Genomic DNA, 55,547 nt, shown 5'->3' with positions numbered 1-55,547 from the left:
CGGATGGTCGGCGAGCACGACAACCTGCGTGCCGCGCTGGAGAGCGCGCTCGGCGAGCGGGACGGCCGCGCCGCCCTCGACCTGGCCGGCACGCTGGCGTTCTTCTGGTACGGCTGCGGCTACGCCAAGGAGGGCCGCCACTACCTCGGCCAGGCGCTGGCCCTCGACCACGCCCCCGGAACGGCCCGCGCCCGCGCCCTGTGGGCCGACGGCCTGCTCGCGGCCACCCAGGGGGACGCCGCCGCCACCGAGGCGCGGGCCGACGAGTGCGAGGCCGCCGCGGACGACGACGACGCCTTCGCCGCGCTGTGCGTCAAGGCGCTGCGCTCGGCGGTCGGCGTGATCCGCGGCGACCTGGAACTGGCCATGGTCGAGTCGGAACCGGCGTACGTGATGCGCTGGAGCGACGGCGACCTGACGATCGCGGGTCTGCTGGCGTTGATGTGCCGGGCGGTCGCGCACACCGTCGGCGGCCGGGCCGACGAGGCGATCTCGGTGCTGGAGGACCTGCGGGCCCTGTGCGACCAGCGCGGCGAGCAGTCGATGCGCTCCCATGGCGACCTGCTGCGCGGCCAGGCCGAACTGGCCCGCGGACGCCTGGACGCGGCGGTCGCCTACGGGCAGGCGGCGTTGCGTACCAAGCGCAGGCTGCACGACAACTTCGGGATCGGGCTGACCGTCGACCTGCTGGCGCTCGGCGCGGGGGCCGCGGGGCGGTCGGAGCGGGCGGCCCGGCTGCTGGGGCTGGCCCAGCGGATCTGGAGCACCCATGGGCAGGCGCAGGCCAGCGTCCCGGCCTGGGTGGCGGCCCGGCAGGACTGCGAGCGGCAGGCGCGCGAGTCCCTGGGCGACGACGTTTACGAGTCGGCGTTCCGCGCCGGGTACGACGGCGACCTCGACGCCGGCATCGCGTACGCGCTGGAGCCGGAGGGTGAGGGGTTGCCGAACGCCTGACCCACCTGGGGCTCCTATGTGGCGGGAGGGACAGATGTTGCCTGCCTGACGGTGACAGCCTCCCGTCTTGGATCGGGAGGGCTTACCACCGAGAGTGGGGGGACATCCGCATATGGGAGGCTGCATTGGAAACTCCTGCACTTCCGTTCCCGGTTCCCGGCGAGCGGACGTCCGAGACGATCCGCCGCCTGCGGGACGCGCACGGCCCGGTGCTGCGCGTCCTGCTCCCCGGGGAGGTGACCGGCTGGCTGGTGACCTCCTACGAGGCGACGGAGGAGGTGCTGGCCAACGACGAGACGCTCTTCAGCAAGGACGCCAGGAACTTCGCCGGGCTGCACGACGGCACGGTCCCGGCCGACTGGCCGTTGCGCCAGGTCGTCGAGGGCGACCACCTGCTGACCAAGGACGGCGCCGACCACCGGCGGCTGCGCGGCCTGATCAACCGGGCCTTCACGCCGGCCCGGGTGGCCGGGCTCGCGCCGCGCGTCCAGCAGATGACCGACGACCTGCTCGACCGGATGGCCGAACGGGACGGCGAGGTCGACCTCGTACGCGCCTTCAGTGAGCCGCTGCCGGTCGCGGTGATCTGCGAGCTGTTCGGCGTGCCCGAGGACGAGCGGGCCCAGATCCGCGAGTGGACCGGCGTGCTGCTGTCGCACGCCGCCGCCCCCGACGCGGTGAACGCGGCGGCCGGGGCGCTGCTCGGCTACCTGGCGGCCTTCATCGCGCGCCGGCGCCAGGAGCCTGGGGACGACCTGACCACCGGCCTCATCCGCGCCCACGAGGACGACGGCGACCGCCTGTCCGAGAACGAGATGTTGTGGATCCTGTGGGTCGTGCTCATCGCCGGCCACGAGACCACCGTGCACCTGATCGCGAAGACGGTCGTCGCCCTGTGCGCCGACCCCGCCCAGCTCGACCGCGTCCGTTCGGAGGACGCCTGGGAGCAGGTGGTGGAGGAGGCGCTGCGCAGCCGCAACTCGGTCGTCGGCATGGTGTTCCGCTACCCGCTCAAGGACGTCACCGTCGCCGGCACGACGATCCCGGCCGGTCAGCCGGTCATCATCGGGCTCACCGGCGCGGGCACCGACCCGGCCCGCTACGGCCCGGACGCCGACAGCTTCGACCTCGGCAAGGCCAAGGAGGGGCACCTGGGCTTCGGCCGGGGCCCGCACTTCTGCCTGGGGGCGCCGCTGGCCCGGCTGGAGGCGCGGATCGCGTTGTCGTCGCTGTTCGCCAGGTTCCCCGGGTTGCGTCTGGCGGTCGGGCCCGAGGAGATCGCGTACACGTCGTCGCTCATCACCGAGGGGCCGCTGGCGGTGCCGGTTCTGCTGAGCTGATTCTGCCAGCCAAACCGGCTTTCCATGATTCGGAATAGCGCGGAACGGCCGGGCCGAAGGGCATAGTCCGAGGACGTCGCCCCTGGCCCGGCCGTTCTGGCGTGCTCCTCGGGGTGTGGTCAGGCGTCCGTTCCCCCTGGGAGTTCGCCCCCAACCCTTGACACGCTCTTCGTCTCGGTGGTCTCCTAGCGCCAGTTCGGAATGACATTCTGTATGACGGAATAGGATGGGATCTTGAACGAACGCGCGCATTCGACCGCCGGCCGGCTCTCGTGAGGGCTCTGGTCTTCACCGGGCCCGGCGTCGTGGAGCCGCAGGACGTGCCGGAGCCCGTGGCCGGGCCGGACGAGGTGCTGGTGCACGTGGTCACCTCCGGCATCTGCGGCAGTGAGCTGCACGGGGTGAAGACCCCCGGGTTCCGGGTGCCGCCGCTGGTGATGGGGCACGAGTTCGCCGGGCGCACCGACGACGGGCGGGCGGTGACGGTCAACCCGATCCTGTCGTGCGGCGCCTGCGACGTGTGCCTGCTCGGGCGGCCCAACGTCTGCAGGAAACGGCAGATCGTCGGCGTGCACCGGCCGGGCGCCTTCGCCGAGCGCGTCGCGGTGCCGGCCGCCGCCGTGGTGCCGCTGCCCGACGGCCTCGGCTGGACCGCCGCCGGCGTGGTGGAGCCGGCGGCGAACGCCGTGCACGCCTGGGGGCTGGCCGGGCGGCCGGCCGGGGCGCGCGTGGGCGTGATCGGGGCCGGCGCCATCGGGCTGACCTGCCTGCTGACCGCCCTGTCCGGCGGCGCCGCCTCCGTGGACGTGGCCGACCGCTCGCCCGAGCGGCTGGCCGTCGCCGCCCGGCTCGGCGGCGTCGCGGCCGGCGCGGAGCTGACCGGCGAGTACGACGTGATCTTCGACGCCGTCGGCGCCGCCGCGACCCACGAGCAGTCCCTGTCCCGCCTGCGCCCCGGTGGCGCGGCCGTCTGGCTGGGGCTGCTCGACCACGTGGCCGGCTACGACGCCGCCGACCTGGTACGCGGCGAGAAGCGCGTCCTGGGTTCCTTCGCCTATGACGCGGCCGACTTCGCCACGGCCGTCGACCTGGTCGCCGGCTGGGACCTGAGCTGGGTCGAGACCTTCCCCCTCGAAGGGGGCGCCGAGGTCTTCACCCGGCTGATGAACGGCCAGGCCATCCCCGTCAAAGCTCTGCTGACCCCGGAATCGAGGTAACCCATGGCCCGCATCGTCCTGGTGGGCGCCGGAAGCATCACGTTCGCCAAGAACCTGCTCTCAGACATCCTGACATTTCCTGAACTGTCCGAGTCCACGATCGGCCTCCACGACATCGACCAGGCCCGGCTCGACACCGCCGAGGCGATGGCCCGCTGGATGGTCGGCGAGCTGGGCATCGGCGCGAAGATCGAGGCGTACGCCGACCGCAGGGCCGCCGTCGAGGGCGCCGACTACGTGATCAACGAGATCGCCGTGGGCGGCCTGGAGGCGGTCAAGCGCGACCTGGAGATCCCCGCCGCGTACGGCGTGCGCCAGACGATCGGCGACACCCTCGGCATCGGCGGCATCTTCCGCGCCCTGCGCACGATCCCGGTCATGGTCGGCATCGGCGACGACCTGGCCGAACTGGCCCCCGACTCGGTGTTGTTCACCTACACCAACCCGATGTCGATGATCCCGTGGTCGGTCTACGCCGGCACCCCGTTCAAGAACGTCGTGGGCGTCTGCCATGCCGCGCGCGACACCCAGCAGACGCTGGCCAGGATGGTCGGCGTCCCGGAGGAGGAGATCTCCTTCCTCACCGCGGGCGTCAACCACCAGGCGTTCGTGCTGCGCTTCGAGCGCGACGGGGAGAACCTCTACCGGCGGCTCGACGAGCTGATCGAGCGGGACCCGGAGCTGCGGCGGCGGGTGCGCGTCGAGGTCTACCGCAACTTCGGCTACTTCCCGACCGAGTCCTCCGAGCACGGCTCGGAGTACCTGCCGTGGTTCCTGCCGCACGCCGAGGAGGTCGAACGGTACCGCATCCCGATCAACGTCTACCTGGAGTGGCTGGCCGAAGGCTACGAGGAGTACGAGGAGTACAAGAGCTCGCTGGAGGCGGGCCGGGGCGTGCCGATCGAGCGCGGCGAGGAGCTGGCCTCGCTGGCCATCCACTCGATGGAGACCGGCACCCGCAGGATGATCCACGGCAACGTGCGCAACGGCGGCCTGATCTCCAACCTGCCCCCGGAGGCGACCGTCGAGGTGCCCTGCCACGTCGACCGGTCCGGCGTGCAGCCGGTGCTCGTCGGCGAGCTGCCCGCCCAGGTCGCCGCGCTCAACCGGGCCTTCCTCAGCGTCGGCGAGCTGACCGTCAAGGCGGCCCTGGAGGGGCGGCGCGACCACGTCTACCAGGCCGCGCTGCTCGACCCCAACACCGCCGCCACCCTCCCGGTACGCAAGGTCCGCGAGCTGGTGGACGCCCTGATCGAGGCCCACGGCGAGCTGCTGCCCGAAGGCATCAGGGGATGACCGTGTGCGACGCCGACCTGCCGTTGTCCCGCTACCGGCCGGTGTCCCAGCTCCGGGTGGCCGTCCACGAGGTCGACCGCGCCAGGGTGCCCGTCGTGGACGCCCACATCCACCTCGGACGCTGGCTGACCGAGGACGGCGGCTGGATGGTCGAGGACGTCCCCGCCCTGATCGACATGATGGACGAGCTGAACCTGCGCGGCATGGTCAACCTCGACGGCCGCTGGGGCCGGGAGCTGGCCGAGAACATCGAACGCTACGACGCCGCCCACCCGGGCCGCTTCGCCACGTTCTGCCACGTCGACTGGTCCGAGACCGCCGTACCCGGCTTCGGCGAGCGGCTGGCCGCGCAGGTACGCCGGTCGGTGGCCGAGGGCGCGGCCGGGCTGAAGGTGTGGAAGGACGTCGGGCTGCGCGTCCGCGACCACAAGGGCGAGCTGGTCATGCTCGACGACCCCCGGCTCGACCCGCTATGGGCCGCCGTGGGCGAGGCGGGCATCCCGATCGCGTTGCACACCGCCGACCCGGTCGCCTTCTTCGAGCCCATGGACGAGCGCAACGAACGCCTCGAACTGCTGGCCGCCCGGCCCGACTGGAACTTCTCCGGGCCCGGGTTCCCCTCGTTCGAGCGGCTCATGGAGGCCATGGAGGGGATGGTCGCCCGGCATCCGGCCACGACCGTGATCGGGGTGCACGCCGGGTGCTGGCCGGAGAACCTGGGGTTCGCCGGGCGGATGCTGGAGGCGTACCCGAACTTCCACATCGACATCGCGGCGCGCGTCGCCGAGCTGGGACGCCAGCCGCGCGCCACGCGCGCGCTGATGCTCCGCCACCCCGGCCGGGTGTTGTTCGGCACCGACGAGATCCCGCCGCACCGGGACATCTACCGCCTCCACTTCCGGTTCATGGAGACCGACGACGAGGCGTTCGCGCACTCGCTGGACGACCCGCCGCTGATGGGCCGCTGGACGATCTCCGGGCTCGACCTGCCCGACGACGTGCTGGAGCAGGTGTACGCGCGCAACGCGCTGCGGCTCGTGCCGAGGCTGGCATGACGGCGGTCCTCCGGACCGTACGGCGGCACAGCGCGGAGGGCGGGCAGGGACGGCACGCGCTGCTGTTCCTGCTCCCCGCGCTGGCCGGGTTCGCGGCCTTCTACATCTACCCCAGCATCCGCGGCCTGTGGTTGTCGGCGACCGACTGGAACCTGCTGTCGGAGCCCGGGTTCGTCGGCCTGGCGAACTACGCCGAGCTGGCCACCGACCCGCTGTTCTGGAAGGCGCTGCTGCTCACCGGCTACAACACCGTGCTCAACCTGGTGGGGCAGCTCACGCTGGCGCTGCTGCTGGCCGCGCTCATGCACCGGCTGACCAAGTCGGTCGTGCTGCGCGCCACGCTGCTGCTGCCCTGGCTGGTGCCGAACGTGGCCACCGCGCTGCTGTGGTTGTGGTTGCTGGACGCCAACCTGGGCTTCGTCAACCAGCTGCTCGACGGCATGGGCCTGTCCACGCACGGGTTCTTCAACGCGCCCGGCGAGGCCATGCCGAGCGTCGCGGCCGTGACCACGTGGGCCTCGGTCGGGTACGTCGCCCTGCTGCTGTACGCGGGCATGCTGCAGATCCCGAACTCGGTGTACGAGGCCGCCGCCATGGACGGCGCCGGCGAGATCCGCACGTTCTTCCGGGTCACGCTGCCGCTGCTGCGGCCGGTGCTGGCGCTCGTACTGGTCGTCTCGGTGATCGGCTGCTTCCAGATCTTCGACACCATCGCCGTCGCCACCAGGGGCGGCCCGGTCAACGCCACCAAGGTCATCTACTACTACATCTACCAGGAGGCGTTCACCCACTTCCGCATGGGCTACGCGGCGGCCATGGCGCTCAGCCTGGTGCTGATCCTCGGCGCCCTCACCTACGTGCAGATGCGCCTGATGCGCGCGTCCGACTCGGACCTCGGTTAGGGGGCGCGCGTCATGCGTACCGGCAGGATCGTGGCCTGGGCCGTGCTGGGGCTGGCCGTTCTGGTGACCGTGTTCCCGTTCTACTGGATGGTCCGGACCGCCCTCACGGATGCCAACCACCTCTTCTCCGACAACTTCTCGCTCTTCCCGCAGCACTTCACCTGGGCGAACTTCAAACGTGTCCTCGGCCTGTCGACCATCGCCGAGGCGCAGGCGGCGGGCGGCTCGGGCGCGTCCCTCGATTTCGTGCTCTACCTGCGCAACTCGGTCATCTACACGACGGTCGTGGTCGCCGTGCAGACGCTGTCGTGCGCCATGGCCGGGTACGCGCTGGCCCGCCTGCGTTTCCGCGGCCGGGAGGCGCTGTTCTCGGTGTTCGTCTCGGCGCTGATGGTTCCGCCGATCTTCACGCTGCTGCCGAACTTCGCCCTCGTCCGCAACCTGGGGCTGCTCAACACGTTCGCCGGGCTCGTGGCGCCGATCCTGCTGATGACCCCGTTCACCGTCTTCTTCCTGCGGCAGTTCTTCCTGTCGCTGCCGCGCGAGGTCGAGGAGGCCGCCGTCATCGACGGCGCCGGGGTGTGGGGCGTCTTCTGGCGGGTCGCGCTGCCCATGTCGAAGGGGCCGCTCATCACCATCGCCCTGATCAACGGCGTGTACGCCTGGAAGGACTACCTCTGGCCGCTGCTCGTCGGCCAGGAGGAGGACAACCGGGTGCTCACGGTGGCACTCGGGGTGTTCCTCCAGCAGTCGCCGAACGCCCGCCCCGACTGGACGGGCCTGATGGCCGGCTCCACCCTCTCCGTCATCCCCGTCCTGCTGCTCCTGCTGGTCTTCGGCAGGCGGCTGGCCAACTCGCTCAACTTCACCGGCATCAAGTAAGTAAGGACCCCCATGTCCAGGAAAGCATTGGCGACCCTCGCCGGACTCCTCACCCTCGCCGCCTCCGCCTGCTCGTCGTCCTCGGGGAAGAGCGACGGGCCCGTCGAGCTCAGCTACATGATGTGGGTGGAGAGCCAGGTGCCGGCGTACAAGCAGTGCGCCGACGCGTTCACGAAGAAGAACCCGAACATCACCGTCAAGCTCAGCTCGGTGGCGTGGGCGCAGTACTGGCAGAACCTGACCACGCAGGTCGTCTCCGGTACGGCCCCCGACGTGTTCCGCGACTCGGTGGCCTACTATCCGCAGTTCGCCAAGAACAACCAGCTCCTGGACATCTCCGAGTTCGTCGCCCGCGACAAGGTGGACCTCGGCCAGTACCAGAAGGGCCTGGCCGACATCTGGGTACGCGACGGCAAACGCTACGGCCTGCCCCTCGACTGGGACACCATCGGCGTCTTCTACAACAAGGACCAGGTCAAGAAGGCCGGGCTGGACCCCGCCTCCTTCGGGAACTGGACCTGGAACCCGCAGGACGGCGGCACGTTCGAGAAGGCCATCGCGGCGCTGACCGTGGACGCCGAGGGCCGCAGGGGCACCGACCCCGCCTTCGACAAGGAGCACGTGGCCGTCTACGGCATCGCGCCCGACTACAACACCGGCGCGCTCGGCCAGACCGGCTGGGCCGGGTTCGCGGCCGGCAACGGCTTCAAGTACCTGGACAAGAACCCGTTCGGCAGCAAGTACTTCTACGACGACCCCAAGCTGGCCGAGACGATCGACTGGTTCGCCTCGCTGATCAAGAAGGGGTACGCGCCCCCGTACGACAAGCAGTCGGCCCTCGGCGGCGACGCGGTGCTGCAGTCGGGCAAGACTGCGATGGTCATGGCCGGGTCGTGGATGGCCAAGCCGTACCTGGACAACAAGACGCTCGACCTGGCCGTCGCGCCGCTGCCCGAGGGGCCGCAGGGACGCAGGTCGCCGATCAATGGCGTCTCCGACGCCATCTACGCCGGCACCAAGCACAAGGAGGAGGCGTGGCAGTGGGTCAGGTTCGTGGGCTCCTCGGAGTGCCAGGACCTGGTCGCGGCGACGACCGAGGTGCTGCCGGCCATCACGACGGCCTCCGACAAGGCGCTGGCCGCGCACAAGGCGGCCGGGCGCGACGTCCAGCCGTTCGTGGACGAGGCCAAGGCGGCGGGCGGCACGTTCCTGCTGCCGGTGACCGACAACGCCGACAAGATCAACGAGATCATGGACGCCGCGATCTCGTCGGTCCTGCTCGGCACCGCGGACTCCAAGACCGCGCTCCCGGCCGCCAACTCCCAGGTGAACGCGCTCTTTCAGTGACCGGCCCGGCCGCCCCCGCCCGGGTCAGGCCGCCGGGGACACCCCCTCGTCGAGGGCGAGGCCGAGGGCGGCCAGGCGGGCGGGCTCGGAGACGATCTCGATCCCGGTGATGCGGTCGCCGTCCGCCGTGACCCGCAGGACCAGGAACAGCCGGCCCTCGCGCAGCACGCCGATGCCCGGCACGCCGTCGACGAGCAGCACCCCGGCCAGGCGCGCGCCGTCCGCGCCGGCGAGCGTGCCCTCGGCCACCGAACGCGCCCCGCGCCGCTCCCCGGCCGACCCCGGCAGGTCGGACCGGTGCAGCACGTCGGGGGCGAGCACCGCGAGCAGGGCCTGAAGGTCGCCGGCGCGGGCCGCGGCGAGGAAGGCGGCCACGAGCCTGCGCTGCCTGGCGTGGTCGGCGGCGGGCAGGACGGGCGTGCCGTTGACCCGCTGACGGGCCCGGCTGGCCAGCTTCTTGGCCGTGGCGGGGGAGCGCTCGACGATCTGCCCGATCTCGCCGAACGGCACCGAGAACAGGTCGTGCAGCACGAAGGCGACCCGCTCGGCGGGGCTCAGCGTGTCGAGCACCACGAGCAGGGCCAGCCCGACCGAGTCGGCCAGCACCGCCTCGTCGGCGGGATCGCCGTCATGGACGCTCACCTGGTCGAACCGCTCCGATTCGACGAGGTGCTCGTCCCTGCGCCCGCGGGCGCGCAACATGTCGAGGCAGATCCGGCCGACGATCGTGGTCAGCCAGCCGGGCACGTTCGCCACCTCGCCCGCGTCGGCGCGGGCGGCACGCAACCAGGTCTCCTGGACGGCGTCGTCGGCCTCGTCGGCCGACCCGAGCATGCGGTACGCGACCGCCCGCAGATGGGCCCTGGTCCGGTCGAAGTGCTCGGCCAGCTCGGCTTGCGCGTTCATCGGTCACCTTTCGTCGCGCCGGTTCGTCATACAGGCGGCTGAGCGACGACGAGGGGCGACCATGGCGGCATCCTAACGGGCGGCACCGACCGCCTTCTCACAGGTGACTTCCGGCCAGGCGGTCACCTTTCCCGGTTCCGCGTCGTCAGGTGGGTGAGTCTTCATGAAGGAGTGAGCGATGACGTACGACAAGCTGCGTACCGCGGTCGAGGGGCGCGTCCGGCTGCCCGGCGACGAGGGTTTCGAGGCGGCGGCCAGGGCGTGGAACCTGACCGTGGACCAGCCGGTGGCCGCCGTGGTCGAGGCCGCCGACGCCGGTGACGTGGCCGCCCTGGTCCGCCACGCCCGGAAGGAGGGGCTGACGGTCTCGGCCCAGCCGCGCGGGCACGGCGCGAGCGGCACGTCCGAGGGCGTGATCCTGCTGCGTACCGACCGGCTGGACGAGCTGGAGATCCACCCCGGCGAGGAGGGCGCCCGCGCCGGGGCGGGCGTGAACTGGGGCACGGTGCTGACCGAGGCGGGCCGGCACGGCCTGACCGGCCTGGCCGGCAGCAACCCCACCGTGACCGTCACCGGCTACACCCTCGGCGGCGGCCTGAGCTGGTTCAGCCGCAGGTACGGCTGGGCGGCCGACAGCGTGCGCGCCTTCGACGTCGTGGACGCCGAGGGCCGGCCGGCACGGGTGACCGAGGAGTCCGACCCCGACCTGTTCTGGGCGCTGCGCGGCGGCGGCGGCGACTTCGCGCTGGTCACCGCCGTCGAGTTCGACCTGTACGCCGAACGCGCCCTGTACGGCGGCCGCGTCATGTGGCCCGGCCACAAGGAGGCCGAGGTGTTCGCGGCCTTCCGCGAGCTGACCGCCGACGCGCCGCCCGAGTTGTCACTGTGGCTGAACCGGGTGCAGTTCCCCAAGGCGCCCCCCATGGTGACCGTGGACCTGGCCTACCTGGGCGAGGCGGGCGAGGCCGAGGACCTGCTGGGCCGCCTGGGCAAGATCGACGGCGTGCTGAGCGACACCCGGGCCGCCATGGCCACGGCCGACCTCGGCGCCATCACCGCCGAGCCGACCGACCCGGCCCCCGCGCTGGCCCGGACCGAGCTGCTGACCGGCCTGGACGCCGCCACCGCGGACATCCTGCTGGCCCAGCCGGTCGAACCGCTGGTCACCATGCAGATCAGGCACCTGGGCGGCGCGCTGGCCCGGCCCGGGGGCGGCGCCGGGGGAGCGCTGACCGAGCCGTACCTGCTCTACCTGCTCGGGCCCGGGATCAGCCCCGAACTGACCCGGGCCGTACGGGCCAAGCAGGACGCGGTCGTCGCCGCCCTGGGGGACCGGGTCAGCGGGCGCAAGCCGTACACGTTCCTGTCGCCGGGCGAGCGGGCGGCGCAGGCGTTCCCCGAGCCCACGCTCGCCCGGCTGCGCGAGATCAAGCGTTCGCGCGACCCGCACGGCGTGTTCCGCGCCAACTACCCGGTCCTGGACTGAGTCACCAGTTGGCGGGCAGTCCCGGCGTCGTCGCGGGCAGGGCGCGGCCGGCCGGCCGGATGACGTAGGCGACGCCGCCGCTGCTGGTGCTGCGCAGCCACACGTTCTCGAAGGCGGCGCGGGGATAGACGTGGCGGACGGTGTCGTTGCTCGACGAGGCCGGGTCGTTGGCGATCACGTCGCCCGTCGCGGTGAAGCCGACGATCACCATGAGGTGGCCGTCCGTGCCGTAGCCGGCGCCGGGCAGCTCGCCCTTCTTGAACGACTGCGAGGTGATCACGGGGATGCCCGCCTTGACCAGGCGCTCCAGCTCGGTCAGGGTGCGCAGGCGGGTGACGAAGCCGTCCAGGCCGTACCGGCCGGCGTAGGCGGTGTTGAACGGCCAGTTGCCCGCGCCCTGGTAGGCGTGGTCGTAGGTGTAGCGCGCGGCGTGGTCCACCTCGGGGTTCGGGTCCGACGGGTCCACCCAGGAGGTGTCCTCGGCGCTCGGCCACTTGTCCCAGTAGCCGAGCACCATCGTGGTCGAGGTCGGGCTGCACCACGCCTCGCCGCCGCCGTCCCACTCGGGGTAGTGGCCGGCGTGCACGTTCTGGGAGCGGCGCGGGACGTTCAGCTCGACGCCCCACGCGCCGCCGCCCGGACTGACCAGGACGGTCTTGCGTTCGGGCACGTTCGAGGCCATCGCGCCGAGCGTGCGCACCCGCGGCGTCACGGCCGAGCCCGGCGTGCGGTAGAGGGTCAGGCGGAGCTGGTACGCCGACAGTTGCCGCCCGGCCGCCGCGACCAGCGTGTCCACGGCGACGGACGCGTCCGCGTCGCCCTGGCCGGGCACCGAGGTGCGCAGGATGTCGCCCTCGGCGTAGGACCAGCGGCCCAGTACGTACCACTTGCTCAGGCCGGCGGTGTTCCTGGCCCTGGCCTCGACCTGGAGCCAGCTTCCCCGGGGCACGTCGGCCGTCCAGGAGGCGATCAGCTCGGTGGCGGGGAAGCCTACCGTGCGCTCGGGGCCGGTCCAGCGGGCGTACTCCCAGGTCTTGGTGCCGAGGGCGTCGGTGTAGGACGTGGTGCCGGCGGCGGAGGCAAACGACAGCCCGTCGGTCGCGGACGTGCCCTCTCCCGCTCCGGCGGCGAAGTCGGCCCGCTGGTAGACGACGTCGGGGACGACGGGACCTGGCTTCTTCACGGTGGTGGCGGCGGCGGGGGAATGGAGGGTGGTGGCCAGCAGGAGCCCGGACAGGAGGACGGTCAGCGCACGCATGAACCCACCTTGCTCGGAAGGCGACGGATGGGGCCGACAGTAGGCACATCGGGCAGGCAAAACATCGGGAAATCTACGTATGGGCCGGGATAGCGGCCTGAAGCTTTCTCTCGCCCGAAACTTTCGGATGCTGAGCGTGCAGCGTGGAGCGGGTGTCTCTATTTCTCGGAGCTGAAAGTTTCTGTGATGTGTTGACATGTTTCGGGACGCTCTTCACACTCACGATCGAGCTTCGCGTACCTCCCCGCCTTGGAGGCAAGACCATGATCAGAAAGCTGCTCGTCCTGGGCGCCGCCTGTGCGCTCGCCGCGGGCCTCGCGCTGACCTGGGCCACCGCCCCTTCGAACGCCGCCGCCGACTGCGGCGGCGGCTACGTCGGCCTCACCTACGACGACGGGCCCAACCCCGCCACCACCTCCAGCCTGCTCAACGCGCTGACCTCCAACGGCCTGCGGGCCACGATGTTCAACGTCGGCCAGAACGCGCAGAACAACCCGGCCCTGGTCAGGGCGCAGCAGAGCGCGGGTATGTGGATCGGCAACCACAGCTGGACCCACCCCCACCTCACCCAGATGAGCACGTCGCAGATCCAGTCCGAGCTGCAGCGCACCCAGCAGGCGATCCAGCAGGCCACCGGTACGGCCCCGAGGTTGTTCCGGCCCCCGTACGGGGAGACCAACGCCACGCTCAAGTCGGTCGAGCAGCAACTCGGCCTGACCGAGATCATCTGGGACGTCGACTCGCAGGACTGGAACGGCGCGAGCACCGCCCAGATCGTCGCGGCCGCGGGCAGGCTGCAGAACGGCCAGATCATCCTCATGCACGACAACTACGCGACGACGATCGCCGCGATCCCGCAGATCGCCGCCAACCTGCGCAGCCGTAACATGTGCGCGGGCATGATCTCGCCGGTGACCGGCAGGGTGATCGCGCCCGACGGGAGCGGCCCGACCACCCCGCCCTCCTCCCCGCCGCCCGGCGGCGGCACCTGCACGGCGGCGGTCTCCGCGGGCCAGCAGTGGAGCGACCGCTTCAACCTCTCGGTCACGGTCTCCGGCACGAACTCCTGGATCGTCACCGTGACCGTACGCAGCCCGCAGAAGATCATCGCCACCTGGAACGGCACCCCGACCTGGGACGGCACCGGCAACGTCATGACGATGCGGCCCAACGGCAACGGCAACACCTTCGGCTTCACCATCCAGCACAACGGCAACCGGACCTGGCCCACGGTCTCCTGCCGGGTGGGGTGACGGTTCTCCGCTCACCCCGGGGCGGCTGTCGTGGGGCGGGTCAGGCGAGGGCGTCGCGGGTCCAGGAGCCGAGGACGAGGAGGGACTTGGTGCCGGTGACGTTCCCGGCCCTGCGCAGGCGGTCGATGACCTGCTGGAGATGCCCGAGGTCGCGCACCCGTACGTGGATCAGCGCGTCGGGGTCGCCGGCGATGGTGAACACCGCCTGCACCTCCGGCACGTCCGTCGCCGTACGGACGATCTCGCTCACCGGCGTGGTCCCCGGGTAGCGCAGCTCGGTGAACGCCTCGATGCCCCACCCGAGCTTGGCGTAGTCGATCTGCACGGTGAACCCCGTGATCACGCCGATCTCCCTGAGCCGGTCCACCCGCCGTTTGACCGCCGCCACCGACAACCCGACCTGGTCGGCCATCTCGGAGAAGGTCCGGCGGCCGTCCTCGCGCAGCAGCCGGAGCACCTGGTGGTCGATGTCATCGATGTCCGGCATGTGAGAAACCTCCTGAGTGACGCAAAGATCTTCTGTCCTAGAAACGCCCGGCTCACATTATTTGCGTCTTCGTTGTGCTTTCGCGTCTGATACTTGCGCACAGTAGCTCTCCGTTGCTGTGCTGTGAATCCCCACCAACGCATTGCCCGCCAGGAGGTTCGCGTGAGCGTGAACAGCGCGACCGTGTCGCTCGACGACAAGTACGCCGCGCCCGACGGCCGGGTGCTGATCTCCGGCATCCAGGCGCTCGTCAGGCTGACCCTCGAACAGCGGCGCCTGGACCGGGAACGCGGCCTGGACACCAGGGCCTTCGTCTCCGGCTACCAGGGCTCACCGCTGGGCGGCGTGGACCTGGAGATGGGCCGCGCGGCCCGCTTCCTGGACGAGGCCGGCGTCGTCTTCCGTCCCGGCCTCAACGAGGAGCTGGCCGCCACCGCTGTGGCCGGCACGCAGCTCCTCGGCCAGGTCCCCGGCCGCCGCCACGACGGCGTCACCGCCTTCTGGTACGGCAAGAACCCCGGCCTCGACCGCGCCGCCGACGCCATCAGGCACGGCAACATGGCGGGCACCGCCGCGCTCGGCGGCGCCGTGGCCTGGATCGGCGACGACCCCGGCTGCAAGTCCTCCACGGTGCCCAGCTCGTGCGAGCCGATGTGCCAGAGCCTGTCGATGCCGCTGCTCGCGCCCGGCTCGGTCGGCGAGATCATCGAGTTCGGCCTGCACGCGGTCGCCCTGTCCCGCGCCACCGGCCTGTGGACCGGACTGAAGATCGTCGCCGACATCGCCGACGCCTCGGCCACCGTCGACCTGGGCCCGCTGCGCGACGGCATCCCCCTGCCCGACCACGCCGACCGCGGCAAGTCGCCGATCCTGGTCGGCCCCTCCGCCCTGGACGCCGAGTACGACCTGCTCACCCGCAGACTCGAACTCGCCCGCGACTACGCCCGCAGGAACGGCCTCAACCGCGTCATGCGCGACGCGCCGCGCGCCACGCTGGGCATCCTGGCCTCCGGCACCACGTACGCGGTGGTCCTGCGGGCCCTGAACGATCTCGGGCTCGACGAGAGCGCCACCGAGGACCTCGGGCTGCGCCTGATCCGGCTCGGGATGCCGTTCCCGCTGGCCGAGGCCGACCTGGCCGCCATGACCGCCGACCTCGACCGGGTGCTGGTGGTCGAGGACAAGGTGCCGTTCCTCGAAGGGCAGCTCAAGCAGGCGCTCTACGGCGGCGAACGCGCGCCCGCCGTCTCGGGCCGGGACCTGCTGACCGCCCGCGGCACCCTCGGCGCCGAGGACGTCGCCAAGGCGCTGGCCACCTGCCTCGGCCCCGACCGGCTCCCGCGCCAGCAGACCCGCCTTTCCGCGCCCCGGCCGCGCCGCATGTTGCCGATGGTCGCCGCGCGCACGCCCTACTTCTGCTCCGGCTGCCCGCACAACTCCTCCACCCGCACCTCCGACGACACCCTGGTCGGCGTCGGCATCGGCTGCCACGCCATGATCGCCCTCGACGGGCACGGGCGTGGCAACCAGGTCGGCATCACCCAGATGGGCGGCGAGGGGGCTCAGTGGATCGGGCTCTCGCCGTTCACCCGGGACCGGCATTTCGTGCAGAACCTCGGTGACGGCACCTTCCACCACTCCGGCTCCCTGGCCGTGCGGGCCGCGGTGGCGGCCGGGGTGACGATGACGTACAAACTGCTCTACAACGACGCCGTCGCCATGACCGGCGGCCAGCGCGCGGAAGGGCGGCTCGACGTGCCCGCGCTCACGCGCTCGCTGGCCGAGGAGGGCGTGCGCAGGATCGTGATCACCACACCCGAGCCGGAGACGTACCGGGGGGTGCGGCTGGCGCCGATCGCGTCGGTGCGCCACCGCGACGACCTCGCCGACGTCGAACGCGAGCTGGCCGCGCTCGAGGGCGTGACCGTCCTGCTGCACGACGACAAGTGCGCCGCCGAGGAACGGCGGCTGCGCAAGCGCGGCAAGCTGCCGACCCCCACGGCGAAGGTCGTGGTCAACGAGCGCGTCTGCGAGGGTTGCGGCGACTGCGGCGACGTCTCGACCTGCCTGTCCGTACAGCCCGTCGAGACCGAGTACGGCCGCAAGACCCGCATCCACCAGCCGTCGTGCAACTCCGACCTGAGCTGCCTCAAGGGCGACTGCCCCTCGTTCCTGCTGGTCGAGCCCGGCACCAGGGCCCCGCGCGAGGCGCCGTCCCTGCCGGTGCGGCCGCCGGAGCCGGTCGGCAGGCTCGACGGCGACGCCGAGACGCTGATCCGCATGCCCGGCATCGGCGGCACCGGGGTCGTCACGGTCTCGCAGATCCTCCAGATGGCCGCCCACCTCGACGGCCTGCACGCCGCCGGCATCGAGCAGACCGGGCTCGCGCAGAAGGGCGGCCCGGTCGTCAGCGACGTGCGCATCGCCAAGCGGCCCGTCGACGGCTCGGTGCGCGCCTCGCGCGGCACGGCCGACGTGCTGCTCGGGTTCGACCTGCTCGGGGCCGCCGCCGACGCCAACCTCGCCGTCGCCGCGCCCGGCCGGACGATCGCCGTGGTGAACACCTCCGTCGTGCCCACCGCCGCCATGGTCACCGGACGGGTGGCCGTGCCGGGCTCCTCCGCCGACGCCGTGGTCAGGCTGGAGTCGGCCACGGAGGGCGCGGACAACCTCTACCTCGACGCCCACGAACTGGCCGAGGCGCTGTTCGGGGACCACATGCCGGCCAACATGCTGCTGGTCGGGGCGGCGTACCAGCACGGCTGCCTGCCCGTCTCGGCCGCCTCGATCGAGGCGGCGATCAGGCTCAACAAGGCCGCCGTCGAGCAGAACCTCGCGGCCTTCCGCTGGGGCCGCGCCGCCGTCGCCGACCGTGAGGCGGTACGCCGGGCCGTGCTCGCCGAACCCGCCGAGCGGCCCGCGCCCGGCCTGGAGGAGACGCTGGCCCTGCGGGTGGCGGACCTGGCCGGCTACCAGAACGAGACCTACTCCCGTACGTACGAGAAGGACGTCCGGCGCGTGGTCGCCGAGGCCGTCGGTCGCGCGGGGGAGGAGGCCGGCGCGCGCGTCGGGCTCGCCTACGCCCGCTCCCTGCACAAGCTCATGGCCTACAAGGACGAGTACGAGGTCGCCCGCCTGCACCTCGACCCCGCCGAGCAGGCCAGGCGGGACCGTGAGTACGGCCCCGACGCGGTCGTGTCCGTGATGCTGCACCCGCCGCTGCTGCGGGCCATGGGCATGAAGCGCAAGATCCGGTTGCGCCGCAGCGCGCCGGTGTTGTTCCGCGGCCTGCGTGCCGCGCGTGTGCTGCGCGGGACCGCGTTCGACGTGTTCGGCCAGGCGGAGGTCCGCCGGGTCGAAAGGGAACTCGTCACCGAATATCGTGATCTTATGCGCGCCGCACTCGCCCGGCTGACCCCCGGCACGATCGACGCCGTGGCCGAGCTCGCCGGCCTCCCCGAGTCGATCCGCGGGTACGAGGACATCAAGCTCGCCCGGGTCGCCGAGTTCCGTGAGCGCGCCGCGGCCGCCCTGGCCCGCCTCGCCGAAGCCGCACCGAAGGAGTCGCCGTGACCGTTGACCGCCTGCTCCCCGACCAGGACGCCAAGGACCTGATCGAGCTGACCCGCGACATCGCCGACAAGGAGCTCGCGCGCCGGGTCGACGAGCACGAGCGCGCGGAGACGTACCCGGAGGGGCTGTTCGCGACGCTCGGCGCGGCCGGGCTGCTCGGGCTGCCCTACCCGGAGGAGTTCGGCGGGGGCGGCCAGCCGTACGAGGTGTACCTCCAGGTGATCGAGGAGCTGGCCGCGCGCTGGGCGGCGGTCGCGGTGGCGACGAGCGTGCACACGCTGGCCTGCTTCCCCGTGGCCACGTACGGCACCGCCGAGCAGCGCGAACGCTGGCTGCCCGACATGCTGGCCGGCCGGATCGTCGGCGGCTACAGCCTGTCGGAGCCGCAGGCGGGCTCGGACGCGGGCGCGCTCACCTGCCGGGCCGAGCGCACCGAGGCCGGCGACTACCGGATCACCGGCAACAAGGCGTGGATCACCCATGGCGGCATCGCCGACTTCTACGCCCTGTTCGCCCGTACCGGTGACCGGATCTCCTGCTTCCTCGCGCCCGGCGCGGCTGAGGGGCTGACGTTCGGCCGGCCCGAGGAGAAGATGGGCCTGCACGCCGTGCCCACCACCAGCGCCCACTGGGACGGCGCCGTCATCGACGGCGACCGGCTGATCGGCGAGGAGGGCCAGGGCCTGCAGATCGCCTTCAGCGCCCTCGACTCCGGCCGGCTCGGCATCGCCGCCTGCGCCGTGGGCCTCGCCCAGGCCGCCCTCGACGAGGCCGGCGCCTACGCCAAGGAACGGCAGACGTTCGGCAAGCGCATCATCGACCACCAGGGCCTCGGCTTCCTGCTCGCCGACATGGCGGCGGGGGTGGACAGCGCGCGGGCGACGTACCTGGACGCGGCCCGGCGACGCGACGCCGGCCTCGACTACGGCCGCCAGGCCAGCGTGGCCAAACTGATCGCCACGGACACCGCCATGAAGGTCACGACGGACGCCGTCCAGGTCTTCGGCGGCTACGGGTACACGAGGGAGTTCCGCGTCGAACGGTACATGCGCGAAGCCAAGATCATGCAGATCTTCGAGGGCACCAACCAGATCCAGCGTTTGGTCATCTCACGCCATCTGGCCAAGTAGCCGGTGCCCGTGACCGGGGGTTGCCGCTTACGGGCGTACGGCGCCGAGGAGGCGGTTGCGCCAGTAGTCGTCGAGGTCGACCACCTTGACGACGTCGCCGGTCTGGGGGGCGTGGACCATCTTGCCGTTGCCCGCGTACATGCCCATGTGCCCCAGGCCCTTGCTGAAGAGCAGGTCGCCGGGTTGCAGCGCGTTCAGGGGCACCTTGCGGGCGGCGCCCCACGACCATTGGGTCCACGTCGTACGGGGGAGCGAGACCCCGGCGGCCCGCCAGGCGGCCTGGGTGAGGCCGGAGCAGTCGTAGGAACCGGGTCCGGTGCCGCCGAACCGGTACGGCTTGCCGATCTGGGCGAAGGCGAACTGGAGGGCGCGGCGGGCGTTGCCCGAGGCCGGGCCGGTGTAGGGGATGCCGGAGCTGGTGGGGTTGCCGGCCCGGTAGGCGTTGAGCTTGCGCAGCAGCTTGGTCTGCCGGGCGATGAGTTTTTCGACCTTGGTCCGCTCCCCGCGTACCCGGTCGCGGGCGGTGCTCGCCTCGGTCAGGAGGCGTTGGGCCGCGTCGCGCCGGTCGCGGAGGGCCTTCGTGGTGGCCTCGTAGGCGCGCAGCTTGGCGGCCCTGTCCGCGGCGATGGCCTCGAAGGAGGCCATGCTGCCGAGCGCCGACTCGGGGTCGCCCTTGAAGGCGAACGACTGCCATCCGGTGAACGGGCCCGACTGGTAGTCGCCGACGAGCGCCGTGACGAGGTCCTCGCGTAATGCGTCGGCCAGCGTGGCCTTGCTCTTGACCTCGGTGTTCAGGACGTCGTACTTCTTCTTGGCCGTCTTGTAGGTCTCGGTGGCCTGGTTGTACTGCTCGACCACCTGGTCGGCGCGTTCGTTGAGCTTCACCAGATCGGCTTTGACCTTGGCGGGCGAGGGAGCGGCGGCCGCGGCGCCGGGGAAGGCGCTCCAGACGGCCAGCGCCAGTGTCACGGTCATCGCGATACGTCCGGACCCTGCCGCCATGCCCACTACTATGCCTCCTCGTAGATTTTCGGCCTGACGCGAAATGCTACAGAAGTCCGGGATGCTCCTAAGCCGTTTGCCGAGAAGTGGTGCTCACCATTCGGGCCGGCATCCGGGGATCGCCGCTCAGGAGGAGGTACGCACGCCGTCTCCGGGAGGTTCAGAGCAGACAAGCGCGCCCCGGCTCGTAGGAGCCGGGGCGTGGTCGCTTCAGCGATCGGTGAACCGTCTGGCCTCGCGACGGGCGGCGGCCAGCGGCCTGGACGGGATGACCAGGGTCGGGCGGCCGGTGGAGTGCATGACCCTGGTGGACGTGCTGCCGGTCAGCAGGGCCTTGACGCCCTGCCGTCCTCGGGAGCCGAGCACGATCAGCGCGGCGTCGATCTCCTCGGCCACGTCGACGATGGCCTCGGCGGCGACCTCCTCCGGGACGGACGCGACGCGCGGTTCGGCCTTCAGACCGAGACCGCGGGCCTGCTCGGCCCCCTCGGCGGCGAGCCGCTCGGAGGCGTCGTAGGTCTTGGCGTCGATGTCCCGCAGGTCCTCCAGGAGCGCGTGGCCCTCCAGGTGGGCCGCGAGGCTCTCCAGCGGCGGGCGGGCGTACAGGACGACGGCGGAGGCGCCGGGGAACAGCCGCGCGGTCTCCTCGACGGCGTGCCGGGCGCCGGCCGAACCGTCGTAGGCGATGAGGATCGGGATGGACATGTGATTCTCCTTGCGTGAGGGGCGGCCTCGGCCGCGTCAGGCCTTGACCTCTTCGGCGGTGACGGTGGCGCCGGTGCGGGAGCGCAGGGTGGCCGCCGCGATCAGCGCGCCGACCAGGGCGATCGCCGCGGCTCCGACGAAGGCCGAGGAGAAGCCGTCGGTCAGCGCCGGCAGGTCGCCGAGCTGGTTCGCGCCGTTGGCGGCGGCGACGGCGGTCATGGCGGCCAGGCCGAGCGCCGAACCCACCTGGTAGCTGGTGTTGACGATGCCGGAGGCCAGGCCGCCCTCCTCGGGCCGGGCCGAGGAGATGGCCGTGCCCAGCGAGGGGATGAAGGCCATCGACATGCCGAGCGCGGCCACCAGACTGGCGGGCAGGACATCCACGAGGAAGTTGCCCTCGGGCCTGATGAACGACAGCCAGGCCATGCCCGCCGTGAGCAGCACCAGTCCGGTGACCGTCATCGTCTTGGGGCCGAACCTGTTGATGCCGCGCGGAGCCAGGACGATCATGCCGAGCATGATCAGCACGGTCATCGGCACCAGTGCCGCGCCGCTGGGGAAGGCGCTGTAGCCGAGCACCTGCTGCAGGTAGAGGTTGAGGAAGAACCACATCGGGATCCACGCGCCGCCGAGCAGGAGCTGGGTCAGGTTGGCGGCGGCGAGGTTGGGCGTACGGAAGATCGACAGGCGCATCAGCGGCTCGCGGCGGGCCGCCTGGATCGCGACGAACGCGCCGAGCAGCACGACGGCGGCGCCGAGCACGAGCCAGGTCTCCGCCGAGCCCCAGCCCACCTCGGGCGCCCGGACGATCGCGTACACGGCGGCGCCGAGGCCGGCGGTGACGGTCAGCGCGCCGAACACGTCGATGGATCCGCGCTGGGACTGGCCCGCGGGCATGAGGGGACCGGTGGCGAACAGCGCCACGAGCGCGATCGGGATGTTGATGTAGAAGACCCAGGGCCAGCTCAGGTACTCGGTGATGACGCCGCCGAGGAACACGCCCGCGGTGCCGCCCGCCGGGGCCGCCGCGCCGTACAGGGCGAGGGCCTTGGTGAGCTCCTTCGGGTCGTGGCCGAACAACATCATCAGCAGGGTGAGCGCGGACGGCGCGATGAGGGCGGCGCCGATGCCCTGGACGGCGCGGCCGGTCAGCTCCACCCACACCTCGGGGGCGATGCCGGCGACCAGCGAGCCGGCGAGCAGGATCAGCCAGCCGGCGCCGAACAGCCGCCGGGCGCCGAACAGGTCCGACAGGCGCCCGCCGAGCAGCAGGAGTCCGCCGAAGGCCACGACGTAGGCGTTGAACACCCACGACAGGTTCTCCTGGGAGAACCCGAGGTCCTCCTGGATGCGGGGGAGGGCCACGCCGATGATCGACGTGTCCATGATGACGATGAACTGGGCTGTGGCGATCAGGGCCAGGGCGGTCCAGCGCCGGGGGGATGGTCCAGACATGAGCTGTCTCCAGTCACGGTGCCGATACCGGTAGGGGGTACCGGCATGATGGATCTGTGCCGCATGCGCGGGGGCGCAGGAGGCGGGGAACTTGGGCTTTCGCATACCAGTAGGGGGTATGCGGGGCGATGGTCAATCAATACCACCATGGGGTATCTGTCAAGTCCGGATGCCCCCGAAAACCGGCCGTCACGACAAACCTGCTGGTCGGAGCCCTGAAATTCGGTACGGAGAACGTCTGCGCGGACCGGCCCTGCCGTCCAACCGTGGGGGGGTATAGCCGTGAGGCTCGACGTGTAAGCGTCTGACCTGCGTTTATGTCGTCGGATCGAAGGGCGGGGGTAAGGAGGGGTGGCGGGAATACCATAGGGGGGTATAGTGTTCTCAACGGCAACGACCCGATGGGAGGGGTGGCCATGGCCGTACAGGCACGCGGCAAGCAGGACCACGCGATGCGCCTGCGCCGCATCGAAGGGCAGGTCCGCGGGCTGCAGCGCATGGTCGAGGACGACAAGTACTGCATCGACATCCTGACCCAGGTGTCGGCGGCGACCAGCGCGCTGAAGTCGTTCTCCCTGTCGCTGCTCGAAGATCATCTTGCTCACTGTGTCGCCGAAGCGACCCTGAAGGGCGGGCCCGAGGCCGACGCCAAGGTCAAGGAGGCCTCGGATGCCATCGCCAGACTCGTACGTTCCTGACCGGATTGAAGGAGAGACCGATATGAGCACCGCCACCTACACCGTCAAGGGCATGACCTGCGGCCACTGCGTCAGCTCGGTCAAGGAGGAGGTGGGCGAGGTCGCCGGCGTCACGACCGTCGACGTCGACCTGGCCACCGGGCTCCTGACCGTCGGCAGCGAGGCCCCCGTCGACGCGGCGAAGATCGTCGCCGCCGTCGAGGAGGCCGGATACGAAGTGGTGAACCCGTGAACACCGCCGCCAAGCTCGGCTCGTACGTCCTGGGGCTCGCCGTCGTCTTCGGCGGCGCGCTCGGCGCGGGCAAGGCCGTCGGGCCGGTCGGGACACCGCCGGCCGCGGACCACGCGGCCATGACGGCGCAGGCCCCGGCCGACGGACACGGGGAACACGCCACCCAGCAGGTCAAGAGCGATACCCCCGGAGGGCTCCAAGTGTCTCAGAACGGCTACACCTTCACCCCGCTCACCACGGCGCTCAAGCCCGGTGAGCCCACGGACTTCCGCTTCGCCGTCACCGGCCCCGACGGGAAGCCGGTCACCGACTACCAGGTCCAGCACGACAAGAAGCTGCACTTCATCGTGGTCTCCCGTGATCTGGGCAGCTTCCAGCACGTCCATCCGGAGATGGCGGCCGACGGGGTCTGGTCGGTCAAGGTCACCTTCCCCGAGGCGGGCGGCTACCGGGCCTTCGCCGACTTCGCGCCGACCGGCGGCGAGGCCCTGACGCTGGGGGCCGACGTGGCCGTGGCGGGTGACTACCAGCCGAAGCCCCTGCCGGAGACGAGCCGTACCGCGACGGTCGACGGCTACACCGTCACCCTCGACGGCGACCTGACCCCCGGCCAGACCAGCAAGCTCACGCTCAAGGTCAGCAAGGACGGTCAGCCGGTCACCGACCTGCAGCCCTACCTCGGCGCCTACGGCCACCTGGTGGCGCTGCGCGCCAAGGACCTGGCCTACCTGCACGTCCACCCCGACGGCGAGCCGGGCGACGGCAAGACCAAGCCGGGCCCAGAGATCGTGTTCTACGCCCAGGTGCCCAGCACCGGCGACTACCGCCTGTTCCTGGACTTCCAGCACGGGGGCGAGGTCCGTACCGCCGACTTCACCCTCGGCGCGGGCGGGCAGCCGCAGGTCCAGACGTCCGAGCCCGCCGCCGGCGGGCACGGCGGCCACAGCCACTGACGAGAGAAAGGAGAACGGTGATGACCTCGATCACCGATGACCGGCGCAACGCGGTCGAGCTCTCGATCGGCGGCATGACCTGCGCGTCGTGCGCCAACCGCATCGAGCGCAGGCTCAACAAGCTTGAGGGCGTGACCGCGACGGTCAACTACGCGACGGAGAAGGCGAAGGTCACCTTCCCCGAAGGCGTCGACGCGGAGCAGCTCATCTCCGAGGTGGAGAAGGCCGGCTACACCGCCGCGCTGCCCGCGCCGCCGAAGTCCGACGCCGCGACCGCCGAGCAGGAGCCGGAGGACGAGCTGCGCCCGCTGCGCAGCCGGCTGATCACGTCCGTGACGCTGGCCGTGCCGGTGATCGCGATGGCGATGATCCCGCCGCTGCAGTTCACCAACTGGCAGTGGATGTCGCTGGTGCTGGCCGCGCCGGTCGTCGTGTACGCCGGCTGGCCCTTCCACAAGGCGGCCTGGACCAACCTGCGCCACGGCGCCGCGACCATGGACACGCTGATCTCGATCGGCACCATCGCCGCGCTCGGCTGGTCGTTGTGGGCGCTGTTCTTCGGCAGCGCGGGCACGCCGGGCATGACCCACCCGTTCGCGTTCACCATCGAGCGCAGCGACGGTTCGGGCAACATCTACCTGGAGGCCGCCGCCGGTGTGACGGCCTTCATCCTGGCCGGGCGCTACTTCGAGGCGCGGTCCAAGCGCCGCGCGGGCGCGGCGCTGCGGGCCCTGCTGGAGCTCGGCGCCAAGGACGTCGCCGTGCTGCGCGACGGCGTGGAGACGCGCATCCCCAGCGACCAGCTCGCGGTCGGCGACACGTTCGTCGTACGGCCCGGCGAGAAGATCGCCACCGACGGCGTGATCGTGGAGGGCACCTCGGCGGTCGACGCCTCGATGCTGACGGGCGAGTCCGTACCGGTGGAGGTACGGCCGGGCGACGCCGTGACCGGCGCGACCGTGAACGCGGGCGGCCGGCTGGTCGTCCGGGCCACCCGGGTCGGCGCGGACACCCAGCTCGCGCAGATGGCCAAGCTCGTCGAAGAGGCCCAGACGGGCAAGGCGCAGGTCCAGCGCCTGGCCGACCGCATCTCCGGCATCTTCGTGCCGATCGTGATCGCGCTGGCACTCGGGACCCTGGGCTTCTGGCTGGGCACCGGCGACGGCGTCGGCGCGGCCTTCACGGCGGCGGTGGCGGTGCTGATCATCGCCTGCCCCTGCGCGCTCGGCCTGGCCACCCCGACGGCGTTGCTGGTCGGTACGGGCCGGGGAGCCCAGCTCGGCATCCTGATCAAGGGTCCGGAGGTGCTGGAGTCCACCCGCCGCATCGACACGGTGGTGCTGGACAAGACCGGCACGGTCACCGAGGGACGGATGACGCTGGTCGGCGTCCACCTCGCCGAGGGTGAGGACGAGACCGAGGTGCTGCGCCTGGCCGGCGCGCTGGAGCACGCCTCCGAGCACCCGATCGCCCAGGCCGTCGCCAAGGGCGCCGTCGCGCGCGTCGGCGAGCTGCCGGCCGCCGAGGACTTCGCGAACGTCGAAGGACTGGGTGTCCAGGGCATCGTCGAGGGGCACGCGGTGCTCGTCGGGCGGCCGAGGTTGCTGGAGGAGTGGTCGCAGCACCTGACGTCCGATCTGGAGCGGGCTCTGCACGCCGCACAGGCCGGCGGCAGGACCGCGGTGGCGGTCGGCTGGGACGGCAAGGCCCGCGCGGTGCTCGTGGTCGCCGACGTGATCAAGCCCACCAGCGCGGAGGCCATCGCGCAGCTCAGGGCGCTCGGCCTCACCCCGGTCCTGCTGACCGGCGACAACGAGGCCGTGGCCAGGACCGTGGCCGCCGAGGTCGGCATCGACGAGGTGATCGCCGAGGTGCTGCCGTCCGACAAGGTGGACGTGGTCAAGGAGCTGCAGTCCGAGGGCAAGGTCGTGGCCATGGTCGGCGACGGCGTCAACGACGCGGCCGCGCTCGCCCAGGCGGACCTGGGCCTGGCCATGGGCACCGGCACGGACGCCGCGATCGAGGCGTCCGACCTGACCCTCGTACGCGGGGACCTGAGGGTGGCGGCCGACGCGATCAGGTTGTCGCGCCGGACGCTCGGCACGATCAAGGGCAACCTGTTCTGGGCCTTCGCCTACAACGTGGCCGCCCTGCCGCTGGCCGCGCTCGGCCTGCTCAACCCGATGATCGCGGGGGCGGCGATGGCCTTCTCCAGCGTGTTCGTGGTCAGCAACAGCCTGCGGCTGCGCCGCTTCAAGTAAGACCGGACCTTCAAGTAAGACCGGACCTTCAAGTAAGACTGGACCTTCACGTAAGACTGGACCTTCACGTAAGACTGGACCTTCACGTAAGACCGGACCACGAAGGCTCCGGGCCCGCGGGCCCGGAGCCTTCGTGCGTCTCCGGCTTTCTTCTACGCCGACGGCAGCCGGAGCGTGAGCAGTTCGTGGCAGTGGTGCGCGAGGAAGGCGCTGACCCCGGGCGTGGCCGCCAGTACGGCGGGGCCGGTGAGCAGCGCCGTCACCGTCAGGGCTCCGGCCGTGCGCCGCCACCGGTCGAGGGGCGCCTGCGGGCTCAGCATCCGCCGGACGCGGGTCAGGGCCGTCTCGCCGCCCGCCCCCAGGGCGAACCCGGGCACTCTTCCCGTCGCCAGGCCGACCAGGGCCGCCGCGATGTGCACGCGGTCGTGCCGGCGCGCGGCCACGTCGTCGGCCAGCAGCTCGACCAGGCGGGTGATCTCGGCGCGGGCATGCTCGAAGAGCGGCACCCTGGGGAACGCGCGGGCCAGCGTCTCGGCGCCGGCCAGCACCAGATGATGGCGTCCGCGCAGATGGGCCTGCTCGTGGGCGAGCACGGCGGCGACCTGCTCCGGCGCGAGGCAGCGCAGCGCGCCCGTGGTGATCACCGAGTGGCCGTTGCGGCCGGGCAGGCAGTAGGCCAGCCGCTCGTCGTAGTCGACCACGACGGCATCGAGGTCGTGGTCGTGCCGTCCGAGCAGCGCCAGGGCCTCGGAGTGCCGCCGCCGCGCGCGACGGGCGCGGGTCAGGACCGCCCCGCCCGTACAGGCCACTCGGGTCAGGACGAGACCGGCGGCGAGGAGACCGGTGGCGGCGGCGGTCACGCTGGGCCGGGCGCCGTGGCCCAGCATGCCGGCGCAGGCCGCGAACAGCCCGGCCAGGCCATGGCCGACCGTGTCGGCGGGCACGACCGCCGCGAACACCGACAGCAGGGCGGCGACGAGCACGGACACGCTCGCCGCCTGCCACAGGGCGATGGCCAGTCTCGGGGCGCGGCCGGGCCACGCGGCGCGCCGCAGCAGCCTCCGCCCGGCCAGGGCGGCGAAGGCGCCGTAGAGGGCGAGGACGATCGCCACCGTCATGACGTGTGCCGGTCCGGCGGGTAGACGCGGAGGGCGGCCTGCAGCGCACTCGCCTCCTCGGGGGTGAGGCGTTCGAGGAAGTGCACGAACGTGGCCGCCCTGTTGCCGCTCATGGCGAGGGACTCGCGCATCACGTCGGCGGTGTACGCCTCCTTCGACGACACCGCCTCGTAGATGTAGGCCCGGCGGACCGCCGTCCGTCTGAGCAGGCCCTTGGTGTGCAGCTTGTCCATCACGGTCATCACCGTCGTGTAGGCGATGTCCCGGCTCTGCTGCAGGAACTCCAGGACGTCGCGGACCGAGGCGGGCCCCTTGATCGCCCACATGCGATCCATGATCGTGGACTCAAGCTCGCCAAGACCGCGCATGGTTCGACAGTCCCTCCGCCGATGGCCTGCCCCAAATGCTACCGGCGATCGTAGGGACGTCGAGGGGTCAGACGAGGGACTCCAGGGAACCGCCCGCGGCGACGGCGCGTTTGACGCGGATCAGGTCTTTGGGGGAGTTCACGGCGACCGCGCCGACCAGTACGCCGTCCTTGGCGAAGGCGAGGGCGAAGCGGCCCTCGTCCGGGGAGCCGGCGACGAGGCGGCTCTCGTCGGCCAGGTGCGGCAGGCCGGCGGTCTGGACGCGGGCGCCGTGCACGTGGGTGGCGAAGGAGGGCAGGTCGTCGAACGGCTTGGCGTTCGCGGGGTCGGCGAGCAGGTTGAGCGCGGCGGCCGTGCCCTGGTCGTTGGCGTTGGACCAGTGTTCGACGCGGACGAGCGCGCCGCCGTACAGGCTGTGGGGCCAGCGGGCGACGTCGCCGGCGGCCACCACGTCGGCGGCGCCCACGGCGAACAGGTTCTCGTCGCACAGCACGCCGTCGCCGAGCTCAAGCCCGCTGCCGTCCAGCCAGCCGGTGTTCGGCTCGACGCCCATGCCGGCGATCACGAGGTCGGCGGGCAGCGTCCGGCCGTCGTCGAGGCGTACGCCGGTCACCCTGCCGTCCGACTCGAAACCGGTCACGCGGACGCCGCCGACCAGGTCCACGCCGTGGTCCCGGTGGTGGCCCGCCAGCCAGCGGGAGGCGTCCTCGCCGAGCGCGCCCAGCATCGGGTACGGCGAGGAGTCCACCAGCGTCACCGGCAGTCCGAGGGCCCGGACGGTGGAGGCGACCTCGCCGCCGATGAAGCCGCCCCCGATGACCACCACGCGGGCGGGCCCGGCGGCCAGCTCGGCACGCAGGGCCAGGGAGTCCTCGACCGTGCGCAGGGTGTGCACGCCCCGCGGGTGGTCGGGCAGACGGCGTGGACGGGCGCCGGTGGCGATGACGAGCCCGTCGTAGCGCACCTCGGAGCCGTCGTCCAGGGTGAGGCGCTTGTCCCCGGCGTCCAGGCTCACCGCGTGGCGGCCCTTCAGCCAGTGTTCGCCGAGCTCCTCGGCGCCGGGCAGGGTGATCTCGTCGTCGCCGCGCAACATGCTCTTGGACAGGGGCGGGCGGTTGTAGGGGAGGTGGCGTTCCCCGCCGATCAGGGTGACGGCGCCGGTGAAGCCCTCTCGGTGCAGCGCCTGGACGGCCCGCAGACCGGCCAGCGACGCCCCGACGACCGCGATGGTGTTCAGCTCTCTCATGGGTGGCAACCATACCCCCCTCCCGTATAGTGGCTCGAAGTGATTTAGCTCTCACATACCCGTAGGGGGTTCGGGTTGCGAGGGTGGCTTCCCGTGACGTATCGTCCAAGCCGTTGAATACCCACCCGGGGTATTATCGAGGGGAGTGGACATGAGCAGCGCCACCTACACCGTCAGCGGCATGACCTGCGGCCACTGCGTGGGCACCGTGAAGTCCGAGGTCGGCAAGATCTCCGGGGTCACCGGGGTCGACGTCGATCTGGCGACCGGCAAGGTGACCGTGACGGGCGAGCAGCCGATCGAGGAGTCCCTCGTGCGCGACGCCGTCGAAGAGGCGGGCTACGAGCTGGTCCCGGCCTGAGCGGGTCGCCCGCCGCGAGCCGGGCGCCGTTCCCCTTCCCGGAAGGCGCCCGGCTCGGACCTACGAAGCGCGGTAGTAGGCTGAGGCCGAAGGACGCGCTGGTCAGAAGGGGAGAGGCGGTGGGTGTCGTGCGGCGGTTCGTACGCGGTCTCCTGCTCGTCCTCCTCGCCCTGGGGGTGTGCGGCATGCACACGCTGGGCCATCTGGACGGACGGCACGGCGGTTCGCCGGGCCGTCACGGGACGGTGGCTCAGGAGGCCCCAGCCGTCCTGCCCGCGGGAGCGCAGGCCGTCGCGGGCGAGCACCGGATGCCGGGCTTCGACCCGACCAGCGTCTGCCTGGCCGTGCTGACCTCGCTGTTGATCATCCTGCTGGCCGCCGTCCGGTTCTGGACGCGGCGCAGGGCCGGAGCCGGAGCCGGTGACCTTCCCCCGGCGCGGCCGGTCGCCCGGCCACCGCCACGGCCGACGTCCCTTCGGCTGGCGAGTCTCTCGACATTGCGCATATAGGCCGGTGAGCTGCGCGGACGGACCCCGAGGTCGTCCGCGGGACAGGCCGGAAGTTCCAGCGAACCGAGAGACGAACAACCATGCGCATCAACCGTAAGATCGGCTTCACCGTCGCCGGGGGCGCGCTCGCCCTGCTCACCGCGTGCGGGGGCAACGGCGCCGCCACGACCGCGGACGCCGAGCCGGCCGCCACCACGGCGGCCACCAGCGCCGCCGCGCAGCCGTCGCCGTCCTTCAACGACGCGGACGTCATGTTCGCGCAGATGATGATCCCGCACCACGAGCAGGCGGTCGAGATGGCCGAGCTGGCGCCGGGACGGGCGGGCGACGCGGAGATCAAGGAGCTCGCGGCCAAGATCAAGGCCGCCCAGGACCCGGAGATCCAGACCATGAAGGGCTGGCTCGCCGAGTGGGGCAAGCCCGCCCCCTCTGAAGGGATGGGGCATGAGATGCCCGGCATCATGTCCGCGGAGGACATGAAGAAGCTCGAAGGCGCCAAGGGCAAGAGCTTCGACAAGCTGTTCGCCGAGCAGATGATCGCCCACCACAAGGGGGCCATCGACATGGCGCGTACCGAGCAGGCGAGCGGGTCGAACCCGCAGGCCAAGGAGCTGGCGAAGGTCATCGAGACCGCCCAGCAGGCCGAGGTGGCCCAGATGCAGGGCATCCTCGACCGGCTCTGATCGCGTCCCGCCCGGGCGCCGGTGGCGTCCGGGCGGGGACGTCCGCGGCGCTCTCAGGCCGTCCGCCGCCTGCCGGTCGTCACCAGCGCGGCGGCCACGGCGCCGGCCGCCGAGGCGACGGCGGCCACGACGAACCCGCTGGTGAACCCGCTCAACGTGGTCCCGGCCAGGCTCGCCGCCGCGACGCTCGACATCACGGCGGCCCCGACGGACGCGCCGAACTCGTGGAAGGTGCTCACGATGCCGGAGGCGATCCCGGCCTCGTGCGGCGCGACCTGGCCGAGCGCGGTGGCCGAGGCGATGACGAACAGCGCGCCGGTGCCCGCCGCGGCGGCGGCCACGCCGGCGACGACGCTGACGACGTTCGTCGAGACGGCCGGTACGGCCATGCCGGCCGCCGCGACCGTCAGGCCCGCGACGGCCAGGGCACGCCCGCCCCACCGGCCGAGCAGGCGTCCGGTCAGGTTGGCGCCGAGCATCGTGGCCAGCGCCACCGGCAGGAACAGCAGCCCGGCCCGCAGCGCGCCGTATCCCAGGGCCTGCTGGAAGTAGAACGTCCCCAGGAAGAAGACCGCGATCATCAGCGCCGTCGCCATCAGGATCAGGAAGGCGCCGACCGCGACGGGCCGCCGGGCCAGCAGGCGTACGTCCATAAGGGGTGAACGGGCCCGCCGCTGCCACAACACGAACAGCGTGTAACCCACGGCGGCCGCGGCCGCGAGCCAGCCGGTGAGCGGGCTCAGCCGGCCGCGCTCGCCGGCGGCGGTGAGCCCGTAGATCAGCGACGCACCGGCGGCCGTCACCAGGACCGCGCCGAGGACGTCGAGCCGGGGCCGGTCGGCGGGCGCCGGCGTACGCGCCGGGAGCAGTACGGCGAGCACCACGGCGATCACCACCCCGATGGGCACGTTGACGTGGAACACCCACGGCCATCCCGGACCGGCGGTGAGCAGCCCGCCGAGGAGGACGCCGAGGGCGGCCCCGCCGCCGCCGAGCGCAGCATCGCGCGCATCGTGTCCGCCGCCCGCGAACTGCTGAGCTCCGACCCCAACGTGACCACCGACGACATCGCGCAGGCCGCCGGGGTCGGGCGGATGACCCTCTACGGGCACGTCCGCACCCGGGCCGACCTCGTCGAGGCCGCGGTCGCGGACACGCTGCGGGCCGGTGAGGAGCCCCTGGCCTCCGTCGACCTGTCCGGCGACGCGCGCGCGGCCATGACCCGCCTGCTGGCGTCGAGCTGGGAGCTGGTGGCCGAGTCCGCGGCGCTGCTGGCCGCCGCCGAGGGGGTCCTTCCGGCGGGACGGGTGCGCGACCTGCACGCCGAGCCGGTGCGGCGCATGGCCGAGCTGGTCGGCCGGGGTCAGGAGCAGGGCGTCTTCCGTACGGACCTGCCCAACGCCTGGCTGGTCAGCCTGACCCACTACATCCTGCACGGCGCGGCCAACGAGGTACGCCAGGGACGCCTCGCCCGGGACGTCGCCGCCGACGTGGTGACGAAGTCCATCGAATCGGCGCTGGCGGGCCCGGTCGCGTCGTGATCGCCTGGCCGGTCGCGTCGGTGATCGCCGGGCCGGTCGTTTTGTGATTGCCGGGCTGCCCGCTTTGTGATTGTCGGGAACGATCACGGGTACTACGGGTGCTAGTAGCCCCTTCCCGGAGAAGGATCATGGCCCCCTGGATCGCCGTCGCCGGCCTGATGGCCGTCCTCGTCCTGGGCGTGCTCGGGATCCATCTGGTCTCGCTGGTCGTCCGGCCCAGGGGGACGCTCGTCGCGTCGCCGTACCTGTCCGGCGCCCGGCCGCGGGAGCACGCCCTGTCGAGGTACCACGTGCGCTGGTACGCGGTGACGCTGGTCTTCCTGGCCTTCGACATGGAGATGGTCTTCATGTATCCGTGGGCGCTGGTCGTCGCCGTGGTGGGGGCGACGGCGCTGGTGGAGATGTTCGTCTTCCTCGGGCTCCTGATGGCGGGCGTGGTCTACGCCTGGCGTGAGGGGGCCTTCCGGTGGGCCTGAGCGGGTGGCTGCTGAGGTGGGCGGCCGGTCACGCGCGGCCCTTGCTGGTCCCGGCGGGTGACGGCACGCGGGCCCGGCTGCTCGCCGAGGCCGAGCTCGCCCGGCGACGCCTGCGGCCGGCCGTGTCCGTGGCGGAGGCCGGTCTCCTCGTCGTCTGCGGCACGCCGGGGGAGGAGCTGACGGAGGCCGTCCGTACGGTCTGGGCGGGCATGCCGGTCCCGAGGGCCCGCGTCGATCTGCCGGCGGGTGTGTCGCCGCGATCGGTCGCCCGGGCGTTCGACCGGGCGGTCGCGCGCCTGGCGGACCGTGAGGCGCAGTGGCGCGACGCCGCAGCCCTCGCAGCCACCCCATGGACCCCGCCCGACGAGCACCGGCCGATGGACGGGGAGCATGGGGGTGGGAGTGCGGGCGGTCATGGTGGGGGTGGGGAGCATGAGCATCACATGGGAGCGCCGGGTGGGGTGCCCATGGCGGAGCGGGGGCCCGATCGGGACGGGCTGACGCTGGACCGGCTCCACGTCCCGCTCGGCCCGGTCCTGCCGGACTGGCCGTGCGGGCTGGTGGTGGAGACCGTCCTGCAAGGGGACGTGATCCAGGAGGCGGTGGTCCGGTGGGTCGAGCCGGCGGAGTCGTTCTGGACCGAGCCCTCAGCCGACAGGGCGGCGGGTCTGCCGGTGACGTGCGGTGAGGCGGCGAGGCGTCAGGCCGTTTCCCGTCTGGACGCACTGGGCCGGTTGCTGTCGGTCGCCGGGTGGCCCGCCGCCGCCCGGCGCGCCAGGACGTTGAGGGACCTCCTGTTCGCGGACGCGCCCCCGGACGCGGTCGCCAGGCCGTACGAGCGCTTCGAAAGGCAGGTACGCCGCTCCGCAACCCTGCGCTGGATGTTGCGGGACATCGGCCCGACACCGGACGGCGACACGCTGTCCAGACTGGACGGGCTGCTGACCCGTACGCGCGCGGCGATCAGCTCCCTCGGCGACAACACGACGCTCGGCGACAACACACCGGTCGACGGCGGCTCGCCTCCGGTCAGGAACGCCCTGGGGCCCGGGCTTCTCGTGGGTGCCGAACTGGCCACGGCACGACTGATCGTCGCCGGCCTCGACCCGGAACCGGCGGTGACCCGTGCCTGACACCGCCCTCCTCGTGCCGTCCCTGGTGGTGGGCTGTGTCTGAGGGTGCGCTGCTGGTGTTGCCGTTGATGCTCGGGGTGCTGGGAGGTGTGGCCGCGTGTCTGGACGCCGCGCTGGGTGGCGGTGGGGTGGGGGCGCCGTTCGGGGAGGTCGCCCGGCTGCTCGTCCAGCAGCGGCGGCGTACGTACCTGGCGGACCGGCTGCTCCTGCGCGTCGGGGTGGGCAGCCTGCTCGTCGCGCCGGTGCTGGCGGCGATCGTGATCCCGCTGGGCGCGGCGCCCGTGGCGGATCCGGCCGTGGGCGTCGTCTGGTTCAACGCCATGGAGGTGTGCGTCTGGGGCTCGCTCTGGCTCGTCGGGTGGTCGGTCAACTCGGTGTTCCCGCTGGTCGGCGCGTACCGCTTCGTCGCCCAGGGGCTGGCCTACGAGCTGCCGCACATGTTCGCGCTGATCACCGTGGCGCTCGGCGCGGGCTCGTTGCGGATGAGCGACATCGTGCAGGCCCAGCAGGGGCTCTGGTTCGTGGTCTGGATGCCGCTCGCCTTCCTGGTGTACCTGGTCTCCGCGCTGGCGATGGCGTTCTGGGGGCCGATGAGCGCGCCGCTGGGCGCCGACGCCGCCGGGGGCGTGCAGGCCGAGCTCGCGGGGCTCGACCGGCTGTTCTTCGGCGCGGGCCGCTACGCGCTCCTCGTGATCGCGGCCGGGGCGGCCGTGCCGCTGTTCCTGGGCGGCGACGCGGGCCCGGTGTTGCCGGGCCCGCTGTGGGTGCTGGTCAAGACGCTGGCCGTGCTCGCGCTGCTGGTGTGGGTACGGCACCGCGTCCCGGCCGTCCGGATGGACCGCTTCACGCAGGCGTCCTGGCTGGTGCTGATCCCGGTGTCGCTGCTCCAACTGCTCGTCGTCGGGATCGTGGTGTTGTGACCGCCGTCGTGTTCTGGGCCCTGGCCGTCGTCTCCGTGGCGGCCGGGGTCGCGGTGTTCGTCGTCGACTCGATGGCGCGGGCGACGTTCGCGCTGCTCGCCTCGCTGCTGGCGGTCGGGGCGGCGTTCCTGCTCATCGACCTCGAATACCTCGGCGTCCTGATCGTCCTGATGATGGTCATGGAGATGCTGGTCATGGCCGTTTTCATGATCATGTACATGATGAACCCGGCGGGGCTCATGCCGATGAGGATGGTCCACAACAACCGGGCCGCGCTGGTCATCTCGGGGGCCGTCTTCGTCCTGCTCGCGGCCGGGATCTTCGGTACGTCCTGGCCGTCGCGCCGCGGCCGGCCGCCCGCCGATCCGGCGCACGCGCTCGGCCTGGCGATCATGGGGCCGAAGATGCTCGTCATGATGGTCGTCGGCGTGGCCATCCTCGCCACGATGATCTCCACCGTCGTGCTCGCCACCCATCGGGGCCGCTACGACCGCTACGGCGACGACCTCAGGCGCGGCCGGCCGCTCGACCCGGGCCCGGAGCCCGCCGCCGAAGACGGACGGGAGCAGCCGCGATGACGCTCGAGGCCTTCCTCCTGCTGGCCGCCGCGCTGTTCGCCGTCGGCCTGTACGGCGTGCTCTCCCAGCAGTCGATCGTGATGCTGATGATGGGCCTGGAGCTGATGATCAACGGGTTGATCGTGGCCGGCGGGGCGTTCTGGTACTTCACGGCCCCCGCGTCCGCCGACGGCCAGGTCCTCGTCCTGGTGGCGGTCACGGTGATGGCCCTGGAGATGGCGATGGGCTTCGCCGTCGTCACCGCGCTCTTCCGCGCGCGGGAGGTGGACATGACCGACGACGCGCAGGACCTGAAGGGATGAACCCGCTCGCCGTGTTGCTGCCCGCGCTGCCGGCCGTCGCGGGCGGGGCGCTGGTCGTCCTGCGGCGGGCCGCGTCCGCGCCCGTGCTCGCCCTCGTCGTCGCGGTGGCGACGGTGGCGCTGGCGGTGCTGGCCGCGATCGAACGTCCGGCCGTGACGTTCGAGTTGTTCGCGGGCTTCGAGGCGGGGCTCGCCGTCGACGGGCTCTCGGCGGTCATGGTGCTCACCGTGTCGGTGATCGCGCTGGCGGTCCTCGTCTTCGCCGCGGGCGAGATCCACGAGTCCACGGGCCGGTTCTTCGGCCTGATGCTGATCTTCGTGGGCGCGATGCTGGTCACCGTCACCGCCACGGACCTCGTCCTGCTGTTGATGGGCTGGGAGGTCATGGGCGCCATGTCGTACGCGCTCATCGGCTTCTGGTGGCGTGACCGGGACCGGGTGCGGTCGGGCACGATCGCGTTCGTCACCACCCGCACCGGTGACATGGGGTTGTACCTGGCGGCCGGTTGCGCCGTCGCGGGCACCGGCTCCCTGGGGCTGCCCGGTCTGGCCTCCGCCGGGAGCCCGTGGCTGCACCTCGTCGCGGCCGAGCGGCGGGCCGCCGCCCTGGGCAAGTCGGCGCAACTGCCGTTCTCCTTCTGGCTCTCGCGGGCGATGGCGGGCCCGAGCCCGGTCTCGGCGCTGCTGCACTCGGCCACGATGGTGGCGGCGGGCGCCTACCTGCTCCTGCGTACGCACGCCGTGCTGGCGGCGACGGGCTGGGCCTCGGCCCTGGTGGCCTGGACCGGCGCGCTGACCGCCCTGCTGCTCGGCGCGGTCGCGATCGCGCAGCGCGACCTCAAGCAGCTCCTGGCCGCCTCCACCTGCGCGCAGCTCGGGTTCATGGTGCTGGCCGCCGGGGTCTCCGCGGTCGCCGGGGGGACGGCCCACCTGGTCGCGCACGCTTCGGTCAAGAGCCTGCTGTTCCTGGGGGCCGGGGCCTGGCTGACCGCCCTCGGGACCGAGCGGCTGCGCGGGCTTGGAGGCGCGGCGCGGCGGTATCGGCTGGTCGGGATCACGTTCGGGATCGGCGGGTTGTCGCTGGCGGGGGTGCCGCCGTTGTCGTTGTGGGTGACGAAGGACGCGGTGCTCGCCGGGGTGGCCGATCCCGCGCTGCGGGTGGTGGCGCTGGTGGCGGGCGTGTTGTCGGCCGCGTACGCCACCAAGGCGGTCCTCGCCGTCTGGCGTCCGGCCCCGCGGCGTCCCGAGAAGGCCCCGCCGGGGCTGCTGGAACGGCTGCCGCTGCCCCCGCTCGCGCTGCTCGCCGCCCTGTCGGGGATCGTCGGGATCCCGTTCCTGTACGACGCCTGGACCCGGCTGCTCGGCGCACCGGGACCGGCCCCCGAGGCGGGCGAGCTGGCCGTGTCGGGCCTGTCGGCACTGGCCACGGCGCTGGCCACCGCCCTCCTGGCGACCCGCGCCCGTCTCCGCCGCAGCGCCGAGCCCGAGGGCGGCACTCGCCCAGGATGGAGGGGGGCGTTCCTGGGCGGGTGGTTGGGGCTGGAGCCGTTCGCAGAGGGTGTCGTCTGGCGGCCCCTGACGGCGGTGGCCAGGGCGCTGGCGCGTTTCGACGACGTGGTGATCGACGGCGCCGTACGAGCCGTGCCGCGCCTGGGCATGGCCATGGCCCGACGCGCCCGGTCCCCGTTCGAGACCGGCGTGGACGGCGTCGTACGCGGCACCGCCGCACTCGCCGGACGGCTCGGCGCGCTGGCCAGGAAGCCGCAGACCGGCCAGGTCCACACCTATCTCGCCCAGGCGACGGTGGCCGCCGTCCTGCTGGCCGTCGTGATCGTGCTGGTGAGGTGATCGTGCTCTCGACGGCCGTCTTCCTGCCGCTCCTGGCCGCCGCGCTGCTGGCGGTGCCGAGGTTGCCCGCCCGCTGGATCTGGACCGCCGCCTCGGCCGCCGACCTGGCGCTGGTCGTGATCATGTGGGTGTGGTACGACGGCGGCATCGGCCACGAGGAACGCCTGCGCTGGATCCCCTCGCTCGGCGCCGGCTATCACGTCGGCGTCGACGGCCTGTCACTGCCGCTGATCGCGCTCACCGCCGTGCTGTTCCTCGCCTGCGCCGTCTACTCGCTGAACCAGCCGGAGCGCCCGAGGACGTACGCCGCGCTCTTCCTGTTCCTGCAGACGGTCTCCACCGGCCTGTTCGCCGCGCTGGACCTCCTGCTGTTCTTCGTCTTCTTCGACCTGTCGATCGTCGGCATGTACTTCGTGATCGTCGGCTGGGGCCACGGCGACCGGGCCAGGTCGGCGCTGACGTTCTTCCTCTACACCTTCCTCGGCTCCCTCGCCCTCCTGCTCGGCTTCATCGGCCTCTACCTCGGCGGCCACCCGCGCACCTTCGACATCGTGGAGCTCACCGCGCGCCCGCCGCAGGCGGGAGCCCTGGTGTTGCTGGCCGTCGGCGTCGGGCTGGCGGTCAAGACACCGACCGTGCCCTTCCACACCTGGCTGCCCCCGGCCCACACCGACGCGCCCGCGGCCGGATCGGCCGTCCTGGCGGGCGTTCTGCTCAAGATGGGCACGTACGGCTTCGCCAGGATCGCCATGCCCCTCCTCCCCGGCCCGTGGCGGCAGTACGCATGGGTGATCATCGTCGTCGGCGTGGCCGGTGTCCTGTACGGCGCCCTGGTCGCGCTCGCGCAGCAGAACATCAAGCGGCTGATCGCCTACACCTCCGTCAACCACATGGGCTACATCGTGCTGGCGCTGGGCGCGGCCGGGCTCGCGGCGGGTGAGACCGGCGCCAGACGGCTCGCGGTCACCGGCGCGGTCACCCAGATGGTCAGCCACGGCCTGGTCACCGGCGCACTGTTCCTGCTCACCGGCGTCCTCTGGGACCGGGCGCGCAGCTACGACCTCGACCGGTTCGGCGGGATCGCGGCGACCGCCCGGACGTTCACCCTGATGACGGCCGTGGCGGTCTTCGCCTCGCTGGGCCTGCCGGGGTTGTCCGGTTTCATCGCCGAGTTCCAGATCTTCGCGGGCGTGATCGGGACCGGCGTGCCGGGGGCGGTGGTGGCCGGCGCGCTGAGCGTCGCCGGCATCCTGATCACCGCCGCGCTGCTGCTCCGGATGCTCCAGAAGGCCTTTCTCGGCCCGCCGGGCGAGCTTCGCGTCTCCGAGGCCGTGCCGCGCGAGACCGCCTCGATCGCTCCGCTGCTCGTGTTGTCGCTGGCCATCGGGCTCGCGCCGCGCTGGCTGCTCGACCTCGTCGAACCGTTCTCCGCGGCGCTCGTGACCCTGGTGAGCCGATGACCGGCATGGCCGACAACCCCGCCGACCTGCTGCCCGAACTGCTTCTCCTGGCCGGGGCGGTCGCCGGGCTGCTGGCCGGGCTCTTCCTGCCGCGGGACCGGCAACGGCTGGTCGCGTGGATCTGCGGGCTCGCGCTGGCGGGGGCGCTGGCCGCCACGGCGGTCGCGGCGTTCCGCCCGGACATGATGGCCTTCGAGGCGTTCTCGGTGGATCCGCTGACCCACGTCGCCAGGGCCACGGTCATCGTGGCGACGCTGCTGGTCGTCGTCCTGGCGGGCGGGTGGGCGAGGGGGCGGCGTCGGGAGGCCGAGCTCTACGTGCTCGTCCTGCTCGCCGCGCTCGGCGCGATCATGCTGGCGGGGGCCGCCGACCTGCTCGTCCTGGTCGCGGCGTACCTGCTGGCGAGCATCCCCGCGTACGCGCTGGCCGGGTTCGCCAAGGACGGGCCGGGCGTCGAGGCCGCGCTCAAGTACTACCTGATGGGCGCCTTCCTCGGCGTGCTCATGCTGGCGGGCGTCACGCTGTTCTACGGCCTGGCGGGCACGACGGCCTACCAGGGGCTCGGTCAGGCGCGCGGCGGGGCGGCCGGGCTCGCCGTGGTGCTCCTGCTGGCCGGGTTGTTGTTCAAGGCCGGCGGCGTGCCCGCGCACTTCTGGGTGCCGGACGTGACCGAGGGCGCCTCGCGGGTGGTCGCGGCCTTCGTCACCACCGTCCCCAAGGCGGGCGCGTTCGTCGCCCTGCTGCGCGTGGCCGTCGAGGTGTTCGCCGGGCTCGACGTCGGCTGGCGGCCGCTGGTCGCGATCGTGGCGGCGGCGACCATGACGCTGGGCAACCTGGCCGCCTTCCACCAGGACAACGTCCGGCGGCTGCTGGCGTACTCGACGGTCAGCCAGGCCGGGTACCTGCTCGTCCCGGTCGCCATGGCCGGGGGGAGCGAGCTGGCCGGACCGGCGCTGCTGTTCTACGTGGCCGCGTACGCGATCACGAACGTCGGCGCCTTCGCCGTGGTCGTCGCCGTCGGCAGGGAGTCGCTCGCCGGGTACGCCGGGTTGTCGCGCGGCTCGCCCGTGTTGTTCCTCGCGCTGGTGGTCTGCCTGCTCGGGCTGGTCGGCACCCCGCCCACGGCGGTCTTCGTCGGCAAGGTGCTCGTCTTCGCCGCCGCCTGGGACGCCGGTTACGCCTGGCTGGCGGCGCTGGCCGCGATCAACACCGTGGCCAGCGTGTTCTACTATCTCCGCTGGATCCGGCCGGCCCTGCGGCCCGGCGAGGCGGTCCCCGCCGCCCGTCCGGCGGCCGTGGTCGCGTGCGTGGCCGCCGCCCTCTCGCTCGTGCTCGGTCTGGGCAGCGGCCTCGTCCTCCTCCTCCGGCCGGGCGTCCCGGCCGTCCCGGCCGTACGGTCAGGAACGCCAGCTCACCACCCGGTCGGCCTCGCAGCCGGCGTCCTCGATCGCGGCCACGACGAAGCTCTCCTCCACCGGCCCGTCGGTGAGCACGCTCACCCGGCCGTCCGCCAGGTTCACGTCGACGCCGACCACTCCCGGGATCAGGGCCAGCTCGCGCTTCACCGCCTCGACGCATTTTGCACAGCTGCCGGTGTTCAGTCCGGTGACGTCGTAGGTGACGAGGCTGTGGACAAGCGTGATCATGGTCTCCTCCGAAGTGCGGTACAGGGGTTGGGTATGGCCGCGTCATGGCTGGGCCGTACCCTTTTCTGAGCTTGCCGGACGGCACGCGGCGATGACAGCAGGTGGGGCTTCCGCTTCCCGCCATGGCGGGAAGCGGACAGGGGAGTGGCGTGAGCGAGGAGACCATGGCGCGGCAGGTGTACGCGCGCATGCGGCGGCACCGTGAGTCGTTCGGCGAGGCCGCCGTCGGCCTGGGGTTGCGCGGGGCGGAGATCGAACGGGCCAGGGACCGGCTGGTCAACCTGGGCCTGCTCAACCCGGGCGCGGAGATCGCGGTGGACGCCATGGCGGCGCTCAACCGCATGCTGCTGGGCGGTGAGGAGCTGCTCGGGATGCTCGCCGAGCAGCGGGCCGCGTCGAGGGAGCTCACCGAGCACTACCTGCGGCTGGACGGCGACCCCCAGGACGCCCGGGTGGAGTTCTTCCCCCGCTCGCAGGTGGAGCCCCTGCGCGTGAAGCTGCGCGTGGCGACCGCGCGGGCCCGTACGGAGATCATGGCCATGCACATGCCGCACGCCTGGGAGGCGGACCGGCTGGCGCATTCACGCGCCGAGGACACCGACGCGGCGGCGCGCGGGCTGCGGGTGCGGATCATGCACGCCCAGAGCCAGCTCGCCCAGCCGCTCATGCGCGAGCACGTCCATGGCCTGCTGGGGGGCGGGGTCGAGGTACGGACCATGCCCTTCGTCCCGGTACGGCTGATCATGGTGGACCGGGAGCTGCTCGTGGTCGAGGTGATGCCCGGCGACCTCATGGCGGGCGCGATGCTCATCGAGGGCAGCGGACTGGTCGCCTCCTACGCCGCCCTGTTCGACTACTGCTGGATGACCGCCTCCGAACCGGGAGACGTGCCCAGGGCGGCCGACGGCGACGAGCTGACCGAGCAGCAGCGGGCCGTGCTGCGCCTGCTGGCCACGGGCGCGAAGGACGACGCCATCGCGCGTGCCCTCGGCGTCTCGAACCGTACGGTGACGAGGGTCGTGGCCGAGCTGACCACCCTGCTCGACGCGGGCAGCCGTTTCCAGGCGGGCGTCCGCGCGGCCAAGCTCGGCTGGACCTGATGCTGGGGCTGCTCCCTGGCCGTCAAGCTCGGGCTGACAGAACGGTCATGGGATGATCGGCGGGTGACACGAAGCAGACGTAGGCGGCCCGTGGGCCCGACCGACGGCCTGGCGACCCGCTGCTCGTTCTGCGGCAAGCCCTACGCCGAGGCCGCCCGGGTGGTCGCGGGCCCCGGTGTCTACATCTGCGACGCCTGCGTGGAGTTGTGCAACCAGATCATCGCCGACTCCCCGGCCCGGCCGGACGACGTTCCGCGGCCCGTCCACCGCGGCCCCGATCCCCGCACTGACGAGTACCTGGTCAGCATGTCCGACGAGGACATGCTGACCATGTTGCCCCGCCAGGCCCTCACCGTGGAGCAGGCCGAGCGCGACCTGCGCGCGTGGGTACGGCTGCTGCGGGAGCGCGCCGTGACCTGGGCCAGGATCGGCGAGGCCCTCGGTGTGTCCCGCCAGGCCGCATGGGACCGGTTCGCCGCCGACGTCGCGGACGCCGCCGACGTCGCGGACGCCGCCGACGTCGCGGACGGCGGCCGGGCCTGACCGGTCAGCCGCCTGGATGGTCCGGGTGGCCCGGACGGCCCGGGTGGTCGAGGCCGGCCGCGAGCTGGCTGATCGCCGCGTCGATCTGCCGTCCGAGCAGCGCCGCGTCCGGCGGACGCCCGGAGTCCGCGGTCTGCCGCAACCACTGGTCGAGGACGACGCGCAGCGCTGTCAGGGCGGCCGCCGCGCACAGCAGGGGATAGCCGGAGTCGCCGGGCCGGCCGGGCGCGGGCAGCCCGGCGTGCTCGGCGATCGCCTCGGCCAGGGCCTTCTCCTGGGCGGCGAGCACGGCGAGCTGCTGGGGCACCAGCGTGGGCGCCGAACGGACGAGCTGCAACGCCCTGACGTGGTCGCGCCCGGCGGCGTCGCTCTCGTTCATGACGGCCAGCACGGCCTCGCGGAACGCCACCAGGACGCTCTCCGTCCGCGGCCGGGCCCGGAACCGGGTGATGAGCTCCTGGGCGGCGGCGGCCAGTGAGGCCACGACCGCCTCCTCCTTGCTGGAGAAGTAGTTGAAGAACGTGCGCAGCGCGATGTCGCCCGCGGCGGCGATCTGCTCGACGGTCACGTTCTCCACGCCGTGGCGCAGGGACAGGCGGAGCGCGGCCTCCCGCAGCGCGGCGCGGGTGGCCTGCTTCTTGCGTTCGCGCCGCCCCACGACCTGCGCGGGCCGGACCGCCGCCGTCTCCTCCTTCACCACGGTCCTCATTATGGGGGCCCGGCAGGTCAGGCCCAGGCGACCGGCAGGGAGTGGACGCCGAAGATGAGCATCTCGTCGCGCAGCGGCACCTGCTCGACCGGCACGGCCAGGCGGAGGCCGGGCAGGCGCGTGATCAGCTCGCGCAGGCCGGCCTGCATCTCGACGCGGGCGAGCTGCTGGCCCAGGCACTGGTGCACGCCGTGCCCGAAGGCCAGGTGCGGGACGCGGGGGCGGTGCACGTCGAACAGGTCGGCGTCGGGCCAGTGGCGCGGGTCGCGGTTGACCTCGGGCGTGGCGATCACGACGGTCGCGCCGGCGGGGAGGTCGACGCCGCCCAGCGTGACGGGCTCGGTCGTGACCCGGCTGACGCCGAGCTGGATGATGCTCAGGTAGCGCAGCAGCTCCTCGACCGCGTTGTCGACGAGTGAGGGGTCCGCGCGCAGCGCGGCGAGCTGGCCGGGATGCTCCAGCAGGGCGAGGGCGCCCAGGCCCAGCATGTTGGCGGTGGTCTCGTGGCCGGCCCCGAGCAGGACGAGGGCGACGTCCACGAGCTGGGCGTCGGTCAGCGGCGGATCGGCGTCGTGGACGAGCCCCGACAGCAGGTCGTCGGCCGGTTCCGCGCGCTTGGCGGCCACCAGCCGCTGCATGAACGCGTACAGCTCGGCGCCCGCCACGGCCCGTTCCTCGGCGGTGGAGTTGGCGTTGAGCCCGACGGAGGTGCGTTCCTGGAACTCGGCGCGGTCGGCGTAGTCGACGCCCAGCAGCTCGCAGATGACCAGCGAGGGCAGCGGCAGCGCGAACGCCGTCACGAGGTCGGCCCGCGTGCCGGCCGCCTTCATCGCCTCGATGTGCTCGACCGCGATCTCGGTGACCCGGGACTCCAGCTCGCGCATGCGCCGTACGGTGAACTGGCCGGTCAGCAGCCGCCGGATCCGGGTGTGCTCGGGCGGGTCCATGAAGACGAAGAAGCCGTCCTCGCGGGTCTCGACGGCCGGGCAGGGCTTGAGGGTGCCGGCCGCCTGCTCGGCCACCTCGTGCGGCTGGAGCGACGTGGCCTCGCGGTGGCGGATCCGGTCGGCGCTGAAGCGGGCGTCCGACAACACGGCGCGGGCCTCGTCGAAGCCGGTCACCAGCCACGCCTGGGCGCCGTTCAGCAGGTGCAGCGGCTGGACCGCGGCCCGGCCGCGGCGCGCCCGCAGGCCGGGCGGCGGATCGAACGGGCAGCCGCCGCGCTCGACCAGGTCGGCGGGCAGGATCCGGCGCATCGCGGTCGGGGCGGCGCCGGGGGAGCCGTGGGTCAGGCTGCTGTCGCTCATCGGCACGTCCTGTTCTCTCGGTGGGCCGTTCCACCCTACAAAGATGCACAACGCGCATCAATGCACGTTGTGCACAGAAGAAGATCGACGTGTGGGCACGGGCCCACGGGGCAAAGGCACGCATCCGACTCGCACACCGGCACGGGAGGACCGCGATGACGCAGCAGCCTGCACGAGCACCGGCGGCGGGTACGGCGTGAGCGGCAAGGGTTCGCAGGAGGCGACCCTCGCGGCGCTGGCCGCCAACCTGGGGATCGCCGTCACCAAGTTCGTGGCGTTCTTCTTCACCGGCTCGTCCTCGATGCTCGCCGAGGGCATCCACTCCGTCGCCGACTCCGGCAACCAGGGGCTGCTGCTGCTCGGCCAGTCACGGTCCAAGCGCGGGCCCACGCCGGCCCACCCCTTCGGCTACGGCCGCGAACGCTACTTCTACGCCTTCCTGGTGTCGGTCGTGCTGTTCTTCGGCGGCGGCCTGTTCGCCCTGTACGAGGGCTACGAGAAGATCAGCAACCCGCACCCGCTGGAGAGCTGGCCGTGGGCGATCGGGGTGCTGGCCGGGGCGATCGTCATGGAGGGCCTGTCCCTGCGTACGGCGGTGCGCAACGCCGACCGGGTGCGTCGCGGCCGGTCGTGGACCCGCTACATCCGCGAGGCCAAGGCGCCCGAACTGCCCGTGGTCCTGCTGGAGGACACCGCCGCCCTGCTGGGGCTGGCCTTTGCCCTCATCGGGGTGACGCTCGCGCTGGTCACCGGCAACCCGGTCTACGACGGCATCGGCTCGATCGCCATCGGCGTGCTCCTGATCATCGTGGCCGTCACCCTGGCCACGGAGACCAAGAGCATGATCATCGGCGAGGCGGCCTCCCCGGAGATCCAGCGGGCCATCGAGCAGGCCCTGTGCGACGACGACGACGTCGCCTCCTACAGCCGGCTGCGCACCCTGCACCTGGGCCCGGAGGAACTGCTCGTGGCCGCCCGTGTCACCGTCGCCGACCAGGGGGACACGGTCGCCGAGGCGCTGGCCGAGACCGAACGGCGCATCCGCGAACGTGTCCCGATCTCCACCGTCGTCTACCTTCAGCCCGAGCCCTGACCCGGCGCCCGCCACTGCCGGACCCAGGCGCGGCCGTAGTCGTTGCCGTACGGCGTGCGCAGCACGGTGTGGACGTGGAACGGCTTGGGCGTGTCGTAGTCGAGGAACACGCCGCTGTGGTGGTCCAGCTCGGCGACGAGCACCGGTGACTGCAGCCGGTAGTAGAAGACGTCGCCCGGCTCGTGGCCGCCGATCCAGCAGAACCAGGTCTCGTCGAGGTGTGCGGCGATCTCCCGCATCCGGGCGGCGCGCGGGCCCCGCGGCAGCGGCGCGACGAAGGACTCGGCGACGGACAGCGCGTGCCGCCGGGCCCGCGCCGGCATGTCGGCGACCCGCAGCCCCTCGACCGGGATGACACGGTTGTCCTGGAACGCCCCGGCCAGGTGTCGTTCGTCCCCCGGGTGCACCCGGCCCTCGGGCATCGCGGGATCGACCATGCGCTCGTAGCGGACGGCCCGCCGCCGCAGCTCGCCGGGCAGGGCGGCCATCAGCCGCAGCCCGGCCGCGACCCGGTCGGCGAACAGGTCGCGCAGGCCGGCGTGCGGACCGGCGTCGATCTCGTCGGGCTCGGCGCCGAGGAACACCGGCGACAGCACCATGCGGCCCTCGACGACCAGGCAGTTGAGCGCGCAGTGGTGGCCGTAGAGCTGCCAGCCCCACGGAGCCCGCGGGTCGGGGGTGCCGTAGAGGGCGATGTTGTAGCTGAACTCATTGAGGATGGTCTCCAGGCCGACGACCTGGCCGAGGAAGCCGTTGACCAGCATCGCCGCGCGGACCAGCCGGTAGCCCTCGGGCGAGAGCGAGGCGCGTACCAGGGCCAGCGCCTTCTCCCGGACGGCCGGCGGCCGCAGGTCCAGCCGCAGGCCGGTGTCGAACTGCATGAACTCCGGATTGGCCCAGGTCTGCCACTCCACGGCGGCCACCTCGTGACAGAGGCGGTCGCGGTCCTCGTCGTCGAGGGCGGAGAGCAGGTCGCGGGCCGCGTCCACCATGGCCGCGACCGGCGCCTCCTCGCCGGGCTCGGCGGGCGTCAGCGGGTACAGGTCCGGCCGCGGGACGCCGTCCGTGGTGACGCCGCGGAAGTCCGCGCCGTACAGCGGGGTCCAGCCCTCGATCAGGCCGCCGGTGAACGTGCCCGGCGTCCTGGCGTGCTCGCGGTAGGCGTAGGGGTCCAGGCCGCGTACGCCGGCCAGCCGCGGATGGTCGTACGGGAACAGGTACTGGCGGTACTCGCCGGGCATGCGCGCCCCTTCGGCTCGGTCAGGTCGTGGTGTTGTGCCGGGCGACGGCGGCCCGGACCGCGCTCTCGTCGCCGGCGGCGATCGCCTCGACCAGGTCGGCGTGGACCTGGTAGCGCCCGGCGCGGTACGCGGCCCCGGCCGCGCCGTCGGGGCGGGCGGACGTCGCGCCCAGATGGCCCAGCGTGCCGGTGTAGACGGCGCGGGCCATGGCGTTCGGGCTGATCGCGGCGATGCGCTCGTGCAGGGCCCAGTTGGCGCGCATGAAGGCGTCCCAGCCGGCGGCGGCGCGCAGCCGCCGCAGCAGGGCGCGCAGGTCGGCGACGTCCCGGCGGGTGCGGTGGCGGGCGGCGCCGACGTCGATCAGCTCCTCCAGGTGGTCGCGCAGCTCGATGGCGTCGGCGACCGTGCCCGGCTCCTCCGTGACGCTCAGCAGCGTGTGCCGCAGCCGCACCACCGGCCCTCGGTCGGCGACGAACAGCCCGCCGCCGCGCCCCGGCCGGATCTCCAGCACACCCCGGTCGCGCAGCAGCCGTACGGCCTCGCTGACCGTGGCGTAGCCGAGGCCGGTCTCGGCGCGCAGCGACTCCAGCGTGCCGACCGGCTCGCCGGGCGCCAGGCCCTGTGACCTGATCCGCTCGTCGAGCGCGACGGCCAGCAGCTCGGCCCGGGTACGCGCGCCCCGCCCGACATCGGCCGGCGGTTGTCCGGACGCGGAGAGATGCGGCATAGTCCGAATCCAACCACAAAACCTGCGAACCTTTAGAAGGTTTGGCCGCCATGAGGAGATGGACGATGAGGATCGTCGGCATCCGCCGGGAGTCCGGCGGCGTCGAGGTGGCCGCGCTGTCGGCCGACGGCGCCGAGGTCACCGTGCTGGCCACGCTTGAGCGCTTCTGGGCCGACGCGGCGGGCTTCCTGGACAGGGAACCGGCCGGTGAGAGCGTCCCGGCCGCGTCGGTCACCTTCGTGCCGCCGGTGTTGCCGGAGGCCCGGGTGATCTGCGTCGGGCTGAACTACCTCCGGCACGTCGCCGAGGGCTCGTTCGCCGGGGAGGGCGTGCCGCCGCACCCGACGTTGTTCGCCCGCTGGACGCGGTCGCTGACCGTGGGCGGTGTCCCGGTGCCCGTCCCCGCGGGCGAGGACGGCCTGGACTGGGAGGGCGAGGTGGTCGCGTACGTCGGCGCGCCGCTGGTGGACGCCGAGCCCGAGGAGGCCCTGGCCGCCGTGGCCGGCTACTCGGTCTTCAACGACCTCACCGCGCGCCGGGCGCAGAAGCTCACCAGCCAGTGGATCCTCGGCAAGAACGGCGACAGCTCCGGCCCGCTCAGCCCGCTGGTGCCCGCGTCGGAGGTGGGCGACCTGCGTGACGGGCTGCGGCTGCGGACCCGGGTGAACGGCGAGGTCGTCCAGGACGCGCGCACCGACGACATGGTCTACACCGTCGGCGACGTGCTGGCCCTCGTCTCGCGCACGTTCACATTGCGGCCCGGCGACCTGCTGGCCACCGGCACGCCCGCAGGGGTCGGCTACGCCCGTACGCCGCCGTGGTTGCTGAAGCCGGGCGACGTCGTCGAGGTCGAGGCCGAACGCCTCGGCAGCGTACGCAACCCGATCGCCGGCAACGACGCGCGGGCGCTTTCCGTACCGGAGATATGACGCGGATCACATCGATCGGCTGTCCCCGGGCGGCGTCCCCGGTCGTCCTCGATCCGGAAACCCGCTCCCAGGAGGTACGAAGGATCATGGGCAAGCTGATCGTCATGCAGTTCGTCTCGCTCGACGGCGTCATCGAGGACCCGGACGGCTCCGGCGGGACGCCGCAGGGCGGATGGGCCTTCCGGCACGGACCGGAGGCCGTGGCCGGCGACAAGTTCGTGCTCGGTCCCGTGCTGGACACCGGCCTCATGCTGCTGGGCCGCCGCACCTGGCAGCTCTTCTCGCGCATCTGGCCGTCCAGGACCGACGAGTTCTCGCAGCGGATGAACGCCATCCCCAAGCTCGTCGCCTCCCGCTCGCTCACGGACGCCGGCGCGTGGGCCAACTCCACCCTGCTCCGCGGCGACCTGGCCGAGGAGGTGGCCGAGCGCAAGCGCGGTCAGGACGTCGTGGTCACCGGCAGCGCCGGCGTCGTGGACGCCCTCGCGGCGCACGACCTGATCGACGAGTACCGGCTGATGGTGTTCCCGGTCGTGCTCGGGCAGGGCAGGCGCCTGTTCGACCGGCCCGAGCGGCTGACCCTCGTCTCGGCCGAACGGGTGGGCCAGGCCGTCCGCCTGGTCTACGGCCGCGATACTACGGCGTGACGACCCCGAGGAGGATCCCATGAGATACGCCCTGCTCATCAACGAGCGCCCCGGCGCCTACGACGGCCTCGACGACGACGAACGCGCCGGCGTCAGCGCCCGGTACGCCGCGCTCATGGCCGACGAACGCGTGATCGCCGGCGAACGGCTGCAACCGGCCGCCACCGCGACCACCGTCCGCATGGACGGCGGCGGCCTGCTGGTGACCGACGGGCCGTTCGCCGACACCAAGGAGATCCTGGGCGGGTTCTACATCGTCGAGGCGGCCGACCTCGACGAGGCACTCGAACTGGCGGCGGCGATCCCGGCCGTGCGGATGGGCGGGTCGGTGGAGGTGCGCCCGGTGGAGGTGCGGTAGCCGGTGATCGGGCAGGTCTTCCAAGAGCATTGGGCACGGGTGCTGGCCGCCCTGGTGAGCTGGACCGGCGACCTGGACGTCGCCGAGGAGGCCGCGCAGGAGGCGTTCGCCGTCGCGGCCGAGCGGTGGCCGCGCGACGGCGTACCGGCCGACCCGGTGGCCTGGCTGGTGGTGACCGGGCGCAACCGGGCCGTCGACCGGCTGCGACGCGACCGCAGGCACGCCGAGAAGCTCCGGCTCCTGGACCACCCGATCGCCGGCCCGAGTGCGGAGGCGGACATGGACCGTTCGGACATCCCCGACGAACGACTCGAACTCTTCTTCCTCTGCTGCCATCCCGCGTTGGCCCCCGAGGCCCAGGTCGCGCTCACCCTGCGGGCGCTCGGCGGGCTCTCGACACCGCAGATCGCGCGGGCGTTCCTGGTGAGCGAGGAGACGATGAAACGCCGGCTGTCCCGGGCCCGGCACAAGATCCGGGCGGCCGGGATCCCGTTCACGATCCCCCGCTCCGACCTGCTGCCGGGGCGTCTGGCGGCGGTGCTGGCGGTGCTCTACCTCGTCTTCAACCAGGGCTACGGCGACAACGAGGCGGGCCTGGCCGCCGAGGCGATCCGGCTGGGCCGCGTACTGCTCGGCCTGATGCCCGGCGAGCCCGAGGTGGCGGCGCTGCTGGCACTGATGTTGCTGCACGACTCGCGGCGCGCGGCCCGCGTCCGCGACGGTGAGATCGTCCTGCTGGGGGAGCAGGACCGCGCGCTCTGGGTCGCCGCCCAGATCCGGGAGGGGCGCGCGCTGCTCGGCCGCGCCGTCGCGCTCGGCGCCGCCGGTCCGTACGCCGTGCAGGCGGCCGTCGCCGACCTCCAGACCGAGCGGCCCATCGACTGGCCGGCCGTCGCCGCGCTCTACGGCAGGCTGCGCGAGCTGACCGGCTCGGCGGTCGTCGAGCTGAACCGGGCCGTGGCGGTCGCCGAGGTCGAGGGCCCCGGCACGGCTCTGGCCGTCCTCGACGGGCTCCCCCTGGAGGACTACCGCTACTACCACTCCACCCGGGCCGACCTGCTGCGCCGCCTGCACGACACCGAAGGCGCCCGCGTGGCCTATCGCAGGGCGCTCGAACTCACCACCACCGAGGCCGAGCGCCGCTTCCTCACCCGCCGCCTCGCCGAGTTGTGATCCGCCGCCCGGTCCCGGTCCGCTGGCCGACACTGGGGTGGTGGAGACACGACCTGTCCGTGGCGGGGCGGCCCGGCCGGGGCACCGGCTGCGCTTCGGGGTGGCCGCCGAGGGCATCGAGCGGCTGGCGGCCTCGCTCGTCGGCGAGGCGTTCGCGCCGCACCGGCACGACACGTACGCGATCGGCGTCACGCTCGCCGGCGTGCAGACCTTCCGCTACCGGGGCGAGGTACGGCGATGCCTGCCGGGCGAGTGGCACGTCCTGCACCCCGACGAGGTGCACGACGGCGCCGCCGGCACCGACGCGGGCTTCGGCTACCGGATCTTCTACGTCGACCCGTACCTGGTGCAGGAGGCGCTGGGCGGGCGGCCGCTGCCGTTCGTCGCCGACCCCGTCGTCCGGCCGGAGGGGATGTCGCCGTCGCTCCTGGCGTGGCTGCGGCACCTGGACGAGCCCCTGGAGGATCTGGCCCGGCTGGAGGTCGCGCTGCTGGTCGCGGCGGCGCTGGAACGCCACGCCGACGTCCCGGCGCGGCGGCGGCGCGACCCCCTCGCGGTCGAGGCGCTGGCACGGGTGCGCGAGCTCATCGCCGCCGACCCGGTGACCCGGCACCCGGTGGCCGAGTTCGAACGTGTCTCGGGGCTGGACCGGTGGACGATCGCCCGCCAGTTCCGCGCCGCCTTCGGCACCAGCCCCACCCGCTTCAGGACGATGCGGCAGCTCGACCTGGCCCGGCGGGCGATGCGCGGCGGTGTGCCGCTGCGGGAGGCCGCCCTGCGCGCCGGGTTCGCCGACCAGAGCCACCTGACCCGCATGTTCAAGCGCGCCTACGGGCTCACGCCCGGCGAGTGGACGGCCGCGCTGACCTGACGGCCCTCGGTCCTGGCCTCGATCGCGCGGACCACGGCCACCATGTCGAGCGTGCCGTGCCCGAGCGCCAGGGTCTCGGCGAACAGGGCGTGGCAGACGTCGAGCAGCGGCGAGGCCACGCCCGACGCCCGCGCCGCCCCGGCGATGAGCCGGTTGTTCTTCAGCACGTCGGCGATGGCGGCCTGGGCGGTGAAGTCGCCGTCCAGCAGCTTGCGCGCCTTCCCCCGGGACACCTCGCTGGCCATCGGCCCCGACGCGAGCACCCGGGCGAACGTCTCCAGGTCCAGGCCGTGCCGGGCGGCGAAGTGCGCGGCCTCGGCCAGGCCGCTGACCATGGTGATCAGGAAGATGTTCACGGCCAGCTTCATCAGCAGGCCGCCGGGGACCGGGCCGCAGGTGATCGTCTCGGCGCACATGGGGGCGAGCAGGGGGCGTACCAGCTCGATCGTGGCGGGCTCGCCGGCGAGCATCGCCACCAGCCGCCCGGCCTCGGCCGGGCCGCGCGAGCCCGACACGGGAGCCTCGGCGTAGTCGCCGCCCGCGGCCCGTACGGCGGCGCCCAGGTCCGCCGAGTACGCCGGGGACGTCGTGCCCATGTGCACCACGACGCGCCCCGCGACCATGGACGCGAACCGCGGCGTGCCGCGCCCGAGCACGGCGTCCACGGCGGCCTCGTCGGCCAGCATGAGCAGCACGACGCGGGCCCGTGCGAACACCTCGGCCGGGCTCGCCGCGACCCGCGCGCCGGCCGCCCGCAGCGGCTCGCACCCGGCCGCCGTACGGTTCCAGACCACCACCTCCGTGCCCGCCCGCACCAGGTTGAGCGCCATGGGACGTCCCATGATCCCGAGTCCGATGAAACCCGCCACGGCCATGCGCCCGACCTCCGGTTCCCGCGTTCCGCCGCCACCGTTGTAGCCGACGGGACGGGCCCCGGTCTTGAACGGTTGTGCGGCTCCCGCGCCGGTCAGGGCGTGGTGACGTCGAGTTCGTCGCTGGAGACGCCGAGCACGCCGTCGATGTCCAGCAGCTCGGTGACCAGCTCCTCGACCGGCCCCGAGCCCTGGACGACGAGCCAGATCGAGACCGACTGTCGGTCCCTGCGCTCGCTGTCGCGTTCCAGGTTGAGTTCGGCGATGACGAAGTCCTTCTCGCCGCACAGGGCCAGCACGCGCCGGAGCGCGCCGTGGCGGTCGAGGTAGGTCAGGTGCAGGCGCGACTGGGCGTACTTCGAACGGGGCAGCCGGGCGGCGAGCGGGGTGAAGGCGAACACGACCAGGAAGTGACCCGCGGTGACGGCGACGGCCAGCAGCCACAGGCCGGCTCCGGCGGCCATGCCGACCGCGCAGGTCAGCCAGACCACGGCGGCGGTGGTCAGGCCGCGTACCGCGTCCCGGCGGACGAAGATCAGGCCGCCGCCGATGAACCCGATGCCCGACACGATCTGCGCGGCGACCCGGGAGGGGTCGAGGGTGACGTGCTCGCCCAGGACGTCGGCGAAGCCGTACTTGGACACCAGCATGATCAGGGCGGCGGCGAAGCCGACCAGCGTGTGCGTACGCAGGCCCGCGCTCTTCTGGCGGATCTCGCGTTCGAGGCCGATGGCGGCCGACAGCAGCAGGGCCAGACCCAGTTCGCCCAGCTGGGTCCACCCTTGCCCGGTCAGATTCGCGGCAGCGAGCGCCGTCCCCATTTGCCCAGATGTCCCCGGCCTATGGGGGATTCACACCTCTGACGGGGGCTCGGGCGGGTCGAGCCCGACGAGGCGGGCGACGGCGGCGACCTGCATCGGCGTAGTGGCACAGGAAGTAGTCAGTTGCCTGACTGACTTTCTGTGCTACGGTCTTCTCAGTCAGGCAACTAACTAATCAAGGAGAACTGACATGATCGTCATCACCGGTGCCACGGGGAACGTCGGCCGCTCGCTGGTGGGCCTGCTGGCCGCGGAGGGCCTGCCGGTCACCGCCGTCGCCCGCCGCATCACCGAGGCCGACGTCCCGGCGGGCGTGCGGGCCGTCGCCGCCGACCTGGGCGACCCGGCCGGCCTGCGTCCGGCCCTCGCGGGCGCGGACGCGCTGTTCCTGCTGGTGGCGGGGGAGGACCCGCAGGGCGTCGTCGAGGCCGCGCGGGAGGCGGGCGTCCGCCGGATCGTCCTGCTGTCCAGCCAGGGCGTCGGCACGCGGCCGGGGGCCTACCCGCACGCCGCCCGGTTCGAGGAGGCCGTACGCGGGTCGGGCCTGGTGTGGACGGTCCTGCGTTCGGGCGGCATGGCCTCCAACGCCTTCGCCTGGGCCGAGCCCGTACGGGCGCACCGCACCGCCGAGGCGCCCTTCGGCGACGTCGGCCTGCCCTTCGTCGACCCCGACGACGTCGCCGCCGTGGCGGCCGCGGTCCTGCGGGAGGACGGGCACGACGGGGCGACGTACGTGCTGACCGGGCCCGTGGCCACCACGCCGAGGGAACGGGCGGCGGCGATCGGGGCCGCGCTGGGCGAGCCGGTGCGCTTCGCCGAGCAGACCCGCGAGGCCGCCCGCGCCCAGATGGCGCGGGTCATGCCGCCGCCCGTGGTGGAGGGCACCCTCGCCATCCTGGGCGAGCCCACGCCCGAGGAGCGGCGCGTCAGCCCCGACGTCGAACGTGTCCTCGGCCGCCCGGCACACCCGTTCACCGCCTGGGCCACCCGCAACGCCGCCGCCTTCCGCTGACCCCCAATGGGACCGGAAGCGGGGCCGCCAGGGGCCGTCGCCCGGGGCCGGGGGTGGCGTTGGGTGGCGGTGGGATTGTCGGGGGTGGGGTCTAGGGGGTCGGCGTGAGCGACAGTGACACCCCTTGGGAGCCGCCCATCGCGGGCAGCGAGGCCGACCACCTGCTCGGTGCGCTCGACCGCCTGCGTACGACCTTCCGCTGGAAGGCCGACGGCCTCGACGCGGCCGGGCTGCGCGCCCGCGTCGCCGCCGCGCTCGCCGAGGGCGGCCCCGAGCAGCTCGTCCACCTGTCCTGGCCCGACGGCCGCCACGCCAGCCTGCGCCGCCTGCTGTGCGACCTCATCGAGGAGTACGGCCGCCACACCGGCCACGCCGACCTGCTCCGCGAGGCCGTCGACGGCCTCGTCGGAGAGGACCCGCCCTCCGGCTGGAAACCACGCGGCGCGGCGGCCCAGGACGTCCCCTCGCGGGCCTGACCAGGCCCGGTAGGGCCAGCCCTACCGGAACAAACGGGCCCACGTGACTGATCTTGAAAGCGGAACACCCAAAGATTGGGACATCGCCACCCACTGAGGAGATGTCCTGATGAACAAGTACATTGCCGCCGCGGCCGCCGCGACCCTTCTGCTGGGAGCGGCCTCACCCGCCATGGCCGCGACCGGCGGCGGCGTGCAGCGTGAGATCGACCGGTTGACCAAGCAGGACGGCCTGGCCGGCGCGGTGGTCTCGGTACGCGAGCGCGACGGCCGTACGACCACCTGGACCTCCGGCACCACCGAGCGCGGCACCGGCAGGCCGATGGTCGGCGGCGACGGCCGCTTCCGCGCCGCCAGTGTGACCAAGCCGGTGATCGCGGCGGCGGTGATGCGGCTGGTCGCCGATGGCAAGGTGAGCCTGGACGAGCAGGTGGAGCACTACCTGCCCGGCTCGCTGCGCGGCGCCCGGGTGACCGTCCGCCAGTTGCTCCAGCACACCAGCGGCCTGCCCGAGTACTTCGACCTGGTCGACTGGACCAAGCCGGCCGTCCCCGCCGAGCACCTCGCGCTCGCGCTGACCCGTCCCGTCACGGGCGAGCCGGGTGGCCGGTGGTCGTACTCCAACACCAACTACCTGGTCGCTGGCATGATCATCGGGAAGGTGACCGGCAAGGACTTCCGCCGGGTGACCGAGGAGGGAGTGCTCAAGGGGCTGCCGGGCACGTACTGGCCGAAGCAGGGCGAGCTCGGCATCCGCGGCAGGCACGCCCACACCTACGGCCTCAACCCCGCCGCCCCCAAGGACGGCGAGACGGACATGACCCAGCTTCCCGGCTACGCGTTCGGCGCCGGCGGCGGCCTGGTCTCCACGCCGGAGGACCTCAACCGGTTCTGGCAGGCCGTCCCCGAGCGCACGCTGCGTACCATGCTCACCGGGGCCGTCCCCGCCTCCGACCCCCAGGGCAGCCGGTACGGGCTCGGCGTGTACACCTACCCGTTGAGCTGCGGACCGGCCTGGATGCACGACGGCGGGCTGCCGGGGGTGCGCGTGCTCAGCGGCCGCGACCGCGCCGGCCGGGCCGCCACCG

Annotated in this window: 55 protein-coding genes and 1 pseudogene (2 of these 56 only partly in view); 39 read left to right on the top strand and 17 right to left on the bottom strand. The window is 72.6% G+C overall.

What is annotated here, in order from left to right:
- The 8 genes from DMB42_RS10670 to DMB42_RS10635 form a co-directional block, all read left to right on the top strand.
- Positions 1-954 carry the 3' end of a LuxR family transcriptional regulator gene (locus DMB42_RS10670; RefSeq protein WP_148109011.1) on the top strand. 1,152 nt of this gene lie to the left of the window's left edge, so 954 of the gene's 2,106 nt are visible here — the last part of the coding sequence; its start codon lies beyond the left edge, outside the window; the stop codon is at positions 952-954.
- A gap of 125 nt (positions 955-1,079) precedes the next feature.
- Positions 1,080-2,294 carry a cytochrome P450 gene (locus DMB42_RS10665; RefSeq protein WP_125633198.1) on the top strand — a complete coding sequence of 405 codons (1,215 nt, stop codon included), beginning with the start codon at positions 1,080-1,082 and terminating at the stop codon, positions 2,292-2,294.
- Between the two features lie 272 nt (positions 2,295-2,566).
- Entirely contained in the window at positions 2,567-3,511 is a 945-nt protein-coding gene (locus tag DMB42_RS10660) for an alcohol dehydrogenase catalytic domain-containing protein (RefSeq protein ID WP_125633197.1), read from the top strand.
- Between the two features lie 3 nt (positions 3,512-3,514).
- Positions 3,515-4,807 carry an alpha-galactosidase gene (gene melA, locus DMB42_RS10655; RefSeq protein WP_125633195.1) on the top strand — a complete coding sequence of 431 codons (1,293 nt, stop codon included), beginning with the start codon at positions 3,515-3,517 and terminating at the stop codon, positions 4,805-4,807.
- On the top strand, positions 4,804-5,862 hold the full coding sequence (locus DMB42_RS10650; RefSeq protein ID WP_125633193.1) for an amidohydrolase family protein: 1,059 nt from the start codon (positions 4,804-4,806) through the stop codon (positions 5,860-5,862). Before melA ends, DMB42_RS10650 begins: the two co-directional genes overlap by 4 nt.
- Complete coding sequence (locus tag DMB42_RS10645; protein ID WP_125633191.1) at positions 5,859-6,764, top strand: carbohydrate ABC transporter permease; 906 nt, start codon at positions 5,859-5,861, stop codon at positions 6,762-6,764. The genes DMB42_RS10650 and DMB42_RS10645 overlap by 4 nt, the downstream gene beginning before the upstream one ends.
- Before the next feature lie 12 nt (positions 6,765-6,776).
- Entirely contained in the window at positions 6,777-7,646 is an 870-nt protein-coding gene (locus tag DMB42_RS10640; protein ID WP_125633189.1) for a carbohydrate ABC transporter permease, read from the top strand.
- Between the two features lie 12 nt (positions 7,647-7,658).
- Positions 7,659-8,993 (top strand): sugar ABC transporter substrate-binding protein, encoded by a 1,335-nt coding sequence (locus DMB42_RS10635; protein ID WP_125633187.1) that lies wholly within the window; start codon positions 7,659-7,661, stop codon positions 8,991-8,993.
- Positions 8,994-9,017: 24 nt separating this feature from the next.
- Here the strand turns inward: DMB42_RS10635 and DMB42_RS10630 are convergent, their stop codons facing one another.
- Positions 9,018-9,899: a sigma-70 family RNA polymerase sigma factor gene (locus DMB42_RS10630; protein WP_125633185.1), complete on the bottom strand. Its 882-nt coding sequence runs from the start codon at positions 9,897-9,899 to the stop codon at positions 9,018-9,020.
- Positions 9,900-10,077: 178 nt separating this feature from the next.
- On the opposite strand from DMB42_RS10630, the gene DMB42_RS10625 reads away from it, so the two are divergent.
- Entirely contained in the window at positions 10,078-11,385 is a 1,308-nt protein-coding gene (locus DMB42_RS10625; protein WP_125633184.1) for an FAD-binding oxidoreductase, read from the top strand.
- Position 11,386: 1 nt separating this feature from the next.
- On the opposite strand, the gene DMB42_RS10620 is transcribed toward DMB42_RS10625, so the two are convergent.
- Positions 11,387-12,643, bottom strand: coding sequence for a C39 family peptidase (locus tag DMB42_RS10620; protein ID WP_125633182.1), 1,257 nt, complete (start codon positions 12,641-12,643; stop codon positions 11,387-11,389).
- A 263-nt stretch (positions 12,644-12,906) separates the two neighbouring features.
- Here DMB42_RS10620 and DMB42_RS10615 point away from each other — a divergent pair, with 263 nt between their 5' ends.
- Positions 12,907-13,896, top strand: coding sequence for a polysaccharide deacetylase family protein (locus tag DMB42_RS10615; protein ID WP_125633180.1), 990 nt, complete (start codon positions 12,907-12,909; stop codon positions 13,894-13,896).
- Positions 13,897-13,936: 40 nt separating this feature from the next.
- On the opposite strand, the gene DMB42_RS10610 is transcribed toward DMB42_RS10615, so the two are convergent.
- Positions 13,937-14,383: an Lrp/AsnC family transcriptional regulator gene (locus DMB42_RS10610; RefSeq protein ID WP_125633178.1), complete on the bottom strand. Its 447-nt coding sequence runs from the start codon at positions 14,381-14,383 to the stop codon at positions 13,937-13,939.
- 123 nt (positions 14,384-14,506) lie between these two features.
- Between DMB42_RS10610 and DMB42_RS10605 the strand changes: the two genes are divergently transcribed.
- Positions 14,507-17,956 carry an indolepyruvate ferredoxin oxidoreductase family protein gene (locus DMB42_RS10605; RefSeq protein WP_312024723.1) on the top strand — a complete coding sequence of 1,150 codons (3,450 nt, stop codon included), beginning with the start codon at positions 14,507-14,509 and terminating at the stop codon, positions 17,954-17,956.
- The gene (locus tag DMB42_RS10600; protein ID WP_125633174.1) at positions 17,953-19,086 is read left to right on the top strand and encodes an acyl-CoA dehydrogenase family protein; all 1,134 of its coding nucleotides are present in this window, start codon (positions 17,953-17,955) and stop codon (positions 19,084-19,086) included. The genes DMB42_RS10605 and DMB42_RS10600 overlap by 4 nt, the downstream gene beginning before the upstream one ends.
- Before the next feature lie 27 nt (positions 19,087-19,113).
- Here the strand turns inward: DMB42_RS10600 and DMB42_RS10595 are convergent, their stop codons facing one another.
- From DMB42_RS10595 to DMB42_RS10585, 3 genes are all read right to left on the bottom strand, one after another.
- Positions 19,114-20,088 (bottom strand): NlpC/P60 family protein, encoded by a 975-nt coding sequence (locus DMB42_RS10595; RefSeq protein ID WP_260477612.1) that lies wholly within the window; start codon positions 20,086-20,088, stop codon positions 19,114-19,116.
- Between the two features lie 210 nt (positions 20,089-20,298).
- Complete coding sequence (locus tag DMB42_RS10590; protein WP_125633173.1) at positions 20,299-20,793, bottom strand: universal stress protein; 495 nt, start codon at positions 20,791-20,793, stop codon at positions 20,299-20,301.
- 36 nt (positions 20,794-20,829) lie between these two features.
- A complete protein-coding gene (locus DMB42_RS10585) occupies positions 20,830-22,248 on the bottom strand; it encodes an MFS transporter (protein ID WP_125633171.1) in 1,419 nt (472 codons plus the stop codon).
- A gap of 416 nt (positions 22,249-22,664) precedes the next feature.
- Between DMB42_RS10585 and DMB42_RS10580 the strand changes: the two genes are divergently transcribed.
- Genes DMB42_RS10580 through DMB42_RS10565 form a run of 4 tightly spaced genes read left to right on the top strand, consistent with a single transcriptional unit; the run spans position 22,665 to position 26,392 of the window.
- On the top strand, positions 22,665-22,946 hold the full coding sequence (locus tag DMB42_RS10580; RefSeq protein ID WP_125633169.1) for a metal-sensitive transcriptional regulator: 282 nt from the start codon (positions 22,665-22,667) through the stop codon (positions 22,944-22,946).
- A gap of 22 nt (positions 22,947-22,968) precedes the next feature.
- Positions 22,969-23,178: a heavy-metal-associated domain-containing protein gene (locus DMB42_RS10575; protein ID WP_125633167.1), complete on the top strand. Its 210-nt coding sequence runs from the start codon at positions 22,969-22,971 to the stop codon at positions 23,176-23,178.
- A complete protein-coding gene (locus DMB42_RS10570) occupies positions 23,175-24,131 on the top strand; it encodes a hypothetical protein (RefSeq protein WP_125633165.1) in 957 nt (318 codons plus the stop codon). Before DMB42_RS10575 ends, DMB42_RS10570 begins: the two co-directional genes overlap by 4 nt.
- 20 nt (positions 24,132-24,151) lie before the next feature.
- Positions 24,152-26,392 carry a cation-translocating P-type ATPase gene (locus tag DMB42_RS10565; RefSeq protein WP_125633163.1) on the top strand — a complete coding sequence of 747 codons (2,241 nt, stop codon included), beginning with the start codon at positions 24,152-24,154 and terminating at the stop codon, positions 26,390-26,392.
- Positions 26,393-26,544: 152 nt separating this feature from the next.
- On the opposite strand, the gene DMB42_RS10560 is transcribed toward DMB42_RS10565, so the two are convergent.
- The 3 genes from DMB42_RS10560 to DMB42_RS10550 form a co-directional block, all read right to left on the bottom strand.
- Positions 26,545-27,510 (bottom strand): M56 family metallopeptidase, encoded by a 966-nt coding sequence (locus DMB42_RS10560; protein ID WP_125633161.1) that lies wholly within the window; start codon positions 27,508-27,510, stop codon positions 26,545-26,547.
- Positions 27,507-27,878, bottom strand: a complete 372-nt coding sequence (locus tag DMB42_RS10555; protein ID WP_125633158.1) for a BlaI/MecI/CopY family transcriptional regulator — start codon at positions 27,876-27,878, stop codon at positions 27,507-27,509. Before DMB42_RS10555 ends, DMB42_RS10560 begins: the two co-directional genes overlap by 4 nt.
- Positions 27,879-27,945: 67 nt before the next feature.
- Positions 27,946-29,124: an NAD(P)/FAD-dependent oxidoreductase gene (locus DMB42_RS10550; RefSeq protein ID WP_125633156.1), complete on the bottom strand. Its 1,179-nt coding sequence runs from the start codon at positions 29,122-29,124 to the stop codon at positions 27,946-27,948.
- A gap of 151 nt (positions 29,125-29,275) precedes the next feature.
- Here DMB42_RS10550 and DMB42_RS10545 point away from each other — a divergent pair, with 151 nt between their 5' ends.
- The 3 genes from DMB42_RS10545 to DMB42_RS10535 all read left to right on the top strand — a co-directional run bounded on the left by DMB42_RS10545 (position 29,276) and on the right by DMB42_RS10535 (position 30,677).
- Entirely contained in the window at positions 29,276-29,485 is a 210-nt protein-coding gene (locus DMB42_RS10545) for a heavy-metal-associated domain-containing protein (protein ID WP_125633154.1), read from the top strand.
- Positions 29,486-29,604: 119 nt separating this feature from the next.
- Complete coding sequence (locus DMB42_RS10540; RefSeq protein WP_125633152.1) at positions 29,605-29,994, top strand: DUF6153 family protein; 390 nt, start codon at positions 29,605-29,607, stop codon at positions 29,992-29,994.
- 80 nt (positions 29,995-30,074) lie between these two features.
- Complete coding sequence (locus DMB42_RS10535) at positions 30,075-30,677, top strand: DUF305 domain-containing protein (protein ID WP_125633150.1); 603 nt, start codon at positions 30,075-30,077, stop codon at positions 30,675-30,677.
- A 53-nt stretch (positions 30,678-30,730) separates the two neighbouring features.
- Here the strand turns inward: DMB42_RS10535 and DMB42_RS10530 are convergent, their stop codons facing one another.
- Positions 30,731-31,630: an MFS transporter gene (locus DMB42_RS10530; protein ID WP_260477637.1), complete on the bottom strand. Its 900-nt coding sequence runs from the start codon at positions 31,628-31,630 to the stop codon at positions 30,731-30,733.
- On the opposite strand from DMB42_RS10530, the gene DMB42_RS10525 reads away from it, so the two are divergent.
- From DMB42_RS10525 to DMB42_RS54855, 9 genes and pseudogenes are all read left to right on the top strand, one after another.
- On the top strand, positions 31,592-32,218 hold the full coding sequence (locus DMB42_RS10525) for a TetR/AcrR family transcriptional regulator (protein WP_125633148.1): 627 nt from the start codon (positions 31,592-31,594) through the stop codon (positions 32,216-32,218). The genes DMB42_RS10530 and DMB42_RS10525 overlap by 39 nt on opposite strands.
- A 128-nt stretch (positions 32,219-32,346) precedes the next feature.
- Complete coding sequence (locus tag DMB42_RS10520; RefSeq protein ID WP_125633146.1) at positions 32,347-32,694, top strand: NADH-quinone oxidoreductase subunit A; 348 nt, start codon at positions 32,347-32,349, stop codon at positions 32,692-32,694.
- Positions 32,685-33,827 carry a hypothetical protein gene (locus tag DMB42_RS10515; protein ID WP_125633144.1) on the top strand — a complete coding sequence of 381 codons (1,143 nt, stop codon included), beginning with the start codon at positions 32,685-32,687 and terminating at the stop codon, positions 33,825-33,827. Before DMB42_RS10520 ends, DMB42_RS10515 begins: the two co-directional genes overlap by 10 nt.
- A 35-nt stretch (positions 33,828-33,862) precedes the next feature.
- Positions 33,863-34,747 (top strand): complex I subunit 1 family protein, encoded by an 885-nt coding sequence (locus tag DMB42_RS10510; protein ID WP_260477611.1) that lies wholly within the window; start codon positions 33,863-33,865, stop codon positions 34,745-34,747.
- Complete coding sequence (locus DMB42_RS10505) at positions 34,744-35,325, top strand: NADH-quinone oxidoreductase subunit J (protein ID WP_260477610.1); 582 nt, start codon at positions 34,744-34,746, stop codon at positions 35,323-35,325. The genes DMB42_RS10510 and DMB42_RS10505 overlap by 4 nt, the downstream gene beginning before the upstream one ends.
- A complete protein-coding gene (nuoK, locus tag DMB42_RS10500; RefSeq protein ID WP_125633142.1) occupies positions 35,322-35,627 on the top strand; it encodes an NADH-quinone oxidoreductase subunit NuoK in 306 nt (101 codons plus the stop codon). The genes DMB42_RS10505 and nuoK overlap by 4 nt, the downstream gene beginning before the upstream one ends.
- The gene (locus DMB42_RS10495; protein WP_125633141.1) at positions 35,624-37,474 is read left to right on the top strand and encodes an NADH-quinone oxidoreductase subunit L; all 1,851 of its coding nucleotides are present in this window, start codon (positions 35,624-35,626) and stop codon (positions 37,472-37,474) included. Before nuoK ends, DMB42_RS10495 begins: the two co-directional genes overlap by 4 nt.
- A complete protein-coding gene (locus tag DMB42_RS10490; RefSeq protein WP_260477609.1) occupies positions 37,471-38,934 on the top strand; it encodes a NuoM family protein in 1,464 nt (487 codons plus the stop codon). Before DMB42_RS10495 ends, DMB42_RS10490 begins: the two co-directional genes overlap by 4 nt.
- Positions 38,931-40,088: pseudogene (locus DMB42_RS54855) on the top strand (NADH-quinone oxidoreductase subunit N); the annotation flags it as partial. The gene DMB42_RS10490 and the pseudogene DMB42_RS54855, both read left to right, overlap by 4 nt.
- Positions 40,089-40,331: 243 nt before the next feature.
- On the opposite strand, the gene DMB42_RS10480 reads toward DMB42_RS54855, so the two are convergent.
- Positions 40,332-40,580 carry a heavy-metal-associated domain-containing protein gene (locus DMB42_RS10480; RefSeq protein ID WP_125633856.1) on the bottom strand — a complete coding sequence of 83 codons (249 nt, stop codon included), beginning with the start codon at positions 40,578-40,580 and terminating at the stop codon, positions 40,332-40,334.
- 149 nt (positions 40,581-40,729) lie between these two features.
- Here DMB42_RS10480 and DMB42_RS10475 point away from each other — a divergent pair, with 149 nt between their 5' ends.
- Both DMB42_RS10475 and DMB42_RS10470 read left to right on the top strand, forming a co-directional pair.
- Positions 40,730-41,680 (top strand): helix-turn-helix transcriptional regulator, encoded by a 951-nt coding sequence (locus tag DMB42_RS10475; protein WP_185844576.1) that lies wholly within the window; start codon positions 40,730-40,732, stop codon positions 41,678-41,680.
- Positions 41,681-41,743: 63 nt separating this feature from the next.
- Positions 41,744-42,223: a ClpX C4-type zinc finger protein gene (locus tag DMB42_RS10470; protein WP_260477608.1), complete on the top strand. Its 480-nt coding sequence runs from the start codon at positions 41,744-41,746 to the stop codon at positions 42,221-42,223.
- Between the two features lie 4 nt (positions 42,224-42,227).
- Here the strand turns inward: DMB42_RS10470 and DMB42_RS10465 are convergent, their stop codons facing one another.
- Entirely contained in the window at positions 42,228-42,923 is a 696-nt protein-coding gene (locus DMB42_RS10465) for a TetR/AcrR family transcriptional regulator (RefSeq protein WP_185844575.1), read from the bottom strand.
- Positions 42,924-42,949: 26 nt separating this feature from the next.
- Positions 42,950-44,239: a cytochrome P450 gene (locus DMB42_RS10460; RefSeq protein ID WP_260477607.1), complete on the bottom strand. Its 1,290-nt coding sequence runs from the start codon at positions 44,237-44,239 to the stop codon at positions 42,950-42,952.
- Positions 44,240-44,435: 196 nt separating this feature from the next.
- Here DMB42_RS10460 and DMB42_RS10455 point away from each other — a divergent pair, with 196 nt between their 5' ends.
- Entirely contained in the window at positions 44,436-45,332 is an 897-nt protein-coding gene (locus DMB42_RS10455; protein WP_221762087.1) for a cation diffusion facilitator family transporter, read from the top strand.
- On the opposite strand, the gene DMB42_RS10450 is transcribed toward DMB42_RS10455, so the two are convergent.
- Positions 45,317-46,573 carry a DUF3500 domain-containing protein gene (locus DMB42_RS10450; RefSeq protein WP_125633133.1) on the bottom strand — a complete coding sequence of 419 codons (1,257 nt, stop codon included), beginning with the start codon at positions 46,571-46,573 and terminating at the stop codon, positions 45,317-45,319. The two genes, DMB42_RS10455 and DMB42_RS10450, sit on opposite strands and share 16 nt — an antisense overlap.
- Positions 46,574-46,592: 19 nt before the next feature.
- On the bottom strand, positions 46,593-47,300 hold the full coding sequence (locus tag DMB42_RS10445) for a FadR/GntR family transcriptional regulator (protein WP_125633131.1): 708 nt from the start codon (positions 47,298-47,300) through the stop codon (positions 46,593-46,595).
- A gap of 65 nt (positions 47,301-47,365) precedes the next feature.
- Between DMB42_RS10445 and DMB42_RS10440 the strand changes: the two genes are divergently transcribed.
- The 5 genes from DMB42_RS10440 to DMB42_RS10420 all read left to right on the top strand — a co-directional run bounded on the left by DMB42_RS10440 (position 47,366) and on the right by DMB42_RS10420 (position 51,278).
- Positions 47,366-48,229 carry a fumarylacetoacetate hydrolase family protein gene (locus DMB42_RS10440; protein ID WP_125633129.1) on the top strand — a complete coding sequence of 288 codons (864 nt, stop codon included), beginning with the start codon at positions 47,366-47,368 and terminating at the stop codon, positions 48,227-48,229.
- Positions 48,230-48,315: 86 nt separating this feature from the next.
- Positions 48,316-48,876: a dihydrofolate reductase family protein gene (locus DMB42_RS10435; protein ID WP_125633127.1), complete on the top strand. Its 561-nt coding sequence runs from the start codon at positions 48,316-48,318 to the stop codon at positions 48,874-48,876.
- A 19-nt stretch (positions 48,877-48,895) separates the two neighbouring features.
- Positions 48,896-49,234 carry a YciI family protein gene (locus DMB42_RS10430; protein ID WP_125633125.1) on the top strand — a complete coding sequence of 113 codons (339 nt, stop codon included), beginning with the start codon at positions 48,896-48,898 and terminating at the stop codon, positions 49,232-49,234.
- Positions 49,235-49,237: 3 nt separating this feature from the next.
- Complete coding sequence (locus DMB42_RS10425) at positions 49,238-50,407, top strand: RNA polymerase sigma factor (RefSeq protein WP_125633123.1); 1,170 nt, start codon at positions 49,238-49,240, stop codon at positions 50,405-50,407.
- A gap of 40 nt (positions 50,408-50,447) precedes the next feature.
- Positions 50,448-51,278 (top strand): AraC family transcriptional regulator, encoded by an 831-nt coding sequence (locus tag DMB42_RS10420; RefSeq protein ID WP_125633121.1) that lies wholly within the window; start codon positions 50,448-50,450, stop codon positions 51,276-51,278.
- Here DMB42_RS10420 and DMB42_RS10415 read toward each other — a convergent pair.
- Both DMB42_RS10415 and DMB42_RS10410 read right to left on the bottom strand, forming a co-directional pair.
- Positions 51,236-52,153 carry an NAD(P)-dependent oxidoreductase gene (locus DMB42_RS10415; RefSeq protein WP_125633119.1) on the bottom strand — a complete coding sequence of 306 codons (918 nt, stop codon included), beginning with the start codon at positions 52,151-52,153 and terminating at the stop codon, positions 51,236-51,238. The genes DMB42_RS10420 and DMB42_RS10415 overlap by 43 nt on opposite strands.
- A gap of 92 nt (positions 52,154-52,245) precedes the next feature.
- Positions 52,246-52,971, bottom strand: a complete 726-nt coding sequence (locus DMB42_RS10410) for an MgtC/SapB family protein (protein WP_125633117.1) — start codon at positions 52,969-52,971, stop codon at positions 52,246-52,248.
- Between the two features lie 190 nt (positions 52,972-53,161).
- Between DMB42_RS10410 and DMB42_RS10405 the strand changes: the two genes are divergently transcribed.
- The 3 genes from DMB42_RS10405 to DMB42_RS10395 all read left to right on the top strand — a co-directional run.
- Positions 53,162-53,983, top strand: a complete 822-nt coding sequence (locus tag DMB42_RS10405) for an NAD(P)H-binding protein (RefSeq protein ID WP_125633115.1) — start codon at positions 53,162-53,164, stop codon at positions 53,981-53,983.
- A gap of 104 nt (positions 53,984-54,087) precedes the next feature.
- Entirely contained in the window at positions 54,088-54,459 is a 372-nt protein-coding gene (locus DMB42_RS10400; RefSeq protein WP_125633113.1) for a DUF664 domain-containing protein, read from the top strand.
- Between the two features lie 109 nt (positions 54,460-54,568).
- Positions 54,569-55,547, top strand: the 5' portion of a protein-coding gene (locus tag DMB42_RS10395; protein ID WP_221762085.1) for a serine hydrolase. The gene runs 68 nt beyond the window's last position; 979 of the gene's 1,047 nt are visible here — the first part of the coding sequence; the start codon lies at positions 54,569-54,571; its stop codon lies beyond the right edge, outside the window.

The organism is Nonomuraea sp. WAC 01424 (assembly GCF_003947315.1).
Classification (GTDB): Bacteria; Actinomycetota; Actinomycetes; order Streptosporangiales; family Streptosporangiaceae; genus Nonomuraea; species Nonomuraea spiralis.
Note: the sequence above shows the minus strand (reverse complement) of the source record. Positions and strands in the feature narration are given on the sequence as shown.

What these genes read in the sequence shown, in the direction of transcription:
- melA (WP_125633195.1), top strand. Translation starts at nt 3,515, where the DNA reads ATGGCCCGCATCGTCCTGGTGGGCGCCGGAAGCATCACGTTCGCCAAG.
- DMB42_RS10650 (WP_125633193.1), top strand. Translation starts at nt 4,804, where the DNA reads ATGACCGTGTGCGACGCCGACCTGCCGTTGTCCCGCTACCGGCCGGTG.
- DMB42_RS10645 (WP_125633191.1), top strand. Translation starts at nt 5,859, where the DNA reads ATGACGGCGGTCCTCCGGACCGTACGGCGGCACAGCGCGGAGGGCGGG.
- DMB42_RS10640 (WP_125633189.1), top strand. Translation starts at nt 6,777, where the DNA reads ATGCGTACCGGCAGGATCGTGGCCTGGGCCGTGCTGGGGCTGGCCGTT.
- DMB42_RS10635 (WP_125633187.1), top strand. Translation starts at nt 7,659, where the DNA reads ATGTCCAGGAAAGCATTGGCGACCCTCGCCGGACTCCTCACCCTCGCC.
- DMB42_RS10630 (WP_125633185.1), bottom strand. Translation starts at nt 9,899, where the DNA reads ATGAACGCGCAAGCCGAGCTGGCCGAGCACTTCGACCGGACCAGGGCC.
- DMB42_RS10625 (WP_125633184.1), top strand. Translation starts at nt 10,078, where the DNA reads ATGACGTACGACAAGCTGCGTACCGCGGTCGAGGGGCGCGTCCGGCTG.
- DMB42_RS10620 (WP_125633182.1), bottom strand. Translation starts at nt 12,643, where the DNA reads ATGCGTGCGCTGACCGTCCTCCTGTCCGGGCTCCTGCTGGCCACCACC.
- DMB42_RS10615 (WP_125633180.1), top strand. Translation starts at nt 12,907, where the DNA reads ATGATCAGAAAGCTGCTCGTCCTGGGCGCCGCCTGTGCGCTCGCCGCG.
- DMB42_RS10610 (WP_125633178.1), bottom strand. Translation starts at nt 14,383, where the DNA reads ATGCCGGACATCGATGACATCGACCACCAGGTGCTCCGGCTGCTGCGC.
- DMB42_RS10595 (WP_260477612.1), bottom strand. Translation starts at nt 20,088, where the DNA reads ATGGCGGCAGGGTCCGGACGTATCGCGATGACCGTGACACTGGCGCTG.
- DMB42_RS10590 (WP_125633173.1), bottom strand. Translation starts at nt 20,793, where the DNA reads ATGTCCATCCCGATCCTCATCGCCTACGACGGTTCGGCCGGCGCCCGG.
- DMB42_RS10585 (WP_125633171.1), bottom strand. Translation starts at nt 22,248, where the DNA reads ATGTCTGGACCATCCCCCCGGCGCTGGACCGCCCTGGCCCTGATCGCC.
- DMB42_RS10580 (WP_125633169.1), top strand. Translation starts at nt 22,665, where the DNA reads ATGGCCGTACAGGCACGCGGCAAGCAGGACCACGCGATGCGCCTGCGC.
- DMB42_RS10575 (WP_125633167.1), top strand. Translation starts at nt 22,969, where the DNA reads ATGAGCACCGCCACCTACACCGTCAAGGGCATGACCTGCGGCCACTGC.
- DMB42_RS10565 (WP_125633163.1), top strand. Translation starts at nt 24,152, where the DNA reads ATGACCTCGATCACCGATGACCGGCGCAACGCGGTCGAGCTCTCGATC.
- DMB42_RS10560 (WP_125633161.1), bottom strand. Translation starts at nt 27,510, where the DNA reads ATGACGGTGGCGATCGTCCTCGCCCTCTACGGCGCCTTCGCCGCCCTG.
- DMB42_RS10555 (WP_125633158.1), bottom strand. Translation starts at nt 27,878, where the DNA reads ATGCGCGGTCTTGGCGAGCTTGAGTCCACGATCATGGATCGCATGTGG.
- DMB42_RS10550 (WP_125633156.1), bottom strand. Translation starts at nt 29,124, where the DNA reads ATGAGAGAGCTGAACACCATCGCGGTCGTCGGGGCGTCGCTGGCCGGT.
- DMB42_RS10545 (WP_125633154.1), top strand. Translation starts at nt 29,276, where the DNA reads ATGAGCAGCGCCACCTACACCGTCAGCGGCATGACCTGCGGCCACTGC.
- DMB42_RS10535 (WP_125633150.1), top strand. Translation starts at nt 30,075, where the DNA reads ATGCGCATCAACCGTAAGATCGGCTTCACCGTCGCCGGGGGCGCGCTC.
- DMB42_RS10520 (WP_125633146.1), top strand. Translation starts at nt 32,347, where the DNA reads ATGGCCCCCTGGATCGCCGTCGCCGGCCTGATGGCCGTCCTCGTCCTG.
- nuoK (WP_125633142.1), top strand. Translation starts at nt 35,322, where the DNA reads ATGACGCTCGAGGCCTTCCTCCTGCTGGCCGCCGCGCTGTTCGCCGTC.
- DMB42_RS10495 (WP_125633141.1), top strand. Translation starts at nt 35,624, where the DNA reads ATGAACCCGCTCGCCGTGTTGCTGCCCGCGCTGCCGGCCGTCGCGGGC.
- DMB42_RS10480 (WP_125633856.1), bottom strand. Translation starts at nt 40,580, where the DNA reads ATGATCACGCTTGTCCACAGCCTCGTCACCTACGACGTCACCGGACTG.
- DMB42_RS10460 (WP_260477607.1), bottom strand. Translation starts at nt 44,239, where the DNA reads ATGAGCGACAGCAGCCTGACCCACGGCTCCCCCGGCGCCGCCCCGACC.
- DMB42_RS10450 (WP_125633133.1), bottom strand. Translation starts at nt 46,573, where the DNA reads ATGCCCGGCGAGTACCGCCAGTACCTGTTCCCGTACGACCATCCGCGG.
- DMB42_RS10445 (WP_125633131.1), bottom strand. Translation starts at nt 47,300, where the DNA reads ATGCCGCATCTCTCCGCGTCCGGACAACCGCCGGCCGATGTCGGGCGG.
- DMB42_RS10440 (WP_125633129.1), top strand. Translation starts at nt 47,366, where the DNA reads ATGAGGATCGTCGGCATCCGCCGGGAGTCCGGCGGCGTCGAGGTGGCC.
- DMB42_RS10435 (WP_125633127.1), top strand. Translation starts at nt 48,316, where the DNA reads ATGGGCAAGCTGATCGTCATGCAGTTCGTCTCGCTCGACGGCGTCATC.
- DMB42_RS10430 (WP_125633125.1), top strand. Translation starts at nt 48,896, where the DNA reads ATGAGATACGCCCTGCTCATCAACGAGCGCCCCGGCGCCTACGACGGC.
- DMB42_RS10415 (WP_125633119.1), bottom strand. Translation starts at nt 52,153, where the DNA reads ATGGCCGTGGCGGGTTTCATCGGACTCGGGATCATGGGACGTCCCATG.
- DMB42_RS10410 (WP_125633117.1), bottom strand. Translation starts at nt 52,971, where the DNA reads ATGGGGACGGCGCTCGCTGCCGCGAATCTGACCGGGCAAGGGTGGACC.
- DMB42_RS10405 (WP_125633115.1), top strand. Translation starts at nt 53,162, where the DNA reads ATGATCGTCATCACCGGTGCCACGGGGAACGTCGGCCGCTCGCTGGTG.